The 57,671-nt window shown below is 34.9% G+C and carries 56 protein-coding genes, 3 tRNA genes and 1 CRISPR repeat array (1 of these 60 running past the window's edge); of the genes, 40 read left to right on the top strand and 19 right to left on the bottom strand.

What is annotated here, in order from left to right; genetic code table 11:
• Positions 1 to 416 carry the final stretch of a molybdopterin-dependent oxidoreductase gene (locus MV589_RS03165; protein WP_297431962.1) on the top strand. Its footprint begins 784 nt before the window's first position, so the window shows 416 of its 1,200 coding nt (coding positions 785–1,200); its start codon lies beyond the left edge, outside the window; the stop codon is at positions 414 to 416.
• Positions 417 to 424: 8 nt separating this feature from the next.
• Positions 425 to 736, top strand: coding sequence for a sulfite:cytochrome C oxidoreductase subunit B (locus MV589_RS03160; RefSeq protein WP_297431960.1), 312 nt, complete (start codon positions 425 to 427; stop codon positions 734 to 736).
• 16 nt (positions 737 to 752) lie between these two features.
• On the opposite strand, the gene MV589_RS03155 is transcribed toward MV589_RS03160, so the two are convergent.
• The 3 genes from MV589_RS03155 to MV589_RS03145 are packed head-to-tail and all read right to left on the bottom strand — an operon-like array spanning position 753 to position 5,603.
• Positions 753 to 2,393, bottom strand: a complete 1,641-nt coding sequence (locus MV589_RS03155) for a bifunctional protein-serine/threonine kinase/phosphatase (RefSeq protein WP_297431958.1) — start codon at positions 2,391 to 2,393, stop codon at positions 753 to 755.
• A gap of 12 nt (positions 2,394 to 2,405) precedes the next feature.
• Complete coding sequence (locus MV589_RS03150; protein ID WP_297431956.1) at positions 2,406 to 4,307, bottom strand: ferredoxin-like domain-containing protein; 1,902 nt, start codon at positions 4,305 to 4,307, stop codon at positions 2,406 to 2,408.
• 15 nt (positions 4,308 to 4,322) lie between these two features.
• Positions 4,323 to 5,603 (bottom strand): MFS transporter, encoded by a 1,281-nt coding sequence (locus MV589_RS03145; protein ID WP_297431954.1) that lies wholly within the window; start codon positions 5,601 to 5,603, stop codon positions 4,323 to 4,325.
• A 214-nt stretch (positions 5,604 to 5,817) separates the two neighbouring features.
• Here MV589_RS03145 and MV589_RS03140 point away from each other — a divergent pair, with 214 nt between their 5' ends.
• The 4 genes from MV589_RS03140 to MV589_RS03125 are packed head-to-tail and all read left to right on the top strand — an operon-like array spanning position 5,818 to position 9,255.
• Positions 5,818 to 6,432, top strand: coding sequence for a cupredoxin domain-containing protein (locus MV589_RS03140; RefSeq protein WP_297431952.1), 615 nt, complete (start codon positions 5,818 to 5,820; stop codon positions 6,430 to 6,432).
• Positions 6,429 to 8,117 carry a cbb3-type cytochrome c oxidase subunit I gene (locus MV589_RS03135; RefSeq protein WP_297431951.1) on the top strand — a complete coding sequence of 563 codons (1,689 nt, stop codon included), beginning with the start codon at positions 6,429 to 6,431 and terminating at the stop codon, positions 8,115 to 8,117. Before MV589_RS03140 ends, MV589_RS03135 begins: the two co-directional genes overlap by 4 nt.
• Before the next feature lie 51 nt (positions 8,118 to 8,168).
• The gene (locus tag MV589_RS03130) at positions 8,169 to 8,774 is read left to right on the top strand and encodes a hypothetical protein (protein WP_297431949.1); all 606 of its coding nucleotides are present in this window, start codon (positions 8,169 to 8,171) and stop codon (positions 8,772 to 8,774) included.
• Positions 8,767 to 9,255 (top strand): hypothetical protein, encoded by a 489-nt coding sequence (locus tag MV589_RS03125; RefSeq protein ID WP_297431947.1) that lies wholly within the window; start codon positions 8,767 to 8,769, stop codon positions 9,253 to 9,255. Before MV589_RS03130 ends, MV589_RS03125 begins: the two co-directional genes overlap by 8 nt.
• 102 nt (positions 9,256 to 9,357) lie before the next feature.
• On the opposite strand, the gene MV589_RS03120 is transcribed toward MV589_RS03125, so the two are convergent.
• Positions 9,358 to 10,752 (bottom strand): DUF3482 domain-containing protein, encoded by a 1,395-nt coding sequence (locus MV589_RS03120; RefSeq protein ID WP_297431945.1) that lies wholly within the window; start codon positions 10,750 to 10,752, stop codon positions 9,358 to 9,360.
• Entirely contained in the window at positions 10,742 to 11,998 is a 1,257-nt protein-coding gene (locus MV589_RS03115) for a hypothetical protein (RefSeq protein WP_297431943.1), read from the bottom strand. The genes MV589_RS03120 and MV589_RS03115 overlap by 11 nt, the downstream gene beginning before the upstream one ends.
• Positions 11,999 to 12,104: 106 nt before the next feature.
• On the opposite strand from MV589_RS03115, the gene MV589_RS03110 reads away from it, so the two are divergent.
• The 7 genes from MV589_RS03110 to MV589_RS03080 all read left to right on the top strand — a co-directional run bounded on the left by MV589_RS03110 (position 12,105) and on the right by MV589_RS03080 (position 19,533).
• Entirely contained in the window at positions 12,105 to 13,670 is a 1,566-nt protein-coding gene (locus MV589_RS03110; RefSeq protein ID WP_297431942.1) for a DmsC/YnfH family molybdoenzyme membrane anchor subunit, read from the top strand.
• Between the two features lie 143 nt (positions 13,671 to 13,813).
• Positions 13,814 to 16,756, top strand: coding sequence for a type II CRISPR RNA-guided endonuclease Cas9 (cas9, locus tag MV589_RS03105; protein ID WP_297431940.1), 2,943 nt, complete (start codon positions 13,814 to 13,816; stop codon positions 16,754 to 16,756).
• Positions 16,757 to 16,770: 14 nt separating this feature from the next.
• The gene (cas1, locus tag MV589_RS03100) at positions 16,771 to 17,649 is read left to right on the top strand and encodes a type II CRISPR-associated endonuclease Cas1 (RefSeq protein WP_297431938.1); all 879 of its coding nucleotides are present in this window, start codon (positions 16,771 to 16,773) and stop codon (positions 17,647 to 17,649) included.
• Between the two features lies 1 nt (position 17,650).
• Positions 17,651 to 17,968, top strand: a complete 318-nt coding sequence (gene cas2 / locus MV589_RS03095; protein ID WP_297431935.1) for a CRISPR-associated endonuclease Cas2 — start codon at positions 17,651 to 17,653, stop codon at positions 17,966 to 17,968.
• Between the two features lie 175 nt (positions 17,969 to 18,143).
• A CRISPR array of direct repeats spans positions 18,144 to 18,575; the repeat unit is 36 nt; unit sequence AGTATAGCATATCCGAGTGAGAAAGGGGGCTATAAC.
• 61 nt (positions 18,576 to 18,636) lie between these two features.
• The gene (locus MV589_RS03090) at positions 18,637 to 18,942 is read left to right on the top strand and encodes a BrnT family toxin (RefSeq protein ID WP_297431933.1); all 306 of its coding nucleotides are present in this window, start codon (positions 18,637 to 18,639) and stop codon (positions 18,940 to 18,942) included.
• Complete coding sequence (gene brnA / locus MV589_RS03085) at positions 18,929 to 19,192, top strand: type II toxin-antitoxin system BrnA family antitoxin (RefSeq protein WP_297431931.1); 264 nt, start codon at positions 18,929 to 18,931, stop codon at positions 19,190 to 19,192. The genes MV589_RS03090 and brnA overlap by 14 nt, the downstream gene beginning before the upstream one ends.
• Positions 19,193 to 19,206: 14 nt before the next feature.
• Entirely contained in the window at positions 19,207 to 19,533 is a 327-nt protein-coding gene (locus MV589_RS03080; RefSeq protein WP_297431929.1) for a thioredoxin domain-containing protein, read from the top strand.
• Here MV589_RS03080 and MV589_RS03075 read toward each other — a convergent pair whose 3' ends face one another.
• Positions 19,534 to 20,670, bottom strand: coding sequence for a transglutaminase-like domain-containing protein (locus MV589_RS03075; RefSeq protein ID WP_297431927.1), 1,137 nt, complete (start codon positions 20,668 to 20,670; stop codon positions 19,534 to 19,536).
• A gap of 136 nt (positions 20,671 to 20,806) precedes the next feature.
• Here MV589_RS03075 and MV589_RS03070 point away from each other — a divergent pair, with 136 nt between their 5' ends.
• Complete coding sequence (locus MV589_RS03070) at positions 20,807 to 21,121, top strand: antibiotic biosynthesis monooxygenase family protein (RefSeq protein WP_297431925.1); 315 nt, start codon at positions 20,807 to 20,809, stop codon at positions 21,119 to 21,121.
• Between the two features lie 40 nt (positions 21,122 to 21,161).
• Complete coding sequence (locus MV589_RS03065; RefSeq protein WP_297431923.1) at positions 21,162 to 21,422, top strand: hypothetical protein; 261 nt, start codon at positions 21,162 to 21,164, stop codon at positions 21,420 to 21,422.
• Here MV589_RS03065 and MV589_RS03060 read toward each other — a convergent pair.
• The 3 genes from MV589_RS03060 to MV589_RS03050 all read right to left on the bottom strand — a co-directional run bounded on the left by MV589_RS03060 (position 21,419) and on the right by MV589_RS03050 (position 23,637).
• The gene (locus MV589_RS03060) at positions 21,419 to 21,826 is read right to left on the bottom strand and encodes a hypothetical protein (RefSeq protein ID WP_297431921.1); all 408 of its coding nucleotides are present in this window, start codon (positions 21,824 to 21,826) and stop codon (positions 21,419 to 21,421) included. The two genes, MV589_RS03065 and MV589_RS03060, sit on opposite strands and share 4 nt — an antisense overlap.
• A 3-nt stretch (positions 21,827 to 21,829) precedes the next feature.
• On the bottom strand, positions 21,830 to 23,125 hold the full coding sequence (locus MV589_RS03055) for an ABC1 kinase family protein (protein ID WP_521966163.1): 1,296 nt from the start codon (positions 23,123 to 23,125) through the stop codon (positions 21,830 to 21,832).
• 242 nt (positions 23,126 to 23,367) lie between these two features.
• On the bottom strand, positions 23,368 to 23,637 hold the full coding sequence (locus MV589_RS03050) for a hypothetical protein (protein WP_297431919.1): 270 nt from the start codon (positions 23,635 to 23,637) through the stop codon (positions 23,368 to 23,370).
• Between the two features lie 139 nt (positions 23,638 to 23,776).
• On the opposite strand from MV589_RS03050, the gene MV589_RS03045 reads away from it, so the two are divergent.
• Positions 23,777 to 26,074, top strand: coding sequence for a molybdopterin oxidoreductase family protein (locus MV589_RS03045; RefSeq protein WP_297431917.1), 2,298 nt, complete (start codon positions 23,777 to 23,779; stop codon positions 26,072 to 26,074).
• A gap of 71 nt (positions 26,075 to 26,145) precedes the next feature.
• On the opposite strand, the gene MV589_RS03040 is transcribed toward MV589_RS03045, so the two are convergent.
• From MV589_RS03040 to MV589_RS03020, 5 genes are all read right to left on the bottom strand, one after another.
• Entirely contained in the window at positions 26,146 to 26,427 is a 282-nt protein-coding gene (locus MV589_RS03040; protein ID WP_297431915.1) for a type II toxin-antitoxin system RelE/ParE family toxin, read from the bottom strand.
• Positions 26,427 to 26,681 carry a hypothetical protein gene (locus tag MV589_RS03035; protein ID WP_297431913.1) on the bottom strand — a complete coding sequence of 85 codons (255 nt, stop codon included), beginning with the start codon at positions 26,679 to 26,681 and terminating at the stop codon, positions 26,427 to 26,429. Before MV589_RS03035 ends, MV589_RS03040 begins: the two co-directional genes overlap by 1 nt.
• A 60-nt stretch (positions 26,682 to 26,741) precedes the next feature.
• Positions 26,742 to 26,816: transfer RNA gene (locus tag MV589_RS03030), tRNA-Gln, on the bottom strand.
• 38 nt (positions 26,817 to 26,854) lie between these two features.
• Positions 26,855 to 26,929 (bottom strand) — tRNA-Gln (locus MV589_RS03025).
• Between the two features lie 20 nt (positions 26,930 to 26,949).
• Positions 26,950 to 27,026: transfer RNA gene (locus tag MV589_RS03020), tRNA-Met, on the bottom strand.
• A gap of 167 nt (positions 27,027 to 27,193) precedes the next feature.
• Between MV589_RS03020 and MV589_RS03015 the strand changes: the two genes are divergently transcribed.
• Genes MV589_RS03015 through MV589_RS02960 form a run of 12 tightly spaced genes read left to right on the top strand, consistent with a single transcriptional unit; the run spans position 27,194 to position 38,757 of the window.
• Positions 27,194 to 28,222, top strand: a complete 1,029-nt coding sequence (locus MV589_RS03015) for a bifunctional 3,4-dihydroxy-2-butanone 4-phosphate synthase/GTP cyclohydrolase II (RefSeq protein ID WP_297431911.1) — start codon at positions 27,194 to 27,196, stop codon at positions 28,220 to 28,222.
• A 12-nt stretch (positions 28,223 to 28,234) separates the two neighbouring features.
• Positions 28,235 to 28,963, top strand: coding sequence for a DUF695 domain-containing protein (locus tag MV589_RS03010; protein ID WP_297431910.1), 729 nt, complete (start codon positions 28,235 to 28,237; stop codon positions 28,961 to 28,963).
• Entirely contained in the window at positions 28,950 to 30,812 is a 1,863-nt protein-coding gene (locus MV589_RS03005) for an MFS transporter (RefSeq protein ID WP_297431908.1), read from the top strand. The genes MV589_RS03010 and MV589_RS03005 overlap by 14 nt, the downstream gene beginning before the upstream one ends.
• The gene (locus MV589_RS03000) at positions 30,799 to 31,170 is read left to right on the top strand and encodes a diacylglycerol kinase (RefSeq protein ID WP_297431906.1); all 372 of its coding nucleotides are present in this window, start codon (positions 30,799 to 30,801) and stop codon (positions 31,168 to 31,170) included. Before MV589_RS03005 ends, MV589_RS03000 begins: the two co-directional genes overlap by 14 nt.
• Positions 31,171 to 31,184: 14 nt before the next feature.
• Positions 31,185 to 33,377 carry a patatin-like phospholipase family protein gene (locus MV589_RS02995; RefSeq protein ID WP_297431904.1) on the top strand — a complete coding sequence of 731 codons (2,193 nt, stop codon included), beginning with the start codon at positions 31,185 to 31,187 and terminating at the stop codon, positions 33,375 to 33,377.
• Complete coding sequence (locus MV589_RS02990) at positions 33,374 to 34,555, top strand: saccharopine dehydrogenase family protein (RefSeq protein WP_297431902.1); 1,182 nt, start codon at positions 33,374 to 33,376, stop codon at positions 34,553 to 34,555. Before MV589_RS02995 ends, MV589_RS02990 begins: the two co-directional genes overlap by 4 nt.
• Positions 34,556 to 34,564: 9 nt before the next feature.
• Positions 34,565 to 35,410 carry an HDOD domain-containing protein gene (locus tag MV589_RS02985; RefSeq protein ID WP_297431900.1) on the top strand — a complete coding sequence of 282 codons (846 nt, stop codon included), beginning with the start codon at positions 34,565 to 34,567 and terminating at the stop codon, positions 35,408 to 35,410.
• Positions 35,394 to 36,545, top strand: a complete 1,152-nt coding sequence (gene nspC / locus MV589_RS02980) for a carboxynorspermidine decarboxylase (protein WP_297431898.1) — start codon at positions 35,394 to 35,396, stop codon at positions 36,543 to 36,545. Before MV589_RS02985 ends, nspC begins: the two co-directional genes overlap by 17 nt.
• A 54-nt stretch (positions 36,546 to 36,599) precedes the next feature.
• Entirely contained in the window at positions 36,600 to 36,821 is a 222-nt protein-coding gene (locus tag MV589_RS02975; RefSeq protein WP_297431896.1) for a hypothetical protein, read from the top strand.
• The gene (locus tag MV589_RS02970) at positions 36,818 to 37,531 is read left to right on the top strand and encodes an ATPase (RefSeq protein ID WP_297431894.1); all 714 of its coding nucleotides are present in this window, start codon (positions 36,818 to 36,820) and stop codon (positions 37,529 to 37,531) included. The genes MV589_RS02975 and MV589_RS02970 overlap by 4 nt, the downstream gene beginning before the upstream one ends.
• 58 nt (positions 37,532 to 37,589) lie before the next feature.
• On the top strand, positions 37,590 to 38,147 hold the full coding sequence (locus MV589_RS02965) for a class I SAM-dependent methyltransferase (RefSeq protein WP_297431892.1): 558 nt from the start codon (positions 37,590 to 37,592) through the stop codon (positions 38,145 to 38,147).
• A gap of 1 nt (position 38,148) precedes the next feature.
• Positions 38,149 to 38,757, top strand: a complete 609-nt coding sequence (locus MV589_RS02960) for a 3-methyladenine DNA glycosylase (protein ID WP_297431890.1) — start codon at positions 38,149 to 38,151, stop codon at positions 38,755 to 38,757.
• Here MV589_RS02960 and recO read toward each other — a convergent pair.
• A complete protein-coding gene (recO, locus tag MV589_RS02955) occupies positions 38,752 to 39,369 on the bottom strand; it encodes a recombination protein RecO (RefSeq protein WP_297431889.1) in 618 nt (205 codons plus the stop codon). The two genes, MV589_RS02960 and recO, sit on opposite strands and share 6 nt — an antisense overlap.
• Before the next feature lie 180 nt (positions 39,370 to 39,549).
• Here recO and gltB point away from each other — a divergent pair, with 180 nt between their 5' ends.
• From gltB to MV589_RS02910, 9 genes are all read left to right on the top strand, one after another.
• Complete coding sequence (gltB, locus tag MV589_RS02950; RefSeq protein WP_297431888.1) at positions 39,550 to 43,989, top strand: glutamate synthase large subunit; 4,440 nt, start codon at positions 39,550 to 39,552, stop codon at positions 43,987 to 43,989.
• Between the two features lie 2 nt (positions 43,990 to 43,991).
• Positions 43,992 to 45,377: a glutamate synthase subunit beta gene (locus MV589_RS02945; RefSeq protein ID WP_297431886.1), complete on the top strand. Its 1,386-nt coding sequence runs from the start codon at positions 43,992 to 43,994 to the stop codon at positions 45,375 to 45,377.
• A 126-nt stretch (positions 45,378 to 45,503) separates the two neighbouring features.
• Positions 45,504 to 46,349, top strand: coding sequence for an acetyl-CoA carboxylase, carboxyltransferase subunit beta (gene accD, locus MV589_RS02940; RefSeq protein ID WP_297431884.1), 846 nt, complete (start codon positions 45,504 to 45,506; stop codon positions 46,347 to 46,349).
• A 3-nt stretch (positions 46,350 to 46,352) separates the two neighbouring features.
• Positions 46,353 to 46,916, top strand: coding sequence for a thiamine phosphate synthase (locus MV589_RS02935; protein ID WP_297431882.1), 564 nt, complete (start codon positions 46,353 to 46,355; stop codon positions 46,914 to 46,916).
• Positions 46,913 to 47,371: a 23S rRNA (pseudouridine(1915)-N(3))-methyltransferase RlmH gene (locus tag MV589_RS02930; RefSeq protein ID WP_297431881.1), complete on the top strand. Its 459-nt coding sequence runs from the start codon at positions 46,913 to 46,915 to the stop codon at positions 47,369 to 47,371. The genes MV589_RS02935 and MV589_RS02930 overlap by 4 nt, the downstream gene beginning before the upstream one ends.
• A gap of 12 nt (positions 47,372 to 47,383) precedes the next feature.
• Positions 47,384 to 47,734, top strand: coding sequence for an RNA polymerase-binding protein DksA (dksA, locus tag MV589_RS02925; RefSeq protein ID WP_297431878.1), 351 nt, complete (start codon positions 47,384 to 47,386; stop codon positions 47,732 to 47,734).
• A 12-nt stretch (positions 47,735 to 47,746) separates the two neighbouring features.
• The gene (locus MV589_RS02920) at positions 47,747 to 48,766 is read left to right on the top strand and encodes a hypothetical protein (RefSeq protein WP_297431876.1); all 1,020 of its coding nucleotides are present in this window, start codon (positions 47,747 to 47,749) and stop codon (positions 48,764 to 48,766) included.
• 9 nt (positions 48,767 to 48,775) lie between these two features.
• Positions 48,776 to 49,729, top strand: a complete 954-nt coding sequence (gene dusB / locus MV589_RS02915; RefSeq protein ID WP_297431875.1) for a tRNA dihydrouridine synthase DusB — start codon at positions 48,776 to 48,778, stop codon at positions 49,727 to 49,729.
• A complete protein-coding gene (locus MV589_RS02910) occupies positions 49,729 to 50,871 on the top strand; it encodes a hypothetical protein (RefSeq protein ID WP_297431873.1) in 1,143 nt (380 codons plus the stop codon). The genes dusB and MV589_RS02910 overlap by 1 nt, the downstream gene beginning before the upstream one ends.
• A gap of 8 nt (positions 50,872 to 50,879) precedes the next feature.
• On the opposite strand, the gene MV589_RS02905 is transcribed toward MV589_RS02910, so the two are convergent.
• From MV589_RS02905 to MV589_RS02895, 3 genes are read right to left on the bottom strand one after another with little or no spacing between them, the layout of a single operon-like run.
• The gene (locus MV589_RS02905) at positions 50,880 to 51,809 is read right to left on the bottom strand and encodes a hypothetical protein (protein WP_297431871.1); all 930 of its coding nucleotides are present in this window, start codon (positions 51,807 to 51,809) and stop codon (positions 50,880 to 50,882) included.
• Positions 51,806 to 52,120 carry a flagellar motor switch protein FliN gene (gene fliN / locus MV589_RS02900; RefSeq protein ID WP_297431869.1) on the bottom strand — a complete coding sequence of 105 codons (315 nt, stop codon included), beginning with the start codon at positions 52,118 to 52,120 and terminating at the stop codon, positions 51,806 to 51,808. The genes MV589_RS02905 and fliN overlap by 4 nt, the downstream gene beginning before the upstream one ends.
• Positions 52,113 to 52,565, bottom strand: coding sequence for a chemotaxis protein CheX (locus MV589_RS02895; RefSeq protein WP_297431867.1), 453 nt, complete (start codon positions 52,563 to 52,565; stop codon positions 52,113 to 52,115). Before MV589_RS02895 ends, fliN begins: the two co-directional genes overlap by 8 nt.
• 96 nt (positions 52,566 to 52,661) lie before the next feature.
• Here MV589_RS02895 and MV589_RS02890 point away from each other — a divergent pair, with 96 nt between their 5' ends.
• From MV589_RS02890 to MV589_RS02880, 3 genes are read left to right on the top strand one after another with little or no spacing between them, the layout of a single operon-like run.
• Positions 52,662 to 53,396: a sulfite exporter TauE/SafE family protein gene (locus tag MV589_RS02890; RefSeq protein ID WP_297431866.1), complete on the top strand. Its 735-nt coding sequence runs from the start codon at positions 52,662 to 52,664 to the stop codon at positions 53,394 to 53,396.
• Entirely contained in the window at positions 53,397 to 56,222 is a 2,826-nt protein-coding gene (gene uvrA / locus MV589_RS02885) for an excinuclease ABC subunit UvrA (RefSeq protein WP_297431864.1), read from the top strand.
• 48 nt (positions 56,223 to 56,270) lie between these two features.
• A complete protein-coding gene (locus MV589_RS02880) occupies positions 56,271 to 57,191 on the top strand; it encodes a manganese-dependent inorganic pyrophosphatase (protein WP_297431862.1) in 921 nt (306 codons plus the stop codon).
• A gap of 1 nt (position 57,192) precedes the next feature.
• On the opposite strand, the gene MV589_RS02875 is transcribed toward MV589_RS02880, so the two are convergent.
• A complete protein-coding gene (locus MV589_RS02875; protein WP_297431860.1) occupies positions 57,193 to 57,537 on the bottom strand; it encodes a TraR/DksA family transcriptional regulator in 345 nt (114 codons plus the stop codon).
• Positions 57,538 to 57,671: the final 134 nt, after the last annotated feature.

Raw genomic sequence — 57,671 nt, 5'->3', positions numbered from 1 at the left:
ATAACGAATGTGAATGTGAAACACCTGAAAATAAAGCGAAAAAGACAAAACCTATTACTATAATGAATGTGAAATCAGTTATTGGTTATCCTGAAAACGGTGCAAAAATTTACCATAATTCACAAGTAGTTGTTCGTGGTGTTGCATGGGATGGTGGTTATGGCATCCATAAAGTTCTCATCTCTATTGATGATGGAAAAACATGGGAAGAAGCGACTCTTAAAGAAGATATGGGCAGATATGCCTATAGAGCATTCCTTTTTGGATTCAAACCGAAAAAATATGGAAAACTTAATATTATGGCAAAAGCGGTGAACTCTCTTGGTGAAGAACAACCTCTCTCTAAAGATATTGGCTGGAACCGTGGTGGTTACAAATACAATGGTATTCAAGTAGTTAATGTAGAAGTAGTATAAGGATTTAAATGATGAAAAAAATAATATTATTAACAGCGTTATCTATAAGTGCACTTTTTGCACAGGTAAAAAGTAGTGTAGAAGTTCCGTATATACCATTTGAAATTAAGATGGGTAAAGGTTTTAGTACGGTTCAGGCAGATTGTTTGATGTGTCACTCTTTTGGATATATTATAAATCAAGGACCACAGTCAAGAAAATTTTGGCGTGGAAAAGTTAATAAAATGATTGAAGAGTTTAAAGCTCCTATTGATAAAAAAGATGCAAAAATTATTGAAAATTATCTTTTTGAAAACTACGGTAACGGAAAAGAGCAATAGCTCAATTATTTTATACTTATCGCAGTAAAAGTGCGATAAGTATAAGATTGAGTAGTGTCATAGCTGTAAAACCAACTCTGTAAAACAGAACAGGATCGCGCTCTATTATGGAACTATTTTCATTAAAGTAGGGTTTTACATTTTGAGGACGCTCTAACTCATACAACATCTCTGAGTAGTGTTCATACCTTTTATGTTCATCTCGTGATATAGCTCTTAAGATGATACTCTCAAACCATTTAGGAATATTAGCATTATATTTGCTTGGTCTTTGCGCCTCTTTAAAAGAGGGATTTGTAAATGGTTCTATCTCCCCATAAGGGTATTTTTTAGTAAGTGCCAAATAGAGAGTTACCCCAATAGAAAAAATCTCACTCGTCTCACTAATGGCTTCGCCTTGAAACCTTTGAGGTGAGAGAAAACTTGGCGTTCCTGCTTTTGAACTTGTAGAAAAAACTTCTGTAATATTACCAAAGTCTATGATTTTAAACACGAGATTTTCATCTTCATCTTTTACAACCATAATATTGTCTGGTTTTATATCGCCATGAACTAAATCTCGTTTAATGAGGTATTGCGCCATTTGCAGAAGTGTTTTAGTAAGTTTAATGGCATCATCCACACTTAAGTGATGTTTTTTGAGATACGCTTCTAAGCTCTCTCCCTGTATATATTGTAAAACATAGTAACGCATTGTTCTGTTTTTAGGAATAACAGCTTTTGGAAAACAGTCTGCTTTGAGGCGTTTTGCATTCCATGCTTCTTTGACAAAAAGGTCTATGAGTGTAGCATCGTCTATTGCTTCAATTGGAGGAAATTTTAAGATGTAGCGTTTTGTTTTTTTCTTACACAACCATGTTCTTTGGTTTTGGATAAGTGATTTTTCTAGCACATATCCGTCAATAACTTCGCCCTCTTTAAGTGTTTGAAGAATAAGCAGCTCTTGCTTACGAAGTATCTCTTTTTCATCAACTTTTAAAATTTCTAATACAGCTGCCGTCGTATCATCAGGCAGATTGTCCTCTTTGATTGTACTTGCTTTTTTTACAAGGCTTGTAGCAGAACCCACAGAGAGTTGTTTTTCTATCTGCTCTTTATCTAAAACATTATATAGCCCATCGCTACAAAGAAGAATTTTATCTCTCTCTTTAATGGTGTTTTCAAAGTAGTAAATCTCTACCTCTTTATCTATACCTATGGCTTGGGTTAGAACATTTTCATATCCCTCTTCATCCATTGCATGGTCGTAAGAGATTTGATTGAGTTTTTCATCCCTGTAGATATAAACTCGGCTATCTCCGACATTTGCACCATAGAGACGACTTCCAGCTATGACGACAATGGTGAGAGTGGTAACAAGCTCACTGCGTTCATAATTTACCTGTGATTCTTGATAAAGAATAGAGTTGATAGATTTTATAAAAGTTGTGATTGATTTTTCAATACTCCAACTTTTTGGGCGTATCTTAAAATTATTAAGTAGGTACTCTGTTGTTCTTTGTGCTGCTTCGGCGCCATGATCGGCACTACCGACACCATCACAAACGATGCCCACAGTAATGTTTCCCATGGTTTTGACAGCATAAAAGTCATCACCTGTAAGTTCTTTGCCCTTTGCAAGCGAAAAGCCAGAAGTTTTTATGTTTGATGATGGCACCGTTTTATCCTTTTAGAGTGCTATAAACTCTGTAAGTTCAGAGAAAACAACTGCTCGTTTCTCTTCAGACTCTAACATTTTAAAGAGCATATTTGCAATATTTTCATCAATATCAGGATTGATTTTACGAACATCTATAAGTTTTTCTCTTTTATTCTCATTTGTAAATCGAACATAAGCTGTATATGGTTCTTGTTTTGTAAATTGGTAGTAGAGTTTACGACCAAGTTCAAAAAGTTCAAACTCCTCATTTTTACCAGTTTTTTGTATTGCATTGATATTGAGTTCTATGTTTATATCTTTTGAGCGTAGATATGCTTGTAATTTCATATAAAAACCAATATATGCTGAAGAGTAGGATAGTAAAACTCTTTCATTAAATTGTTCAAATGACTCTTGTGGATTTCTAAGCTTTTTATACTCTAAAACAATGCTCTCAACATAATAACGGGCAAATTGAAGAGGAGCTGATTTTATGACTGTATAGCCATTTTGCCCTTCACTTACAATCTTTCCACCAAGAGTAATATGGACACCATCTTCTGTTTTTCCATTTACTTTTGCTTTACATCCTTCAAAACCAATGTCGGCTATTTCATGTGTACCACACCCTTTGACACATGCAGACCAATAAAGACGCACTCTACCGCTCTCAAGCGGCACTGCGTTTGTAAGATACTCAGACATTGAAATAGCATCGCGTTTATTTTCAATAACACCAAAACTACAATGCTCAGTCCCTGCACAGGCAATAAGATTGTTAAAATATGGAGAATTTACATTTTTATACTCTTGAAAAAAGTCATTTTCAAGAAGCGTTTGTGTCTCTTTTACTCCAAGAATATAGAGGTTTTGCTCAACACTAAAACGCAGCTCACCATTTCCAAATGCTTCACTAAGTTCAGCTACGCGAAGTAGGGCAGTTCCACTAAATATTCCTGATGGAACAACAACCTGAATGGCAAAAGTACCATCTTTGAGTTGGACTTTACCATGCTGCGTGTCATGTGCATTTGTTGTTGTAAGTGTATCTCCAGCGGATGCAAAATCAACTCCTGCATTTTCACGAATGGCAGCAGTAATTGTCTGCATTCCCACCGCGTCTATAAGAAAATGGAGTCTATTTTTATTACGATTATCTCTAAAACCATATTTTTTAAATATTTCAATAAGTGCATCGTACGCAAGCAGAACTTCACTCTCACTAGCTAAGAACATATCTGCATTTTTTGCTATCATTCCTACGCGACCACCAAGATATAAATTGTACCCATAATAGCCATCTTTTTGTGCAAGAACAAAACAACAATCATGTCCAAAAACATTACATCTGTTTGCCATTGAACCTGTAACGGCAGTGTTAAATTTTCTAGGTAGTGTTGAAATCCATTCAGGATTAAAAAGGAATTTTTCTTGAATTTTTTGGAGTAGTGCAAATGATGGTAAAATATTGTCAAAGCCAAATTTATCAAGTGGGTCTGTAACAATATTTCTAAAGTTGTCTACGCCAGTTTGGTAAGCATTGAGACCTGCATCTTTAAGTTCTTGTAAGATAGCAGGCATATCTTCTATGTTTAGGTAGCGAAACTCAACCTGCGCACGGGTTGTGATGTCGATGTAGTCTTGCCCATAATTTTTAGCGATATTTCCAAGAGTTTTTGCTTGTGCTGCGTTTAGATGTCCACCAGAAATTCTGACACGCATCATAAACTGTTTTGGAGTAAGCCCATCTTTGTCATAAATACCAAAACATTTTAAAAAGTACTTTTTATCTTCATCCGGAATTGAGTCATATCCCTCTTTTGCGTACTTTTCTATTGCATTAAAGGCCTCGGTAGGATTTTTTAAATCTTTTACCTTTTCAACTTTATTTACTTTTTTACTTCTTGCGAGTTTTGCTTCTTCTAAAGTCATTACCATTCTTTCCTTTTATATTCTTCCACCAGCAGCAACACCCCAAGTGGTTCTCCATCTTGTTTTTACAAAACTAAGACCTGCGATAGCTACAAGCACAACAGCTGCAAAAATTAAAAATCCTTCTGTATATCCGTTAAATGCACCCTTAGACCATCCAAGAGTTTTAATAAGTGCAGTACCGCCAAGACCGCCAGCACAGCCAACTAGTCCCGTCATTATACCAATATCTTTACCAAATCTTTGAGGTACAAGTTGGAAAACTGCGCCATTTGCCATACCAAGGTTTGCCATAATTAAAAAGAGTACTAAAATAGAGAGATAAAAAGGTAATGGAACCAATGCCGTAAGAGCAACAAGCCCTGCAACCGCACCATAGAAAAAGTAGAGTGCTTTTACTCCACCAATTTTATCTGCAATGTTTCCACCAACAGGGCGAAGAACAGCACCTGCAAAAATAGTAATAGCACCAAAATAACCAGCAATAACTTTTACATTTGGTTCGTTAAGATAGTCTATACCAAACGCAGACATATCTGCTTGATAAGTGTTCATCAAGTAAACTTTCATATATCCAGCAAAACCAACGAAACCACCAAAGCTTACTGCATAGAAGAGGTTAAACCACCAAGTATCTTTATCGCCTAAAAGTTTGAGATAATCTTTGACCTTTTTAGGACGTGGTGTATAAATCTCTTTTGGCGCATCTTTTGCTAAGAAAAGATATGCAACAAATACAATGATAGCCATAGCAGCACCTACACCAAATACAGAGTACCAACCCCAGTACTGAGCAATCTTTGGAGCGAATATAAAGTCAAGAACAACACCGATGTTACCAGCACCTGCAATACCTAAAACCACACCTTGTAGTTTTGGCGGATACCATTGACCAGCTTGTGGGAGTGCAACTGCGAAAGATGCTCCTGCAAACCCGAGTCCTAGTGCAACTATAAGTAAAATGTTATATGTAATTTTGTCACCCATAAAAAAAGCTGTTAAAAGAGAAGCAATCACGATAGCTTGAGAGATAAGTGCAGTCTTCTTTGCACCAATTTTATCCACACTAAATCCAAGAACAATTCTTAAAATAGCACCTGAGAGAATAGGAAGTGAAAGTAGGGTTGCTTTTTGCCCTGCCGTCATTATAAAGCCTGTTTTAGCCAGTGCTTCAGCTATCTCTGTTGAAAGTGGCCCGAGCATTGTCCAGACCATAAAACTCATATCGAAATATAAGAAGGCCATAAAGAGTGTCGGGAAGTGTCCTTCTCCTTTTAGTGCTTTAAAGTTTGCCATATGTGTGTTTCTCCTAGTAAATATATGGTGCAATTATAATAGATAAAATAAGCCGATGGAATAGTTTATTGATTAAAAAATAATCATACTTAAAAAATCGTATGATTAAAAAATATACAACTAGCAGTATCATAAGTGATTTTTCTTGATATATATCAATTTTTTTCACTATGTGATTTCATATAATTTCACAAATTTATAGAAGGATAGCGAAATGACGTTTACAAACTCTGCTGAGTTATTGTCTTTTCACTGGGTTGCTTACTCCATATATTCTGCAATGATTATTTCCGTTGTTGCATGGTTTGGATATAACCTTACGAGAAAAGATGCTAAATCAGTCTTTAGAATACCATTTTATTGGTATATGGCCTTTTTAGTTGCAGGTGGTGTGGGGCACCATATTTTTACATATAATACTATTCCGTGGGTATCGCAGGATATTGACAGACATAACATTAAACCAGATGCAAAATATGAATTTGAAATTCAAAATCATAAATGGATAGGACTTCCTAAACAGATAGTCATTCAATGTGGTCAAACGGTTGAGTTTGATGTACATAGTAGAGACTTAGTATATGGTTTTGGACTTTTTCGTCAAGATGGTTCTCTAGTAATGCAGATGCAGGTAAATCCGGGAACAGATGTGAATGGCATTCTTGATTCAAATGATATTCTTTGGACATTTAACCACAATGGTGTTTTCGATTTGACATCGACAGAATACTCTGGACCAAAACAGTATAGTGAAGATGGGAAAGATTTGATGATGGTAAAAGACTTGGTAAAAGTTGTAGGGTGTAAAGATAATGGAGGTATCCAATGAGTTATATGAATAAATTGATAAATGGTACAAATTTTGACCATAAAGGTTTAAACGCTCTGCAAAAGGTTACACTTCGTGCTGTAGTTATGGCATTTTTGTTCTATGGTTTGGTTGCTATCGAGGGAATGATAATGAGAATGGTAGAAGTTGGACATGTACCACTTAACCCTATTCCAGCGCAATTTTTTCATCCTGAGCACTTTTTCTCTATTATGACTGTGCATCCTATTGTAGGTATTTTTGGTTCTACATACCAACTTGTTTTTGGTGCTTTTACATTTTTGGTACCATATCTTACAAAGAAACCTCTTTACAGTATTAAACTAGCCAATATTACTTGGATGCTTATTACTGGGGGAACAGCATTAGCTTGGATAGCTGCATTTGTTTGGTCTTATGCACCACTATATACGCTTTACTGGCCACTTCCTGCTGATACTCATCAGTTTAAAGTTATTGGTGGTTTAGTATTTATTGTTGGTATTGCACTTATTATGCTTGGTACTTTGACATTTATATACAATATTTATGCAACAATTTTTGCTCGTGTAGGTATTCATAAAAATAAAACAACAAAAGAGTTGCTTATTTCTGGTTTTGGTATTGATGGTTTTTTAAATCTTATCAATAAACTTCAGGGAAAACAGCCCTACACAAAAGAGCCTGCTTTAGCACTTCCTGTTGTTGCAATTTTTCGTGGTACTGTTGATACATTTTTAGATGCACTTGTTATTTTAGGTGCTGGTGTTTTAGTGCTTATTTATCTAATTTTTGATGCATCGGGGCATCCTTTGGATGTAACTGCCATTGATGCACTTTTGTACAAGAACTTCTTTTGGTGGGGGCTTGACCTTGTTGCTGATGGACTTGTGCTTATTTATGTTGCAGGTTCATGGTATTTACTTGCAACGCTCATTACAGGGCAAAAACTTTTCATGGAAAATGTGGCTCGTGCTGCCTTGATGCTTGAGTTGCTTGTTTCTTGGATGGTTTGGTCACATCATCTTCTTGGTGATCAAGGACAGCCTGAGATGATGAAACTTATCTCTGGTGAGATGGTTACTGCGTTTGAGTTACTGACTCAAGGACTTGCGCTGTTTATTACACTTGTAACACTTTGGAAAGCGCGTCCACTTAAAATGACAATGGAGTTAAAATATCTTCTAGGTGGTCTAGTAGGCTTTGGTTTGGCTGTTCCGGCTGCGATTATTCAAGCAGATATGGGTATGAACCGTGTTTTACACAATACACAGTGGATTATCGGTGCGCATGTGCATATTGCTTTAATTGTTGGGCTTTATATGACACTTTATAGTGCAGTATATGTTATGTGGCCACTTGTAACAAACAACACGAAAGTTTACTCACATAAACTCTCAAATGCACACTTTTGGCTGCATCTTATAGGTGGTATTGGTATGGGTGCCTTTATGGGTATGGCAGGACTTGACGGTATGCTTCGTCGCCACCTTTATGTTGATGGACAGTTTAATCCTGATATGGTTTTTGCTGCTATGTTTGGTACAATGCTACTTGCTGCTTGGGCGATATTTTTATACAACATTATTATGAGTGTTGGTATAAAAGGACTTATAGGTATCTTTTTACCTGCAAAAGATCAAACTGCATCTTATGGTCTTGAAGAAGAGATAGAACCTGCAGACGATCCTGCGTTTGCAAATTAAAAAAGTAGGGGCATTTGTCCCTACAATTTCCCAAAAATAAGGACAAAATCTTTGATAAACTTAGACAGAGTTGCTCGAGAAATAAAAACTGTTGGACTGTATGATATTGTTTTGCAAGATGTACAAAGAGTTGCTGGTAAAAATAGAGTAAATGAAGCAGAAATAATTCAAATACTTGATAAAAATCCGCAGTTACTTGAAGATTATATGCAGACAAATGTAGAGTATAACCTCTCAAATATACATTTAAAAGATATAAAATTAGATGATTTAAAAGATGATTGCAAGTCAAAAGCGCAGCTAGTTAATGTAAATTTGGCAAGACTTAAAGAGCTTGAAAAATATACGCTTGACTTTGAGCAGAGTGCTACCCTTGTCATCATCTTTTCAATCGAATTTTTTGTTCTCTTTTCTGTGCAATACTTCATCGTATTACTTAACCTTAAAGAGTGGCAAGGGTGGATATATTCGCTTTTTGCTTCAACGGTAGCGCTCGCATACTGGTATGGAAAAAAGCAGAGCCGTTTGTATGCAAAAAATAAAAAGATATATGATGCACTCTATATACAAACATTAGGGCTTATAGAAGAACTTGAAGACGCAGGGTGTATCAAAAAGAGTGAACTGATGATAGAGGAGTGCGAAGAGCATGTCTAAACCAATAGAAGTGAATTTTGAGTGGAGTAAAGAACTTGCGCTAAAAACAAGCAAACTCTACTACGATTACGATATGCGTCACTCCAACAAAAGATATATGGGATGGTTCTTTGTGGGACTTGTACAGTTTGGCATTGTTGGCGCACTTAAACACAATAGTTATGGACTGCTTTATCTTTCTACTTTTTTAGTAGGTTATTGGTACTATGGTAGATGGTTTTTAAGAAAAAGAATGCTTTCTCGCTTTTATGATAAGAATGTTCCTAAAAATATGGATGTACATTTTACTCTTGATGAAAATGGACTGCATGGAAATAATGAAGTAGTTGCGTGGGATGATATTATAAAAGTCATTCAACTTGATGAAGGTGTCATGGTACAAAGCCAACAAAATGCACTCTTCTTTGCAAACACTGCGTTTAAAAAAGAGGGTGATAAAACACGATTTTTGAAAATGGCAAAAGAGAAAGGAAAAATATAATGCACTACTTTTTTATAGGTATGGTTACACTTTTTGTTATAGCCTTGTTGGTTGTGGGTTTTGTGATGGATAAAGAGGATTTGGAGTAATTCTAAATTACATTTAGCTAATTTCTCGCTCAATCACCTTCTCTATAAGTTCACATAACTCTTCTTCAACTTGCTTGGTATTTTCATCTTTGACTATACTGTTATGAAACGCAGCTATTTTTTTCTCTTCATCTCTTTGAAAACTCCACTCTGCAGGAAAATGCCAAGAATCTGGATTTTTTGGTATTACTATGGCTTCTCTGTTTGCATGACCGTGTTTGATAAGACGGTAGAGATGTTCAAGAGAACGCTTGAGTAAAATAAATGTAGCATTGTAGTTTTTTGCATCCATTTTATGGATGATTTTATGATTTGAAATAATATACGAACCAAATTTCTCGCCTATCGCATAGGCTGCTTTTGCCCCTATCAATCCCCCAACAGTTGCAGCAACAGCAGTAGAAATACCACCATCAAGAAGAGCTATGGGCGCGACTGCCGCGCCACTTCCTATGGCTCCTACACTAGCGCCAATGAGAGCTAAACGGTTTTTTGTAAGTCCTAAGTTCACGCTCTGTTTTGCATCTATTTCGGCACGCTCATCTAGCACTTTTATTTGGTAATAACCCCATATTTGCTCTATTTTTGTTTTATTATTTTTCTCTATTGCGTAAATGCCATTTTGGTATTTTTTCAGTGCTCCCTCTTTAAGAGTCTCATCTGCATCTTTTTCTTTGAACTTTACAACAGATTCAAACTGTAAAATCTCTACTATCATCCCTGCAATCTCTTTGGCACTCAGACTCTTTTTCTCTTGGTAATGTACTTTATGCAGGTGTAAAAGTTGGTCTAAAAACTGTTTTTGCTGGAGTGTTGCATCAACGGTATAGAGATTTTTGTATATTGTATCTATGTTCTCATAACTACTGTTAAGTGGATTTATAGGGTGAGTATTTGTCAGTTTATACCTAGAGAGTGCCTCTTTCCACTCTTGTGTGTAGTCCTGCTCTTGAATTTTGTTTAGCAGTATTAAGACTGGTTTTTTCAAAAAGTGAAGTATCTCAAACTCATAGCCTATGACATTTTGATTGTAGTGTTGTGAAACATCTATGACAAATACTATGAAATCATTCGCAAGCACGGCACGGATAATTTCAATATCTTTTTGCATTCTTGCATCTTCGCTGTATTGTGACACAAAGGCATCGAGCACCCCATGTCCAAAGTATTCACTCTCATGCTCTTTTATAAAAGAGACAATCTTTTTTGCCTGTTCAAACCCTGGTGTATCAAAAAAGTTACACACCACTTTTTGTTTATAATAGTAGCTATACTGTAGTGCTTTTGTTGTAGTTCCGACACTTTTAGAGACTTCAATGCGATCATCAAAAGTCAGAGCCGATATCATGCTGCTTTTGCCGTTATTTGGTTTGCCTATAAAAGCAAAAGTAGGCGCGTTACTTTTCATTGTACAACCTTATCCTATAGTCGCCTATAGTCTCATTTATCTGTTTTTGCCACTCTTCATAGAGGTAATCTCCCTTATATGCTTTTTGGACAATGCCATCTTTTTCTACTAAAGGTATTATCCATATTTGCCGTACTCTATCTGTTTCTAGTATTGTAAGCATATCACCTTTAAAACTGTTGTCTGGAAGTGTTTGTGCAGAAGCTACAACAATGACAAGATTTTGTAACTCTTTAAGTGTTTTACTGTCTTCTTGTTCTCCTCCATACAGAGCAAAACTATAATACGCTGCGTTTAGGTTAGCTACGTCACTATCATTTTGCAACTCTAAAATATCTACAACTTTTTCATCTAGCTCAAACTGATAAAAAAGCAGGTCATATTGTGAGCGGTCTATATTTTGCGATCTGTTTTTTCGTATCTCAAAATTTTCTGTAGTTTTCTTTTCATTATTTGAAATCTCTATTGCAACGCTTTGAGAAAACTTTTGTAAAAGAGGTTGTGCTTTTTGTAGTAGTGCTTGTTTCATGGCTTTTTGAAGATTTCTTTTTGCGAGAAACCATATAAAACTTTTTAATAGTAAAAGAATAATTATACTTACAGTAATTGCAATGGCAAAAAAATGTTGCGGTAAAACTGCATGTCCAGCACTATCTGCAGTGCCAAACCACATCTTAATAGGGTCTAAAAAAGCATAGCTACTCTCACTGTAAAATTCTATGGAGTATGCCCAAAAAATGAAAATAGTGCTTAAGAGGATGCTAAAAGTATAAACAATACCCATTTCAACGAGTAAAAGTGTAGTGAATGTTTTTAAGACATGGGTGTCTCGTTTGTCATATTCAGGGTACTTCTTTGCAAAAAAAGCCACTAAAGAACTCTCCTCTTTGTTTGGAAATTTGTAAAAGAGTGTCTGCCATGCAACATAAAGCAGATAGATAAAAGGAACGACAAGACCAAAAATAAGATAGATTTTAATGTTTATACTTTTTTGTATGCTTACAAAAGAGAAACTCATAACAGCAATAAAAATAAGCCAAAGTATAATAGTTCTGGTATGTCTGAAAAACTCATAAAGTGTAGAGTCTCTATCTTCGTCCTCTGCATATTTTTTATAAAGTTCAGATATATTTTTTAAAGGGTCATTGTAGGGTAGTTTTACATTTAATATGTTAATGTCTCGCTGCTCAAAGCGTGCAAGAAATTTTGAAATGCAAAAGTAGTCTTTAAAATTTAATCTATACATATTTTAATTATACAATAATTTTTTGCTTAAAAAATAAACATAATTTTCTTACAATCCCCATAAAAGAAGAGTATAATTTCATCACTAATATATGGAGATGAATTATATGCAAACACCTTTAGAGAGTTTTATAGACCACAAAGCTGAGACAAATATGCAGTGTGGCTCTTACTCTATCGACATTCCGCCACTTAAAGAGGGTGAGCAATACCGTTTTCACTTTGATGCCGTTGCCTGTGTGGGGTGTCGTTGTTGTGAAGTGGCATGTAATGAGCAAAACAATAACCCAGCCGATATAAAATGGCGTCGTGTAGGTGAGATGGAAGGTGGAGAATTTCCTGCGTTTACTCAGATGCTTAACTCTATGAGCTGTAACCATTGTATAGACCCTGAGTGTCTTCGTGGTTGTCCTACTGAGTCTTACATTAAAATCGCTGAAACGGGCATCGTTGTGCATGATGATGACACTTGTATAGGGTGTCAGTACTGTACTTGGAACTGTCCTTATGGTGTGCCTGTATTTCATGAAGAGCGTAAAATTGTCACAAAATGTCATATGTGTCACGAAAGACTTGACGAAGGTCAGTCTCCTGCATGTGTGCAAGCTTGTCCTGCTGGAGCTATTGAAATAGAAGTCGTAAATGTAGAAGAGTGGCTTAACCGTGACATAGATGAGCAGGCAAATATGCCGTTTTTACCAGATGCACGCATTACAAACTCTACAACGCGTTATACACTGCCAGACAATCTACCTGAAAATATGAAAGAGATGGATGAACACATCTTAAAACCTGCACATAAAGAGATACCACTTGTTTTTATGACGGTACTTACTCAAATTTCACTAGGTGGTTTTATGGCGCTCTTTTTGGGTGACTTTATGAGTCTCTTTGGTTTTGAGAGTACGAACTGGATTATGGCGCTGCTTGTAATGCTTCCTGCTGCTCTTGGCTTACCACTTTCAGCCTTGCATCTTGGTCGTCCATTCTTGGCAATGACCGCGATGAAAAACATAAAAACTTCGTGGCTCTCTCGTGAGGCTTTGGCGCTTGGAGTGTTTACAGGATTAATGTCCCTTGTTGTTGCAATGTACTTTTTTAATTTTCCACATATACTACGTTTACTTGTTGAGGTTATAACACTTGGAATCGGTATTTACGGAATTTATGCACAGAGTATGATTTACCGTATCAAAGCGAGACCATCTTGGAATAGAATTACGACAAACTTTAAGTTTTTTGGTGTTGCTTACATAGGTTTCTTTTTAGTTGCGTTTATAAGTAGTATATCAAGCATCCATGAGGCTATTATTCCCCTTACGACAATGGGAATGCTTGGTGGTGTAGCACAGCTTTTCTTTTCCTATGAAGACATTAGAACACTTGAAAATAAAGAGAATGAGTACCAACTTCAACGCACAAAAAGACTGCTCAATGAAAACTTTGCAAATATTAAGAAAATTCGTTTTATAACTCTGCTTATAGCGGGAATTGTTCTCCCTCTTTTAGCGCTTGTATTTGTAAGTGCATCACTAAACGCAGCGGCATCATTTATGCTCTTTTTGGCTCTTATCACTGCGTTTGTAAGTGAAATAAGTGACAGATTTTTGTTTTATACGACTGTTGTTCCTCTTGGAATGGCAGGTGGATTTTTTGTTGGGAAGCAGAGATAGAGTAAGAGAGTTTTTTTAAGGATGATTAGTAATAATCAGAGCCTTGCAGAGGAACTCTAACCTCTTTATTATAGCCCATTCGTTTCTCACTCGGATAAACTAATGTAGTTATGTTATAATTATTTCCATTAAAAGGAAATTAAATGAGTAAACTAGTTTTAGGATTGGATTTAGGAATAACTTCTATAGGCTGGGCTTTAGTAAATGTTGATAGTAAGATAGAAAACAATAAAATTATTGATAGTGGTGTAAGAATATTTACTATTGCTGAACACCCTAAAGATGGGAAGTCTTTGGCTCTTCCTCGTCGTGAAGCACGAAGTGCTAGACGAACTACTAAACGCAAGGCTCAAAAACTACGAGTAATAAAACGACTGCTTCTTTCAAATAAAATTCTTACTCAAAATGAACTAGATACTCTTTTTATTGGCAATAAAGGGCAAAAAGATGTTTGGGATTTAAGAAGAGAGGCTCTTTATAGAGAATTAAATAACAAAGAACTCTCTCGAATTATGATTCATCTTGCTAAACATAGGGGTTACAAGTCCAATAGAAAAAGTGATGAAGTAACAGATAGTGAAGGCAAGGCAGTTCTCTCTGGAATTGGGCATAATAAAACTGTTTTAGAGAGTTCAGAATTCCTAACAGTTGGTGAGTATATCTCTACAAAAGAGAAAAAACGCAATGGAAAAGATAGTGAGGGAAAACTAAACTATGAGAATTCTGTTGCAAGAAGTATGCTTGAGCAAGAGATAGAGATAATTTTCACAAAACAAAAAGAGTTTGGAAATAAATTTGTCAATGATACGTTATTGAAAACTTATAAAGAGATAGCATTTGAGCAAAGACCTTTAAAATCAGTATTTGATATGGTTGCAAATTGTCCATTTGAAGTTAATGAAAAAAGAGCTTCAAAAAGTTCTTATAGTTTTGAATATTTTAGAGCCTTACAAAAACTTAAAAATCTGCGTTTGATTATAGAGAGTAAAGAAGAGTTACTTTTATTTCAAGAGATACAACAAATTATATTTAAAGCAAAAACTATTCAAAGAGCAATTAAATATTCAGATTTGAGAAAACTACTTGATTTAGATGAAAATGTGCAGTTTAAAGGCTTAGTCTATCATGATTATAAAACAGGAGAAATTAAAAAACCTGAATCTGAAAAACTTATAGAATTTCCTGCTTATCATAAAATAAAAAGGTCAATTCAAAATGCAGATAATCTTTTTTGGGATACTATAGAAAATGATTATGAGGTTTTAGATGCCATTGCAAATATTTTAACAACTGAAAAAGATGATAAAGAGAGTTTAAAACAACTTTTTGAGATTGTAGAGAATAAACAGGTGTGTGAAGCATTATTAAGCCTTTCATTTTCTGGTTTTGGGCATTTAAGTACCAAAGCGCTTAGAAACATCGTCCCGTACCTTGAAGAGGGAGAGGATTATGATAAGGCTTGTAATAGAGCAGGTTATGATTTTAAGGCTATCTTTGAAGGTGAAAAAACTCTACTCTTGCCAGCATTAAGCAAGCAAGAAAATATTGAGATGACAAATCCAGTCGTTAAAAGAGCAGTAGCACAGATGCGACTTGTTTATAATGCCATTGCTAGAAAATATGGGGCGATAGATACTGTTCATATAGAATTAACAAGAGATATTAAAAAATCTCATAAAGATAGAAATGAGATTAAAAAAGCTCAAGGGGATTTTAGAGACAAAAAAGAGGAAGCAAGAGTTCATGCAACTGAAATTTTAGGGCATGAACCAAGTGCTAAAGAACTTCTGAAATTTAGACTTTGGAAAGAGCAAAATGGTGAGTGTATATACAGTGGTAAAGAGATTAAACCTGATTTGTTAAATGACCCTTATGCAACAGAAGTAGACCATATACTGCCATATAGTCGCTCACTTGATGACTCTCTAAATAATAAAGTTTTATGTTTTACAAAAGAGAACCAAGATAAAGGCTCACAAACACCTTATGAGTATATGAGCCAAGAGAAGTTTGATGTATTTGAGCAGAGAGTTAAGGGTTACAAAAATATAAAACAAGCAAAAAAAGGAAGACTGCTAAAAACTAATTTTGATGAAAATAGTGAAATAGCTTTTAAAGAGAGAAACAAAACTGATACCTCATACATATCTAAGTTTATAAAAAACTATATGGAAGCACATATAGCATTTAGAGACTCAAAAGATAAACGACATATATATACTATGAATGGAATGCTTACTTCGCAACTGCGTTATAAGTGGGGAGTAGGTGACAAAAACAGAGACAATCATCTTCATCATGCAGAAGACGCGATAATTTTAGCATTTGCAACGCAGTCTATGGTTAAAAGACTTTCTGATGTTTCAACTAAACGCGAGGGATACATCTATAAAAGTAAAGAGGAGAAGTCTAAGGCTTTGCGATTTGTAACGCCACTAGAAGATTTTGGAGTTAGAGTGAGAGAGAGTGTGAGTGAGATCTTTGTTTCGCATATGCCACGAAGAAAGATAGGTGGGGCTGCTCATAAAGAGACCATATATAGCAATAAAACATTAAGTACGAAAAAAGAGAATGGTAAGGTTGAGGTACTTAAGGGTGGTAGTGTAACAAATAATGTAAAACTTAAACATGGAATAGCCTTAAATGATACTATGCCAAGAGTGGATTTATTTCAAAATAAAAAGACAGGTAAATACTATTTAGTACCTATATATGTGAGTGATTTTGTGAAAGAGAAGTTGCCAAATAAGGCGATTGTCGCTGGAAACAAACCATGGATAGAGATGGATGATGAGTATGAGTTTAAGTTCTCATTTTATAAGCGGGATTTGATAGAAGTTAAGACGAAGAAGACTGCTAAGAAAGAATCTGTTCAAATTTTGGGCTATTATGATAGCACTCATAGTGGGACAGCACAAATTTTTATTAAATCACATGATGGAAATAGAGAAGATATTTTAGGTTCTCAAAATTTAGTATTTATAAAAAAATATCAAGTAGACCCTTTAGGAGGCTATGTTGAGGTAAAGAGTGAAAAACGGCAAGGTAGTATAAAAGAGGGAAGACAAAGAAAAAATAGGAGCTAAAAAAGGAGAAGATTGTGAGTGCATGGAGAACGATACTAGTAAGTAAACCTTGTAAGCTTAGTATGAAAAATCGACAGTTTGTTTATGAACCAAAGGATGAACCAATCATTCAAGTGCCGCTTGAAGATATAACGGTCATAGTTTTAGAGACAAATCAGGCTATTGTAACGACTGCACTTTTAAGTAATATAGCTCTTTTTAGCTGTGATAACTACCATATGCCAAATGGTCTCTTCACTCCATTTCATCAGCACTCAAGGCTCTCTCAAATCGCTCATATTCAAGTAGATATGAAAGCTCCTTTAAAAAAACAGATATGGCAAAAAATCATCATTCAAAAAATCTCAAACCAAGCAAGGCTTTTAAGGTACTTTAACAAAGATGATTTTCAAGTCTCTGTTTTAGAAAACAAAGTAAAATCAGGCGATAGTGAAAATTTAGAAGCACTAGCAGCAAGAAGATATTGGAGTCTGCTTTTTGATGACTTTACAAGAGATCAAAAAGCTTTTGATCCTAGAAATATAGCACTCAACTATGGGTATGCCATACTTAGAGGTGCTGTTGCTCGTTCTTTAGTCTCGCACGGTTTACTTCCAACTTTTGGAGTTTTTCATCGTTCTGAACTCAATGCTTATAATCTCGCTGATGATATGATAGAACCACTTCGCCCAATGGTAGATATGGTAGTGAAAAAACTAGAGATAGAAGATGCTCTTGATGTTCACCTAGGAATAGAGGTAAAGTCAGCACTTTTAAATGTTCTAGTAATGGAGATGAAACTAAATGATGAAAATGTACTTATGCTTAATATTTGTGACACGATGGCAGAGGGCTTTGTAAGGGCTATGAAGTTAAATGACAGCAACCAACTCATTTTACCATTGGTAGAGTAAAGTGGCTAAATTTATGTGGATATTTGTACTTTTTGACCTACCAACTAAGACAAAAAAAGAGAAAAGAAGTTATATAGAGTTTAGACGCTTTCTTCTTAAAGATGGGTTTATTATGATGCAGTTCTCTGTATATAGTCGAATTTGTAAGGGTGATGATAGTGTAGATACTCACAAAAAAAGAGTAAAAGCACATCTGCCAAGTAAGGGACATGTGCGGATGCTTTCAATAACTGATTTGCAATACTCTAAAATGGAAACTTTAGTTGGTATAAAAAAAGAGGAAGAGAAGTTAGAAAAAAAACAACTTTTACTATTTTAGAGAAAGTGGGTAAAAATGAAACAAATATTCTTTAAAATCAAGAAGAATATTTTAATTAGAAGCAGTTAAAAATTTGAAAAAACCTAAATTTTGAGAAAAATTTACAATTTTTAGAGATTTTTTTTGAGAAATAAATGTCTGCCAATACACCTATAAAAGGGGTGTAGAAGCACGTAGTATAGCATATCCGAGTGAGAAAGGGGGCTATAACTTGACAGAATAATAAAAGCAACGCTGATGTAGTATAGCATATCCGAGTGAGAAAGGGGGCTATAACGCTCCAAAAGTAGGAAACATTTCATCAAGAAGTATAGCATATCCGAGTGAGAAAGGGGGCTATAACAAGGCATGGAGAGAAGCAATTAACTATTTTAGTATAGCATATCCGAGTGAGAAAGGGGGCTATAACCTCTTGCGATGGCATACCTTTAATGTTACCAGTATAGCATATCCGAGTGAGAAAGGGGGCTATAACTACGGAGACACAGAAGTCCATGTAACACTTAGTATAGCATATCCGAGTGAGAAAGGGGGCTATAACGCTGCGAATGCTGCTGTTACTATGCCTACTAGTATAGCATATCCGAGTGAGAAATGGGGCTATAACATGGAATGATTATTGACAAAAGAATAACTATTGTATATAATAGCAATATACAAGGAAGAAAGTGGAATTTGATTGTTTAGATATTGAAGCTATTGTTGGATTTGATTGGGATGAAGGGAATATTCATAAAAATGAAAATAAACATGGCTTAAAATGGACAGCGATTGAAGAGGCTTTTTTTAATGAACCTTTGCTAATTGTCGAAGATTTTAGACACTCTTTGGATGAGTGTAGATGTGTGGCTCTTGGTAAAAATGATTTTGATGATTTAGTGACTGTTGTTTTTACCATTAGAAAAAATCACATCAGAGTTATATCTGCAAGAGCAATGAGTAAAAAAGAGAGGATGATTTATGCAAGAGCTTAAAAAATTACCAATATTTAAAGATGAAGCAGAAGAATCTGCTTTTTGGGATGAAAATGATGTGTCAGACTACTTTGATATGTCCAAGGCAAAACCTGTTAGATTTTCAAATCTTAAAAAAACTACAAAGAGTATATCTCTGCGTTTACCTGCTGATATGATAGAAGAGTTAAAGGTTAAAGCTAATGCAATGGATGTACCTTATCAGTCATTGATTAAGATGTTTTTAACTAATGCACTTAGAAGCGCATAAATAGGGATAATATAATGGCAATAATAGAATTAAACGAAGCGAATTTTAACGAGACAATAGAAGCTGCATTTGAAAAACATCAGACTGTGATACTGAAGTTTGGCTCAGAATTATGTGATGCTTGTATGGTACAAGGATTTGAACTAGAAGAGTTAGATGAACTTCTAAAAGAGTTGGTAATACTTGAGATAGATTTAAGTGAGTCAGAGGCACTTTCGTATGAATTTGATATTACGGAAGTGCCTACAACAATTATATTTAAAAATAGAGATACAATACTACTGCGTGAAAAAGGTATTATACTCGCAGCCGATATGCAAAAGATAATTAAAGAAGCATAATTACAAAATCTCTTGTGAAGTTATTTTGTACTCAAAAGTTTTTGGATCGTAATAGTTTAAAACATTATCTTCAACTTCTGCATAAGGATAACCAAACATATTTAGAGGGTACTCTTTAGGTTGAGGGAAAAGTTTAAAATCTCTAGCATGATTAAAACCAACCCAGTTCATCTCCCAAGAGTGCATATATTTTTCTAATAATTTTTGTACCTTAGAATCATTAAATTTCAATCCCTCTACAAGCTCTAGTTTTGTAATGTCAGCTGGATCTGTTGGTATCCATCCAGCACCTTCAATGTAGTACTCTGCGCGACAGTGTTGCCAAGTAGAAATCGTTGCAAAACCTTTAGCATCGCTTTTTCCTAGTGCTTTACTAAAGTTACTTTTTCCAAGACGAATACCAAAAACTTCGCGTGTAGGAATACCTGCAGCTCTAGCAATTGCAGTAAAGAGTGAGCTTAAATCGGTACATTTACCACCAAAGTAACCATTTTTATAAATATCTTCTACCTCTGTTTGTGTAATCATCTTACCAACATCACCCTTGCCACAACCAATGACTTTTTTATCTCTAAATGTATGACTAGCACACCAAAGATAAACTTTTTTAATCTTTTCAAAACTATCTGTACTATCGCCTGTAATTCTATCAGCAAGTTGTTTTATAATGCCAGCTATTGGAATATGTGCAGTTGGTTCTAAATATTGTTGAACATCTTTAGAGAGTGGTAAATTTGCTTTACTTGCTCTTTTAATTTTATATATTGGCACTGTTCTATATATTGTCTCGATCTCTAATTGTAAATTAAGAATTTTTTTCTTATCAGAGCGTTTCCATTCTGCAAATAGAGTGTTTGCATCATAATCATTTTTACTATTTATATTGTAATTGTCATAATTACCATCAAAGTGTATTAGTTTCACTTTTTGGTACGATGCGTTAAATGGAAGTGGATTCCATAGTTTAGCAGGGAAATTTTTGTCATTATATTCTACTTCAAAATTATAATTTACAATAAATTTTCTACTCTTAACACCTTTAATATTTTCAATTTTACTAGCAAATGTTACAACAGGAGTTGTCGCTAAAGCACCTAAAGTTATACTACTTTTTTTTATAAAATCTCTTCTTTTCATCTATTTTTTGTCCTTGAAAATTAACTTTTTTAATTTTTTTAGTATATCAAAATTGTCTTTTTTTTTCTATTGTTATCCATACTTTTAAAAACAAGTGTTACAATTCCTGCAAATAAAATATTAAAGGATTAGAAAAATGGTAACAGTTTTTACAAAATTTCCAGTAAAGCCAGAGTTTAAAGAAGAGTACACTGCACACTTAAAAGAGGCAGTAAAAAAACACAATATTGAAGATCAAGCGGGTTGTAGTGCTATGAACCTATTAGCACCACAATCAAACCCAATGACAGGTGAGAACAATACTTTCATCATTGAAACTGTATGGGAAGATATGAAAAGTTTTATGGCATATACACAAAGTGATGCGTTTAAAAAATCTCATGAAAATATGCCTCCTATGGATTGGTTTGCAGGCAGACCTTCTGTTGAAGTTTACGAAAGTATAGACTAAACAACACTTAGGGGTGCATCTTCGCACCCTTGAAATCTAAATGATACATAAATTCAAAAAATTCAGTAAAAAAATTGGTCGTGGACTTAAGCAAGAGTACAAAGAGACCAAAGAGATCCCCAAACATATTAAAAACAAAGAGTACAAAAAAGCAGGTGAGCAGATAGGTGACATTGGAAAGATGACTTTTCTCTCAGCACTTTGGATTTTACCTGGTGGAGGCATTGTTAGTACCACACTTGTAAAATTTTTTAAAAAACTCCGTCCAAGCTCTTTTGTGGAAGAAAAAGAGGAAGATTAATTCATACTCTCTTTTAAACTCTCAAACGCCTCTTTAACATCCTCTTTCGTAGTTTTATGTGTCAAATCCCTGTAGTAGCTGTAGATATTTTTATACCCTTTATATAAATCGAGTCGAATAAACCCCGATGGAAAATTTGAGAGTGTTTTCCTCGCTGCATTTTGATTGGAGTTACAGACAATGCCGCTTTTTTGAGAGACTTGAAGTCTATAACTACAGTTTTCATCAAAATTGTAGAGCTTATTCATTGTCGTTTCTAAAAATTTGTTTGGTGGAAAAATGACAAGACGCATACATTTTACATTATGCAAATCTTTTTCTGATTTTGTGATGGTTGCATTGTTGTCACTGCAGCCACTAAACGCAGCGAGTAGCAAAAGAGTAAGTACAAATATTTTTTTCATCTATCACCTTTTAAAAAAGATTCTTAAAACTCCAACTACAAACAAGATGAGCGCAAAGGTTTTAAGTTCATTGTCATAGAGCAGGGTAAAAAAGGAGGCAATTATAAGTACAAAACCGCCAAGAAGTGGCTTGATGTAGTTTTTTATCTCCTTTGCTACCCAATGAAGCTGGTCATCGGAGAGTTTTACCTCTACATCATCCTCGGCAATTTTTTGCACAGATGTTTGAATGTTCTGCAGTACAAAAGGGGCATCTTTAACGCTTTGAACAATGAGTTCACGAAAGCCATCTTTAGCTCCAAGTGCTTTTGGAATGTTCTCTTGCAGCGTCGGGAGAATGTCTTTGATTCCATTAAAATTTTCTATGTAAGTTGTACCAAGCCCCTCGATGATAGCACTTACACGAAGAATGTAGATGGCATCAGATGGAAGTTTAAAGGGAAAATCTTTTGTCGTAGCAAGGACATCAAAAGCAAGTTGTTGCATCGATTCACTCGTAAGATTTTCATTTGAAAAGATGGCAAACATTTTGGCGCTAAACTCTGCAAGCTCGGCAGTTGGCGCTTCGTAAGCTATGGTTCCAAGGCGCTTATTTGCACTAATGTAGAGTTCATAATTCTCCTCATTTGCCGCTTTTATAAGCTCAATGATAGCAACTCTTGTTTTGTTTGGTACGCGTTTGACCATACCAAAGTCAAGTAATATTAGTTCGCCTTCACTAGAGACAAGAAGATTACCAGGATGTGGATCTGCATGAAAGTAGCCCTGCAGGAGCATCTGGTCTGTGTAAAAATTGACAAGTTTTTTTATGAGTGGATGAAAATCTATGTCGTGTTTTGAAAGGTTCTCTTTGTCATCAAATCGAAAACCCTCTTCAAAACTCATTACAATAGCTGAGTCACAGCAATACATTTCATATGGTTTTGGAAACCTGATGCCGCTCTCTTTGTAAACTTCTGAGAAACTTTTGAGATTGTGCAGTTCATTTTGAAAGGAGACCTCTTGGAGTATCATCTTTGAAAATTCACTAATGACAGCATCTATGGAGTTTTTTGTGTAGGTGCTAAAGAGTGGTTTGAAAAGATTGTTAAAAAAGTTGAGTATGTTTATATCTGCACTTACTTGCTCTTTGATGTTGTAACGGCGAAGTTTGACTGCTACTTTTGTGCCGTCTTGCAAGTGCGCGATGTGAACCTGTCCAATGGATGCAGAGGCAATAGGCACTTCTTCAAAACTCTTAAAACAGCTGCGTTTAGCAAAGGCATTTTCATAAATTTTTGTAAATTCACTTTTGCTCATTGCTGGGAGCTGGTCATGCAACTCTTTGAGCTCACACAGATACTCTTGGCTAAAAAAATCACTTCTAGTTGCCAAGACTTGAGCTAATTTAATAAAACTTGCACCAAGAAGAATAATAGTTGCGTTTAGCCTCTTTGGTTGGAGAGGTTTTAGTCCTAAAAAGCTCTCTTTTTTCTTTATCAGTAGGTAAAGAGTGAGAAGAAATAGAAAAACAGCCCAAACTCTCTTTGGATTGTAGTAGCTTATTTTTTGGATAACTCATCCTTTAGATTTGCGATGTCCTCTTTTGTAGCAAGTCCAAGCTCATCTATGACCTCTTTAATGCTTTTTTTAAATATCTCTTTTATGCGTTTTTCTTCATCTTGACCCTTTGTAGAGAGGGAATCTAGCAGTGAAGTTGCATCATCTTTTTTGAGTTTACCTTCATCTTCAAGTTTTTGAATCTCATTTTCTACTTTCTCTTTAAGTATAACACCCATTCCTAGACCAGTATATAACATATCTTTTAACATCATAAATCCTTCAAATATTTTTCATATTATATTCTAATAATAGTAAATTGTTTATTGATTAATATATGAGCAAAATTATGGCAATTTGGATGTAGTTTTATGCTATTATTTAATCAATATAATAATTAGTGAGTTTACAATGATAGGTAAGATAAAAGATTTTTTAGGTTTTGATATAAAAGAAGAGAAGTACAAACTCTCTCATGATGATACTTTTGGAATGATAGCAGATGAGAAGAAGCCAGATAAATGGGTCTTTTCTACTTGTGGTTACTGTGGTGTAGGGTGTGGTCTTTACATCGGTGTAAAAGATGGTAAAGCAGTTTACACAAAAGGAAATCCTAAGCACTTTGTAAATAAAGGAACGCTTTGTCCAAAAGGGCTTTCAGAACATCAGATGATAAACTCTCCACATAGGATTCAAACGCCGCTCATTCGTAAAGATGGTGAACTGCAACAAGCTACTTGGGATGAGGCTTTTACAAAAGTAAGCTCAGAGTTTAAACGCATTCAAAGGGAGCATGGAAACAGTGCTGTCTCGGTCATAGGGACAGGGCAGTTCTTGACAGAAGAGTTTTACACGCTTGGAAAATTTGTGCAGTTAGGACTGCAAACAAATAACTATGATGGAAATACAACACTCTGCATGGCTTCAGCAGTTATGGGTTACAAACAATCTTTAGGAAGTGATGGTGCGACAAGCTCTTATGAAGATTTTGAAAAAGCAGATACCATCTTTTTGGTAGGTGCAAATATTGCGGACAATCATCCAATTTTAACACTTCATATCAATAAAAACCCAAAGAAAAAGGTTATAGTCATTGACCCGCGTGCAAGTAAAACTTCACAGATGGCAGATGTTTATGTACCTATTAAGCCGCGAACTGACTTAGCACTCTATAACGGTCTAGCTTACATCATTTTAGAGCAGGGCTGGGAGAATGAGGGTTACATTAAAGCCAATACTAACGGTATAAAAGAGCTAAAAAAACATCTTCAGGATTATCCGCCACAAGAGGTGGCAAACATTACTGGAATTGATGTAAAAACACTTTATGAACTCGCTCGTGAATTTGTCTCAAATGAGAAGGTCATCACTGGCTGGACGATGGGAATTAATCAGTCATTTATGGGAACAGATACCGTAAGTTCTATTATTAACCTTCATCTTTTAACAGGACATATTGGTCGAGAGGGAACAGGTCCTTTTTCCATTACGGGTCAGTGTAATGCTATGGGAACGCGTGAGACAGGGTTTACTTCAAGTCTTCCAGGGTATAGAAACTATGGGGATGAGGCAGCACTTAAAGAGTATGCAAAAATTGTCAATGTGCCAGAGGAGATTATTCCTCGTGAACGTGGGTATAAATATGCCGAAATTATTGAAGCTATAGACAGAGGTGAGATAAAAGCACTCTGGATAACAGCAACAAACCCGCTTGTAAGCTTTGTAAATCAAGAGAAACTGCGTAAAACTTTGGCAAAACTTGATTTGCTTGTGGTGCAAGATGCCTTTTTAGGAGATACTGCACAAATTGCTGATGTAATTTTTGCCGCAGGTACTTGGGGTGAAAAAGAGGGAACTTACACCAACTCTGAACGCCGTTGTAACAAAGCAAATAAGGCAGTAGAACCAATAGGTGATGCCAAAGGTGATTTTGACATCATTTTAGAATTTTCAAAATATTTTGAGGGTGTTAATGAGATGCTTTTTCCTAACTGGAGTGAGCCTCGTGATGCGTTTGAAGAGTGGCGTAAGGTCTCTAAGGGACAGTTGTGTGACTATAGTGGGATGACTTATGAGCTTATAGAAGAGCATGGCGGTATTCAGTGGCCTTGTAATGAGCAGTTTCCACTTGGTAGTAAACGTCTTTATACTGAAGATATTCCATTTAGAACGGCAGATAAAAAGGCAAAACTTCTTTGTTTGGAGTGGCACCCTATGTCAGAGCCTATAAGTCCTGAATTTCCTGTTATTTTAAATACAGGGCGTACAGTTGAGCAGTGGCATACGCGTACAAAAACAAGAGACATCGCAATACTTGACAATTTAGCACCAGAAGCGTGGGTGGATATTAGCCCTGATGATGCAAAAAAACTCAAAGTCAAATCTGGTGATAGAATGAGCCTCTCATCTCCTCGCGGTCGTGTAGATGATGTTGTGGTAAGAGTAACTGGAAGTGTAAGACCAGGGACGGTATTTGTACCATTTCATTTTAACGAACAGCTTGTAAACACTCTTACACAAGAGAGCTTCTGTCCAAAATCAGGTGAACCAAACTTCAAACAGACTGCTATTCAGTTACATTCTGAAGAAGTTCCAGAAGGACTGCGTTTAGAAGAGCAAGAGGTAAGTGGTGCCATTGCCCATCATAAAGTTGTTTTTGAGGGTGTGAGTGTAAAAAGTACTGAGAGAGAATTGAGTGGTGTAAACTAGATGTGGATGGGGTAGGGAGGATTAAAATTTGTATATATTAAATAAAAAAATTCCTTAAAAATTAAAGTAACCTATAATTCTGCTTTATATTTTTTAATACCTAAAATAGTTATTTGTTCTTTGGCTTCATCCACCTTATAAACTATTGTATAACCTTTAAAAATCAAATCTCTGATGGTTTCATTATTAAAATAGATAGATTTTCTATATTTGTAAGGCATATCTTGAATGTTTGAAATTTGTTTATCTAATTGATTTCTAAAAGTTAAGGCTCTTTTCTTACTATCAGTAGAAATGAATTGCATGATTTCTTGAAGTGAGTTTAAATATTTTTTACTTCTTACAATTTGCATTATAAAGATTGCTCAAAAGCTTCCATCTCTTTCTCATATTGTTCTTGGCTAAGTGCTCTAGCTTTACCACTTTCAATATCTTCTAAAGCCTCGTGAAAATAAGCCTTATCTTCTTGAAATTGATTAGAGTTTATATAGTCATCTTTTTTATCTACAAGGTTTACAAGGTATTCGTTGATTTTTGATTGCATGTCTACACCTGCGTTTACAAGTTGTTTGTAAACATCATCTTGAATATTTAAGGATATTTGCATAAGTAACCTCACTTTTTAATATAAGTAAGTATAGCATAGTTTCATAGAGACTTGAATTAGTGGATGGGGTAGAGGGATTCGAACCCACGCATAGTGGCACCAGAAACCACGGCCTTACCGCTTGGCGATACCCCAGTTTGAATTTGTTATATTTTTTTATTGAAAAGTTAATGTGGATGGGGTAGAGGGATTCGAACCCCCGAATGTCAGCACCAAAAGCTGATGCCTTACCGCTTGGCGATACCCCATCATTTTGAAAGTAATAAATTGGTTGCGGAAGCAAGATTTGAACTTGCGACCTTCGGGTTATGAGCCCGACGAGCTACCGAACTGCTCTATTCCGCGGTGTTTAAACACATTCACTCTGTGTTTGTGAGCGAAATTATAGACAAAAACTTTTTTAATGTCAAGGCTTTTGCAAAGAAAATTGAAAATTTCTTTTTTGACCTCTTTTTAATGAATATTTTTATATAATGAAATCATTAAAAATATAAATATATAAAGAGAATGAAATGAAACCAATAGATAGAGTTTTACAGGCAATAGAAGATGTGAAGAAGGGAAAAATGGTCATCATGGTTGATGATGAAGATAGAGAGAATGAGGGTGACTTAGTCTATGCTGCTGCATTCTCAACACCAGCACATGTAAATTTTATGGCTACAAATGCCAGAGGACTTATTTGTGTTGCACTCTCCAAACCTATTGCAAACAGACTTGCATTAAATCCTATGGTGAGTTCAAATACATCATCGTATGAGACTGCGTTTACAGTTTCAGTTGATGCAAAAGATGCACTTACTGGTATCTCTGCAAAAGAGAGAGACGATACCATCAAAATACTTGCAAACCCTATCTCAAACGCAGATGAGCTTGTAAAACCTGGGCATATCTTCCCTTTAATAGCAAAAGATGGTGGTACACTTGTTCGTACTGGACATACTGAAGGTTCTGTTGACCTTTGCCGTTTAGCAGGTTTGAGTGAAGCAGGTGTTATTTGTGAAATCATTAAAGATGATGGAACAATGGCGCGTAGAGACGACTTAGATATATTTGCACAAAAACATAAGTTAAACACTGTGTTTATCTCTGATATTGTGGAGTATAGACTTGCAAATGAGAGACTTGTAAAAGAGATTAGCGTAGAAGAGATAGAATTTTTTGGTGTAAAAGTAAGTCGTCACACTTTTGAAGATCATGATGGCGTGGAACATACTGCGATTTTATTTTATAATGCTGGTGAAGTGGCAAATGTAAGAGTGCATAATGTTATTACAGATTGTGAGTTACTTTTAAATCAAGAAAAATATAACAATCTTATTAACTCCATAGAGTATCTCAAGCAAAACAGTGGTCTTTTACTCTTTATAAACAAAACAAATCATCAGGACAACGCAGCCATGAAAGAGTTTGGTATTGGTGCGCAGATTATCAAATCTTTTGGTGTTTCAAAAATGAACCTCATTACTGCTATGCAAAAGACGGATTTTATTGGCTTAAGTGGGTTTGGTTTAGAAGTTAATGACATTGTAAATGTATAAAAGAGAGAGAATATGAGAGATTTTTTTAAAAGAGTTGAAGAAGATGGAAGTGAAATTTATATAGAGAGCGATATGAGTGCTTATGGTTATAGTGAGCGATACAGTTGGCTTTTTAGTGTTTTTATAAAATTCGATGCTTCTAAAAATTCACAAGAGAGTTTTGAAGAGTTTTTAGAAACCAAAGAGGCACTTATTATCGCCGTAGAGCATGATGGTGGTGCAAAGTATGTTGGTAGTCGCGTTGTAGATGGTTGGAATGAACTTTACTTCTATGCAGAAAATGCAAAATCTCTAAACGCAGTCGTCTCTAAAATGTTAAGTAATAGTGGATATGTTTATGAAAGTAGTGTTGTCAAAGATACAAAATGGAATTTTCACTATAAAAATCTTATACCATCAGCTTTGGAATCAGCACATATTCAAAGTGAAAAAATCATTTTTATGTTGCAAGAGGAAGAGGATGATTTAGAAGTTCCTCGTCTTGTTGAACATTATGTTTCATTTACTACGCCTACGCAAAAAGAGAAATTTTTAGAGTTACTTCCGTTTGAAGATTTTAGTTTTAAAGATGAAATAAGTGGTGAAGATTTTGAAAATGGTCTTGCTTTGGTAAAAGAACACGCGGTAACAGAAGAAGAAGTACGCAAAAATGTAGAACAACTTTTTGAAGCTTTAAAAACAGAGCAGGGCTTTTATGAGGGTTGGAGTACAACGCTTGTAGATGGAGATGAAAGCGAATAATATGCAGAGCAAAGAGAAAATATTTGCCATTACTGGTGTTATAAATTATATTTTTGTTGTCTTTTTGAATGCTTTTACCGATTTAGGGCATAAGATAATTATACAAAATACAATTTTTAAGGTTTACGATGGCAGTACACAAATAGTTTTAACGGCTATTGTAAATGCTTTGGTACTTTTGCCTTTTATTTTGGTATTTTCTCCCTCTGGATTTTTAGCAGATAGATTTCCTAAAAATAAAATTATGGAGTACTCTGCAATCTTTGCTATTGTGATTACTCTTGGTATTACTTACGCTTATTATCATGGATATTTTATTTTTGCATTTGTAATGACTTTTTTGCTCTCTATGCAGAGTGCTATTTATGGACCTGCAAAATATGGCTACATTAAAGAGCTTTTCGGTGAGAAATTTTTAACAGGTGGCAACAGTATAGTGCAGGCTACGACGACAGTAGCCATATTGGGTGGAATTATTTTTTATACTGTATTGTTTGAAAATATGTATGACACTTCACTTGTTACAAAGTCTGAAATACTGGAGCGAATTGCCCCTCTTGGCTGGCTTTTGGTTATTAGTTCGGTTATTGAGTGGTATGGTGCTTCTACGCTACCAAACAAGATACTTGTTGCTAGTAAAAGAACTTTTAATCTAAAAAAATATTTTAGAGGGGAGTATCTTTTTCGCAATCTGAAAACAGCAACACGAAAGAGAGAAATTTTCCACGCTATTTTAGCATTGAGTCTATTTTGGTCAATCTCTCAAGTTGTTTTGGCGATTTTTGGTGAATACGCAAAAGATCAACTAGGAGTGTTAAATACTATATATGTTCAAGGTGTTATGGCGTTGGCAGGAGTAGGAATTGTATTTGGCTCCATAATGGTTGCAAAACTTTCAAAAGAGTATATTAATCTCGGTCTTGCAGGCATTGGTGCTGTTATGGTTACTATTTTAGTCTTTTGTATTCCATTTGTTCACTCTATGGTACTTATGTCTGTAATGTTTTCTTTTTTTGGAATTTTTGCCTCTTTTATTTTAGTGCCTTTAAGTGCGCGCATACAGTTTTTAAGTGCAAATGCACATTTAGGGACAATTTTAGCTGCAAATAATTTTATTCAAAATATCTTTATGTTCTCATTCTTAGTTTTAACTACGCTGTTTGCTTATTTTGGAATGAATGCAATCATCCTCTTTTATTGTATGGGGTTTGTCGGTATTTATCTTATTTATCTTCTTTTTCATAATTATATGACAGAAACATTTTTCACTACAATGAAGCTCTTTTCACTTGCTAGACACAGATATGAATACTTTGGAGTGCAAAATATTCCAGATGAAAAAGCTGTACTACTTTTGGGAAATCATGTAAGTTGGATTGACTGGATAATTTTGCAGTTGGCGCTAAAGAGACGCATTAACTTTATGATGGACAAAGAGATTTACCAGTGGAAATTTTTTCACGCTATTTTTAAAAAAGGAGAGGTTATTCCTCTCTCTCCTAGAGCCTTTAAAGATGCAATGCATGAAGCATATAAACGCCTGCAAAACAGAAGTATTGTAGCAATATTTCCAGAGGGTGCAATAAGCGTAGATGGTGCTATAAAGCCATTTCATCGTGGTTATGAACTTATTTGTAGCGATTATGATGGCGTGATTATTCCCTTTTATATTGACAGTGGAATTTTTGGTAGTAAATTTGCAAAGTATAAACCAGCAGATGCCAAACGCAGCCTTTTTAAACGTAGAGAGGTAAAAGTCTATTTTGGTGAGCCTATTTCTAAAGAGACCAAATCTGAAGAGTTAGAAAAAATTATTAAAAAGATGAGAGAAAAATATGAAACTAAATAAACCAAAACACAATCTTTACAGAAACACAATCTATGCACTTGAAGGGCTTGTGGATATTGTGAAAAATGAGACCTCTTTTAAGTGGCAGCTTCTGATGCTTTTTGGATTTGGCACACTCGCTTGGATCTTGCCGCTGCATTTTGGCTACAGCAGCATTCTGTTTTTATCACTCTTTTTGCCTATTTTGGCAGAAATAGTAAATAGTGCCATAGAGCGAACAGTAGATTTAGTTACGCAGGATTATCACATACTTGCAAAACAGGCAAAAGATGTTGGTGCAACACTTGTTTTAGTAAGTTTTTTAGTGACTGTCCTTATTTGGATAGCCACACTGTTGGTTGCGTTTAAGCTTGTTTAAAAAGGGATTTTATTTTGAAATTTTTGGTTTTGCTTTTTATAGTAACAGTGGTACTCTTTGGAGAGACTAGACCAAAAATAGCTTTGGTTTTAAGTGGTGGTGGTGCGCGTGGTGGTGCGCATGTTGGTGTGTTAAAGGTTTTGGAACAAAACCGCATTCCAATAGATATGATTATTGGTACAAGTATGGGCTCCTTTATGGGAGGACTTTATGCTGCAGGAAACACACCTCAAGAGATACAAAAGATGCTGGTCTCAACAAACTGGCATGAGTACATTCGAGCAGATATGGATCGTAAAAAGATTCCAATGCAGCGTAAATTAACTGAATATACTTACCAAGGCAAACTTGGATTTGGCATTAATGCAGACAATGAACTTGTTCTGCCAACTGGTGTACTCAAAAGAGAGCCTCTTTTGCTGAAATTTAGTGAATTGACTGCAAATGTGGCAGATGTAAAAGATTTTGACAAATTAAGTATTCCTTTTAGGGCAGTTGCGACGGACATTAAAAATGGTAATGAAGTGGTACTAAAGTCTGGTTCACTTGCTGAGGCTATTTACGCTTCGAGTGCAATTCCTGGAGGTTTGCAACCTATAGACATTAATGGCATTGACCTAGTAGATGGTGGTGTTAGTGATAATATTCCCATTGATGTAGCGCGTAAAATGGGTGCAGATATTATTATTGCTGTGGATGTAAGTGAAAATTTTTCAAGCACTTTAGATGTAAATTCCTACCTTGTAGTTGTTGGACAACTTGTAGATATAATGATGCGTAAAAATGCAAATGAATCCATAAAACATCTCACTTCAAAAGATATTTTAATCACACCAAAACTTGATGGTTACTCAGGACTTGATGCGGACAAATATGCAGCTATAATTGAGCGAGGGTATGTAACTGCACTCAAAAGTGTAAAACAGTTACAGAGATTGTCCCTTTCTAAACAAGAGTATGCAAAATATAGAAAAAAATACAGAAAAAAACACCATGCCAAAAAGTTTATCATTGATGCTATCAAAATTAAAAATGAGACGTATATTTCAAATGAAGTTATTAAAAAAATGATACGACAAAAAACTGGTACTACATTTAATGATAAAGCTTTGCGTGAAGATATGCTAAAGCTTTATCATCTTACTACATTTGACAGCATAACTTATAAAATTGTAAAATCCAAGGGTAAAAATATTTTGCTTATTACAACAGAGCCAAGTTGGAATAGTAATGGAGATGTTCTTTTTTCTCTCTCTTTAGATGATGATTTTAACGGGCACTCTGCATATAGTCTTAAAGTCGGTTATTTGATGTACGGCATCAATTCTTTGGGCGCTGAGTGGCGAACAGATGCAGAAATAGGAAAAAAACAGCGTTTTGCTACAGAGTTCTATCAACCACTTGACTACAGACAAAAGTGCTATGCGAGACCTTTTGTCTCTTATGAAAAAATGACCTATATTGTTCCGACAAAAACTGTGGGAAATCAAGAACTTGAGAGTAGGGGATATGGTGGTGGTTTAGCCTTTGGTATAAATCTATCACGAAGCCTGCGCGCAGAGCTAAACGCAGCGGCATACAGAGATAAGTCGGACGTTGGTTTGATTCAATATTCAGAAGAGTTTAATGCGCGGCAAGTAAACGCAAAAGTGCTTTTTGACTCACTAGATAACTATAACTTTCCAAATAGTGGTTTTTTAGGCAAAATAAACATAAAAAAAGATGCTAAAATTTGGGGAAGTGATTATGACTATGAACAGTTTTATAGCGAAGTGCAAAAACCTTTAACTTTTAGAGATAATACGCTTATAATAAATGCAAAACTTGGTTTTACAGATGTCAAAAGTAAGCAAGAAGGAGCGGTAACGGTTTACGATAAGTTTTTACTTGGAGGAATGTTTAATCTCTCAGGATACCCAGCAAACTCATTTGCTGGAAATAACATTGCGTTTACAAGTATGATGTACCGTTACAGAATAAAAAATGGCGGTTTTTTCGGCTCACTTGGTGTTCCTCTTTATGGTGGTTTTACACTAGAGGGTGCTTCTGTTTGGGGAGATGGCAAAAATTTGCATATAGATGAAATAAAATCTTCCGCCTCTTTGTTTGTTTCAGCAGATACACCGCTTGGTGCATTTTACTTTACTTATGGGTATGCGGATGAAAAACATAATAATTTATATCTTTACTTAGGAGAAAAATTTTGAAAAAAACAACTTTAATTATTGGTGCAGGTGGCGTTGGACGCGTGGTTGTCCATAAATGTGCGATGAATGTGGATGTCTTTGGAAATATTGTACTGGCAAGTAGAACAAAATCTAAATGTGACATAATAGCCGCTGAAATAAAAAATGTAACAATTCAGACTGAGTGTGTTGATGCGGATATTACTGAAGATATTATCTCTTTAATTAAGAAAGTAAACGCAGCGATTGTTATAAATGTGGCACTTCCATATCAGGATTTAACTATTATGGATGCTTGTATTGCATGTGGTGTTGATTATCTCGATACTGCGAACTATGAACATCCTGATGAAGCAAAATTTGAGTATAAATTACAGTGGGAAAGAGATGCTGCGTTTAGAAAAGCTGGCATCATGGGGTTGCTTGGAAGTGGATTTGATCCGGGTGTGACAAATGTTTTTTGTGCTTATGCACAGAAGCATTATTTCGATGAAATAGAGACCATAGACATTTTAGACTGTAACGCTGGTGATCACGGCTATGCTTTTGCAACAAATTTTAACCCTGAGATAAATCTTCGAGAAGTAAGTGCAAATGGGCGCTATTGGGAGAATGGCAAGTGGATAGAGACAGAGCCTATGGAGATAAAAATGGTTTGGGACTATCCTGAAGTGGGTGAAAAAGATAGCTATCTGCTCTATCATGAAGAGATGGAATCCCTTGTCAAACACATTAAAGGGCTTAAACGCATTCGATTTTTTATGACTTTTGGTGAGAGTTATTTGACTCATATGAAATGTTTACAAAATGTCGGAATGCTTGGCATTGAGCCAGTTGAGCATCAAGGACAAAAAATAGTTCCTATGGAGTTTTTAAAAACACTCCTGCCTGATCCTGCTTCACTCGGACCTCGTACCAAAGGAAAAACAAACATCGGAATTGTTGCTGAAGGTGTAAAAGATGGTAAAAAGAGAAAAATATACATTTATCAGGTAAGTGACCATGAGAAGTGTTATGCCGAGGTAAACTCTCAAGCAGTTTCGTACACAACGGGTGTACCGGCAATGATAGGTGCAAAACTGATGCTGGAGAAAAAATGGTATGAAGAGGGTGTGCATAATATGGAAGAGTTCGACCCTGATCCATTTATGCAAGAGCTTAACAAGCAAGGACTTCCTTGGAAAATTAAAGAGCTTTAAGGCAAAAATATGACATATGAAGATTTGGTAAAAAATATTGATGAGATGCCTCCTTTATCTAAAATTGCAAGTGTAATAGAAGGGCTTTATGCGCATGGTGCATATCATGTTGATATAAAGAAATTAGTGAGAATGATAGAAGCCGATGTTATGCTTACTGCAAATATTTTAAAAACTATAAATTCACCATATTATAATTTTAGAAATCAGATAATATCTATATCTCAAGCTGTAACACTATTGGGTACGCAGCAAATTTACGGTCTAGTGATTGAATATGCAATTTCAAAGCATTTAAAAGCAGATACTACAATTTATGGGTTTAATAATGCACAGTTTAACGAAATGTGTATTTTAGAAAGTTCTTTAATGATGCAGTGGTATTCTAGAATTGATTTACGAGATACGCATCTTTTAACCTCTTTGAGTCTTATTATGGAGTCGGGAAAAATTATTATTTCTAAAGAATTAATGGAAAGCTCTTATAGAGAAATGTATAGAGAAGGTTTTTTAGCTTGTGAAAACATTCCAGAGTTTGAGCAGGAGTTTTTAGGAACGACATCTTACTATTTGAGTGGTGTTTTATTTGAACATTGGAATCTAAATTCTCTCTATGTACTAATTCTTAAAAACCTTGACAAAGATGAAGACAAAATGGATGATGAAGTAGATGATATTATTAAACAGTACATTAAAGCCATAGATATTGTAAGAACTGCCATTAATCTAAAGGAAGTTTTAACAGATCAGTCTATAAAAAAAGCTTCTCAAAAAGTCAGAGAACTTGGTCTGGATGTAGAACACTTTGAAACAGTTGCAAAGAGAATACGAAAAAAATATGAAAATGCAGCATAAAAAGCTTCAAACACCATACTACCTCTGTGAAGAGGAACTTTTAGAGAGAAATCTCAAGATTTTGGATGATGTGCAGCAAAGGAGCGGGGCAAAGATTATTTTAGCACTTAAAGGCTTTGCGATGTGGAGCACTTTTGATCTGGTCTCACGCTACCTAAAAGGCTGTACGGCAAGTGGGCTTTATGAAGCGCGTTTGGCTCGCGAAGAGTTTTGTAAGTTCAATCCAAACGCAGAGGTGCATACTTATTCGCCTGCGTTTAAAGAGGATGAAATAGAGCAAATAGCACGTATAAGCGATCACATAGTTTTTAACTCTCCCTCGCAGATACACAGATACGCTAAAAGAGTAAAAGAGATAAACCCAAACATTGAAATATCACTGCGTTTAAACCCTGAAGTCTCCGCCTCTCCTGTAGATATTTACAACCCTTGCGGACTCTACTCGCGTTTGGGAACAACACTCAAAAATTTTGATGAGTCAGTTTTAGAACATCTTGACGGACTCAACTTTCATGCACTTTGTGAGCAGGGAGCAGACGAACTTGAAGAGGTACTCACTGCGTTTGAGAAGAACTTCTCACAATACTTTAAAAATCTCAAATATATCAACTTTGGAGGAGGGCATCACATCACGAAAAAGGGGTATGATGTCGAAAAGCTCATAAGGCTCATTACTGCGTTTAGACAGATGTACGGGGTAGAAGTTTATTTAGAACCGGGCGAAGCAGTCGGCTGGGAGACAGGCTCTCTTGTTTCAACGGTGCTTGATGTCTTTGAAAACGGAATGAACGTAGCCATACTAGACACCTCCGCAGAAGCTCATATGCCAGATACTTTGGCAATGCCTTATCGTGCTGAGGTAAGAGGAGCAGGCAAAGCAGGAGAGAAAAAGTACACCTACCGACTAGGCGGCAACACCTGTCTTGCAGGGGACATCATGGGAGACTACTCCTTTGATGAGCCTTTAAAAGTAGGTGATAGAGTAATATTTGAAGACCAAATTCACTACACATTTGTAAAAAATACCACCTTTAACGGTATAAAACTTCCATCTTTAGCTATTAAACACAGTGATGGAAGTGTGGAGCTTGTCAGAGAGTTTGGGTATGAAGATTATAGGGATCGGTTATCTTGATGAATTTTGCTATAATGAAACAAATAAAATGATAAGTGTAAAAGGAGTCAATTTATGAAAGATGCAGAACTTGATAATTTAGAAGCGTTTATACCATTACTAGCTAAAGGTGCCATGCAAAAAGCGTATCTTGACACTTTAGCATCTGGGGATAGTGTTTTAGAAGTTATTAATGACACTATTTATGAAATATTTGCTGATGGAACAAAACGAAAGATTAAAGATGTTGCGCCATCTTTACATGTGGAGATAAATTCAAAGGTTTTATTAAAGTGAATACTCCAAGATTGAGGATGTTCGCTGGTCCAAATGGAAGTGGTAAAAGTACACTTAATACTATTATAAGTAAAGAATTACTTGGTGTGTATATCAACCCTGATGAGATAGAAAAAGAGATAAAAAAGTTTGATTTTTTGGATTTATCCAAGTATGAGATTGTAGGCAAAGAGAGTGAAGTTTTATCGTTTTTTAATGCCCATCCACTTTTAGAACTAGATGATGTTTCTCTTTTAAAATTTTCAGATAACAAAATAGACTTTTTTAATATAGTAGTAAACTCTTACTATGCCTCAGTATGTGCTGACTTTATCCGTCATCAACTTCTAAATGTAAAAATATCTTTTACATTTGAAACGGTTATGTCATCAAGAGATAAAGTGGAATTTTTAAAAAAGGCTCAAGAAGCAGGATATAGAACTTATCTCTATTTTATAGCTACTAAAGATCCTATTATAAATATATCTCGTGTTCAAAACAGAGTAAAGAAAGGTGGACATCCAGTACCTAAAGAAAAAATAGTTAGTCGTTACTACCGCTCACTAGAACTACTTAGTGAAGCTTTGAAATATTCCAACAGAGCTTACATTTTTGATAACTCATCACAAGAAAGATTGTGGATAGCACAAGTAGATAATGCAAACGAGTTTGTATTTAAGAGTGAAATTGTGCCTGTGTGGGTTGAAGAGTATTTGTTAAATGTGAAATAATAATTTTTTGAGTTGGGGTTGATGGTAGAAAAATTACACATACTTTTAGGAGAGAAAAATGATAGAAGATAAAGAGCGTTGGAATGTGCGTCATGTTGAAAAGCCTATGCGTAAGAATGTTGAACCTTTGGTTGAAAAGTACATTGATTTAGCAACTGTTGGAAATGCTTTAGATATTGCATGTGGAACAGGGCGAAATACACACTTTTTAGCTAAAAAAGGTTTTATGGTTGATGCGGTTGATTTGAGTGATTATGCACTTTCATGTATTGATGAAGATAAGAAAATAAATAAGATTGAAGTAGATTTAGATGAGTATACATTAACATCTAAAAAGTATGATTTGATTATAAATATTAATTATTTACAGCGTCGTTTTTTTCCTCAAATCAAAGAGGCACTCAAAGAGGGTGGGGTTGTGATATTTGAGACTTTTATAGTGGCTCATGGAGATTTTAATAATCCTGCAAACCCTGAGTACCTTTTAAGAAAAAATGAACTCTTACATGCTTTTATTGGGCTTGATATTGTTTACTATGAAGAAAAAGATGAAGTAAACTTACGAGGTGAGAAGATACGTGTAGCATCTTTGGTGGCACAAAAACCTATTTGCTAAAATGATTAGTTCAAAAGAGTTATATGCGTTTTTAAAATCTAAAAAGTTACTTGAAAACTCCTCTAAATGGTGGTGGCCAAACGCAGGCAGTTTTGAAGTGGTTGTTGGTGCTATCTTGACACAAAACACTACTTGGAAAAATGTAGAAAAGTCACTTGAAAATTTAGAAGGTTTTTTAGAACTCACTGCGTTTAGCAACTTAGATGAAGCCACTTTAAAAGAGATGATAAAGCCGAGTGGATTTTACAATCAAAAAGCACCGAGACTTTTAATGCTTAGTACAAATATTTTAAATGAATTTGGCACTTTTGAAGCATTTCAAAAGATGGTTTCTCGTGATTGGCTCTTGGCACAAAAAGGAGTAGCTGAGGAGAGTGCTGATGCCATACTCTGCTATGCCTGTTTGCGTGATGAGATGGTGGTAGATAGTTACACAAAAAGATTACTTAAAAAGTTTGATGTTTCATTTAAAAAATATGAAGAGTATAAAGAGTTTTTAGAGTCTGATTTTCGTAAAGAGTTTAATAAAGCAGAACTATTTGAGATATTTGCTGCGTTTCATGGAATGATAGTGGAGTACAATAAGCACTATAAAAATGAACTGCTATAAACCTTCCATCATGATATTCCAGAGTCTATCTACCTCTTTATCATTTAAAAAGAGAGATGATTTATTTGTGTAGAGTTCATTGAGTGCATTTTTGCTGATGGCTAAGGTGTGGGTACATGTTATGTGCGTAGGTAAAAAAGCACGGATGAGGGAAACATCCTCTTTTATAGCTTGCGAGCATAAAAAGCAGTAAAATTCAGTGTGGAGTCTCCCTTCATTTTCAAGAAGTTTCACATAAGCTTCAATTGCCACTCTTTTTGGATTCTGTTTATCCCAATTTTGCTCCGCTGCGTTTAAAAGATCAAAATAAAATGTTCCAATATCTTCACTGTCTTTGAGGTGTTTATAAAAAAGTAGAGTGAAATCTTGCCATAAACGCAGTAGTTTATAATCATTTATCCATTTGTAACCGATGTGAATTACATCTTTAAGTCGTGCAATAGTTCCTTTGGCAGACTCTTCTAGTTCAAAGTCGATTTTAAAGCCTAAATTTATTACACTATGGCGTGCACCATAAAATCTATAAAGCGTGTATAAGTTATTTTTTGATAGTATTGTAACTATTAAATCTTCCTCTTTTACACGGTTGAGATTTATGACATATCCTTGCACTAATTGCTTCCTATATACACACTTGGCTTATTTTTCATAAGAAATTCTACTATTATTATCCTTATTTAAAGTAAAAAAATATATAATATACGTGCTTTATCTCTAAATAGACTAAGTTTCTTTAAAAAGAGATTAAATTTATATAGTTCTTATATAAAATTTAAAAATTTGGGAGTTATAATGGTTGAACATCATGATTTGTTAAGATCCTTCAAGGATAACTGTGGTTTTGGTCTTGTTGCTAATATTAAAAACAGACCTTCACACAAGGTTTTAAATGATGCAGTTACTGCACTAGAGCGTATGATGCATCGTGGAGCTGTCGCAGCTGATGGAAAGACAGGTGATGGAAGTGGGCTTTTGCTCTCAATGCCTACAGAGTTTATGATAGAAGAGGCTGCAAAAGAGGGCGTTGAACTCCCTGCACAGTTTGCAGTTGCTTCTATATTTACAAAAGATTTAGAGCATTTAGATACGCTTGAAAAAATTTGTTGTAACAATGACCTCAAAGTTATTTTAAAACGTGAAGTGCCAGTAGATAAAAATGCTTTGGGTGACCAAGCTATAGCTTCTCTTCCACATATTGTTCAAGTTTTTATTATTGCAAACTCCATTATGGCAACAAATAGATTTGATGCTTTACTCTATCTTTCTCGTAAAGAAACAGAGCATAAATTAGTAGATGATAGAGCTTTTTATATTGCTTCTATGAGTTCTAAAGTCCTCTCTTATAAAGGGCTTGTAATGCCTACTCATATTAAAGAGTTTTACAAAGACTTACAAGATGAAAAGTTTAAAATCTCTTTTTCACTTTTTCACCAAAGATTTTCAACAAATACACTCCCTGAATGGCGTTTGGCACAACCGTTTCGTGCAGTTGCTCACAACGGTGAAATCAACTCTGTTGAAGCGAACCGTATTAATGTATCTATAAAATCAGAGTCTGTTAAAAGTGATGTTTTCAGCGATGAAGAGATAAAAAGATTACTTCCAATTTTACAACCAGGTTCATCAGATTCAGCTTCGGCAGATAATTTCTTTGAATTTCTTATTGTAAATGGTATGGACTTTTTTAAAGCTGTTCGCGCAGTTATTCCTCCAGCATGGCAAAATGCTCCACATATGGATCCTGAACTTCGTGCATTTTATGAGTATCACTCTACTGTGTTTGAAGCATGGGATGGACCTGCTGCATTCTCTGTAACAGATGGTCGCTATATTGGCTGTGTTCTCGACAGAAACGGTCTGCGTCCTTCAAAATATATTGTCACAAAAGATGATAACCTGCTTATTGCCAGTGAATATGGTGTGGTTGATATTGCAGAAGAAGACATCAAAGAGAGAGGTCGCCTACAATCAGGCGAAATGCTTGGACTTGACCTTAAATTTGGAAAGCTTCTTAAAACAAATGAGATTGATGATTATCTAAAAAGTTCTAATCCATATATGAAATGGTTAAATGAGCATATGATTTACTTGCAAGAGCATGTTGAAAATCAATATGTAAGTTGTGTAGAAATTGACACTGATGCAATGGTACATAAACAAAGATATTTTAACATAACTCAAGAGATAGTTGAACAGGTGATTGAACCAATGATAAAAGAGTCTAAAGAGGCTGTTGGTTCTATGGGTGATGATACACCACTTGCAGCATTCTCTCAAAAACAGAGAAATTTTACAGACTTTTTTAAACAAAAATTTGCTCAAGTTACAAATCCGCCGATTGACTCTATTCGTGAAAAAGTAGTTATGAGTTTAAATACAGGTTTTGGTGAAGTACACAACATTCTTAATGAAGTGCCAATGCATGCACAAAGATTAAAATCTATCTCTCCTATTATTACTAGAGAAAAATTAGTAGTATTAAAATCTTTTGGTGATGTAAAATCTCCAAGATACCAAGATTTTTATAAAAACTCTACATTTTCTACGGCATATAAATCAGATTTAAAAGCTTCACTTGATGCTTTAGTTGAAAAGGTGATTGACTCTGTTAAAAATGATGGAAGTCGTATTATTATTTTAGATGACAGCGCTTTAGATAAAGAGCATAAAGTTATTCCAATGGCATTAGCAGTTGGGCGCTTAAATACAGCTCTTTTGGAAGAAAATATTCGTCATTTAATCTCTATGATTGCTGTAACTGGTGAAGTTGTAGATTCTCATAGTGCAGCAGTTCTTATAGGGTATGGCGCAAGTGCTATCTATCCATATTTACTTTTTGCAACAGTTTCGACGCAGTTAGAAAGATCTAAAACTATAAACTTAGATTGTGCAGACGCATATAAATCAGTACATACTGCATTAAACAGTGGACTTTTGAAAATTATGTCAAAAATGGGTATTTCTACTATTGCTTCATATAGAAACTCTGCACTTTTTGATGTTCTTGGCTTACATAAAGATGTTGTACAAGAGTGTTTTGAAGCATCAAACGCAACACTTAGTGGTTTAACTTATGAAGATTTAGATGAAAGATTAGATAAAACACATAAAGATGCATTTGATACAAGTGGTTTTAACAAAATCTTTCCATTAAACATTGGTGGTTACTATAAATTTTATACAGGACAAGAGCATCACGATTTTGGTCCTGCTGTTATACATGCTATTCATGCTGTAAGTAAAAAACCTACACAAGAGAATTTTGATAGACTTAAAAATACGGTTAACAGTCGTGGATTGAAATTTATTCGTGATTTCTTTGAATTTGATTCAGGTAAAAAATCTATTGACATTTCAGAAGTAGAGCCAAAAGAAGAGATATTTAAACGCTTTGCGTCAGCTGCGATGAGTCTTGGTTCTATCTCTCCTGAAGCACATGAAACTATTGCTACTGCGATGAATAGAATTGGAGCACAATCAAACTCAGGAGAAGGTGGGGAAGATAAAGCCCGTTTTGGAACTGAGAGAGTTTCAAAAATTAAACAGGTCGCATCTGGTCGTTTTGGAGTTACTCCTGCATACCTTCGTTCTGCTGAAGAGATTCAGATTAAAGTTGCTCAGGGTGCAAAACCGGGTGAGGGTGGACAACTTCCTGGACATAAAGTTACGCCGCTTATTGGTAAGCTTCGTCATACTGTTCCTGGTGTTACGCTTATTTCACCACCACCACATCATGATATTTACTCTATTGAAGATTTGGCACAACTCATCTTTGATATGAAGCAGATTAATCCTAAAGCAAGAGTTGCTGTAAAACTTGTTTCTACTATGGGTGTTGGAACAATTGCAGCAGGTGTTGCAAAAGCGTATGCTGACAAAATTATTATTTCAGGTGGTGATGGTGGTACAGGTGCTGCTCCACTTACTTCTATAAAATTTGCAGGAAATCCATGGGAAATTGGCTTGAGTGAGGCACACAATGCACTTAAAGCAAATAACTTAAGAGGACTTGTTGAGCTTCAAACTGATGGTGGATTGAAGACTGGACTAGATATTGTAAAAGCGGCACTTCTTGGTGCTGAGAGTTACGCTTTTGGTACAGGTGTTCTTACGATTGTTGGTTGTAAAATGCTTCGTATTTGCCATGTAAACAAATGTACAGTGGGAATTGCAACACAAAATGAGAAACTTCGTAGTGAATTTTTTAAAGGTCAAGTTGAGCAGGTAATTAATTTCTTTACATATCTTGCAGAAGATGTAAGAGCAATTATGGCCGAACTTGGATTTAGAACAATGCAAGAGATGATAGGTCATGTAGATGTTTTAAAAGTAAAAGATGATGCATTTGCGAAAAAATTTGACTTCTCTTCTATTTTACATAAAGAAGAGGGTGTAAATACGCATCAACAACAATTTAATCCTCCTTTTGATGACAATGCATTTGAAAAAGATGTACTCAAAGAGGCAATGACAGCTATTAAAAGCCCAGATCAGCCTATTAGAATTAAGAGAGAAATTAAAAATATTCATAGAAGTTTTGGTACTTTGGTAAGTGGTGAAATAGCTGAATATTATGGAGATGCAGGACTTAAACCAGATACAATAAAAATTAATTTATCAGGTATTGCAGGGCAGGCACTTGGTGCATTTTTGATTAATGGTATCTCTATCTATCTTGAAGGTGTAGCAAATGACTACATAGGAAAAGGTATGCATGGTGGTAAAATCATCATTACATCACAAAATGAGGGTGAAGAGTTCTCTGCTGGTGGTAATACTTGTCTTTATGGTGCAACAGGTGGTAAGCTTTATATTTCTGGAAGTGTTGGTGAGCGTTTTGCTGTTCGTAACTCTGGAGCATTTGCTATCGTTGAGGGAACAGGAGACAATGCTTGTGAATATATGACTGGCGGTGTTGTTGTTATTCTTGGTAAAACAGGTATTAACTTCGGTGCTGGTATGACTGGTGGTGTTAGTTTTGTTTACGATAAAGAGCATGAATTTGTTGAAAATGTAAATCATGAACTTGTCGAAGCTGTAAGAATTGACACAGATGAAGGTGATGAAGCGAGACACTATCTCAAACGCCTACTGAAAGATTATGTAGTAGAAACACAAAGTAAAAAAGCGCAAGAACTGCTTGAAAACTTTAGAGTAGAAGTGAGAAACTTCTGGCTTGTTAAACCAAAAAATTTAACAAAACTACCTCTTAACCTAGAGAATGGAGACTAATAATGAGAGAATATTTAAATACTGAAAGAATAGAGCCTTCGAAAAGATTGGTAGTAGAGAGAGTAAAAGATTTTGGTGAGATTTATGAGGTGTTCGATGGTGGTGATGCTGCAACGCAGAGTGATAGATGTATCCAATGTGGTGATCCATTTTGTCTCAATAAATGTCCTTTGCATAACTATATTCCTCAATGGTTAAAATCTATTTCAGAGAAAGATTTGGAGTTTGCTTTTAAACTCTCAAATGAACCTTCACCTTTTCCTGAAGTTATGGGAAGAGTTTGCCCACACGATAGACTTTGTGAGGGTGATTGTACACTCAATGATGGTCATGGTGCTATTACTATTGGTTCTGTTGAAACACATATTACAGAAGCTGGTTTTAAAGCTGGGCTTACACCAGATTTTCCAGGGATTACAACAGATAAAAAAGTAGCTATCATTGGAAGTGGTCCTGCGGGATTATCAGCTGCAACATATCTTTTGCGTTCAGGAATAGCGGTAACTATGTATGAAAGAAGTGACCGTGCCGGTGGACTTTTAACATATGGTATTCCAAACTTTAAGCTTGACAAAAAAGTGGTTGATAGACGTGTAAAATTACTTGAAGAAGCAGGTATGAAACTTGTACTCAATTGTGAAGTTGGAAATGATGTTGATTTTGCAACTATTGCAGATGAGCATGATGCTATTTTTATTGGTGTTGGTGCGACAAAAGCAAAGAGTGCTAGAATTGCAGGGGAAAATAGTTCAAATGTATATAAAGCGATGGACTATTTAACAAATATTCAAAGAAAAAACTTTAAGCTCTCTTATGAAAAGAAATTTGATTTCAAAGACTTAAATGTAGTTGTAGTGGGTGGTGGTGATACTGCTATGGACTGTTTAAGAACTGCAAAGCGTGAGGGCGCGAAATCTGTCACTTGTTTATATCGTCGTGATGAGTATAATATGCCAGGAAGTAAGAAAGAGTACAAAAATGCAATGGAAGAGGGTGTTGACTTTACATTTTTGGTCTCTCCAAAAGAGATTGTGTTAAATGATGATGGAAAAGCTATTGCAGTTGAAGTTGTAAAAACAACGCTTGGTGCAAAAGATGAGTCAGGTCGTCAACGTATGGAAGAGGTGAAAAATTCAGAGTATAGAGTTAATGCTGATGTTGTTATAATGTCACTTGGATTTGATCCTGTTATTCCATCTTTCTTAGCAGAAAATGGAATTGAGACAAATTCATGGGGTGGGATTGTTGTTAATGAAGAGACACATGAAACATCTACTTCTGGTATTTATGCCGGTGGAGATTGTTACCGTGGTGCTGATTTAGTTGTTACTGCTGCGTTTGATGGTCGTGAGGCTGCAAGAAGCATTATTACTTCATTATTAAAATAAATTTCTGCTAGATTTGTCTGTTTTTTACAGATGAATCTAGTTTTTTTCTTCTACGTGCAAAAAAATCATTAAAATTAATATTAATTTGATATAATATAGCAGATATATATTATTGAAGGATTTTTTTTGAATTTATTAAATATTTTTACAAAAACATTTGAAACAAAACAACCTGAAAAAGCAGAAGCTGGTTCACATTGGATTAAGTGTAAATCATGCCACTCTTTGATGTACTATAAAGAGGTAGAACATCAGAATTATGTTTGTCCAAAATGTGGTTTTCATATTCGTATTGGTGTTGACAAAAGACTGAAATTATTGGCAGATGAGGGAACTTTTGTTGAGTATGATGCAACTTTAGAACCAGTTGATCCAATTAAGTTTGTAGATAAAAAACCTTATAAAAAAAGAATTGAAGAGGCATACGCCAAAACAGGAAGAAAATCTTCTGTTGTGAGTGGTGAATGTAAAATGAACGGCGTAGATGTACAACTTGTGATTTTTGACTTTGCTTTTATGGGTGGAAGCCTTGGTTCTGTCGAAGGTGAAAAAATTGTTCGTGCTGCTGAGCGTGCAATTGAGAAAAAACAAGGTCTTATTATTTTAAGTGCATCTGGCGGTGCTAGAATGCAAGAGTCAACTTTTTCACTGCTTCAAATGAGTAAAACTTCTGCAGCTCTTGCAAAACTTGCAAATCATAACTTACCATTTATTTCGGTACTTACTGACCCTACTATGGGTGGAGTTAGTGCCTCTTTTGCTAACCTTGGAGATATTATCATTGCTGAACCGGGTGCATTGGTTGGATTTGCTGGACAGCGTGTAATTGAGCAGACTATTGGTTCTGAACTTCCCGATGGTTTTCAAAGAGCTGAATTTTTATTAGAACATGGTTCTATAGATATGATAGTTAATAGAAATAACTTAAAACAGACGCTTTCAGATTTATTGGCATTTTTTAAAAAAGATTAATTGATGAAACTTTATGCGCTTTGTGATCAGGATATACTTGATAAAAATGGTATATCTATAGATGAATTTGTAGATATAGCAAAAACACAAAACGCAGAAATTATTCAGTATCGCAATAAAAATGGTGATATTGCATTTATGAAAGAGCAGTTAATCGCTATAAGAAAGCAGTTTGAGGGTTTTTTAATCATAAATGACGCTTATGAACTCGCCGAGTATTGTGATGGTGTTCATATGGGACAGGAAGATTTGCTAGAGATTGATTCTGATATTCATAAGGCAGTCGCTATTTTACGCTCTGTTATAAATGAAGATAAAATTCTTGGTATTTCCACTCATAATGAAGAAGAAGTACTCGAAGCAAATAAAATGGATTTAAACTACATTGGTCTTGGTGCATTTAGGAATACAGCAACAAAAACAGATATTACGTCTGTTTTAGGTAACCAATTAGATAAAATTGCTGCGCATTCAAAACATTTAGTTGCTGCAATTGGTGGCGTTAAATTAAATGATGACTTTGAAAATGTTACTTATAATGTGATTGGTAGTGGATTACTTTTATGAATATAGAAATTGTGTCAATTGCAAAAAAAGAAAAGACGATTTATGATCCTCTTTATAAAGATTTAACAAAGATGATTAGCCGTTTTGCTAATGTTACAGATAGAGAGATTTTTACAAAAGATGTAACAAAAGCACACACAATATCCCCAGAAGCTTCTCAAAAAGCATATACAAAGGCTTTAGAAGCTTATATTGGGAAAGATTTCTGTATAACTTTGCATCCAAATGGAAAACTTGTAGATAGTTTTGAATTTAGTAAGTTAATAAATGATAAAATGAATGTAAAGTTTTTTATTGGTGGTGCGTATGGCTTTGAAGATAAATTTTTACAAAAGAGTAATGCTGTTATAAGCCTAGGAAAAATAACAATGAGTCATAAAATTGCAAAAGCAGTTTTATTAGAACAAATATATAGGGCTTTTTCTATATTAAGTAACCATCCATATCATAAATAAAGGGAAGTGTACGTGCAAGCAAGTGAGTTAAATTATTTTAAAGAAATTTTAGAGAGTCGTAAAAAACAGATAGAGACTAATCTGAGTAGTGTAAATGTTGAGTTGAACGAGTTAAGTAACTTAGATTTAAAAGATGAGGGTGATCATGCATCTGTAAATAACAATTCAATGGTTGAAAGTGCTATTTATGAACAACAAACGCAAGAGTTAAAAGAGATTAAAAAAGCACTATTGAAAATTGTTAATGGTGGATATGGTGTTTGTGAAATGTGTGAAGATGATATAGGTTTTCAGAGATTAAAGGTAAAACCTCATGCAATTTACTGTATTGATTGTAGAGAAATTGTAGAAAAATCTAATTAAGAAGGACTTAAAATGTATTTAAAAAGATATACGATAGCTGCGTTTATATGGATAGCTTTAGTTGGTTGGTATGTATATGCGTATGTTACGCAGACGACTGTGAATATAGATTTCTTTGGTGTTCCTTTACCATCACTTTCGGTAGCGCTATGGGTTGTGTTACCTCTTGTTGTGCTATATCTAGCAAGTGTTGCACATATGGCAATTTATTCTATGTTAGGAAACTTTAGACTACGTAAATATGATAAAGATTATGAAAAAATCATTGATGAAATTGCGGATACATATCTTGGTAAACAGGAGAGACACTATACCTTTAAAACTGCAAGATACAAGTTATTAGGTACTCTTCTAGAAAATAGTATTATTTATCCTAAGGGTGATGTTAGAGGTAAAATTAAAAATGAAAAGATAGAAAAAGTTATAGATGCAATAGAAACTATTAAGAGTGGTGAAGTTGCAGATTTAAAACGTTTTAATCTTCGTAGTGATAATGAATTAGTTATTCAAAATACAAGAAATATGTTTAAAAAGGGTGACCTGAAAGCAGAAGATATTTTATCTAATGAAGAAAAATATAGTGAAGATTTACGTAAAGAAGTATATTTAGAATATATAAAAACAGCTCCTTTAGCAAATATTGAAAAATATAAAGTCTATCTTACAAAAGAGACTCTAAATACTATTCTTTCAAGAATTAATGCTGATGAAAATAGTTTACATATTCCTAATGAAGATTTAGTCTCTCTTGTTGAGAATGTGCAACTAGATAAAAAAGATTTTATTCAGCTTTCTATGCAACTTGCAAATGCACATATGATTCCAGAAGATAGAATTAAACTTTTTGAAGTACTTTCTGAGAAGAATGAAGATGCAATTGATGCTTATATTTTCACTCTTTATGATTTAGGTATGCATTCACCTGCAGATGCAATTTTAGATAATTCACAAAAAGATGAGTATCAAAACTTTAAAGCCTATCGTGCTCTAAAAGAGTGTGGTAAAAACTTTAATATTGATATTTTTGTATAGTTAATCTTGATGAATGATACAATCTGTTTTGATAAACCAGTATATGTCTTAGCACCATTAGCTGGTTTTACAGATCTTCCTTTTAGGAGTGTCGTAAAAAAATTTGGTGCTGATTTGACTGTGAGTGAAATGCTAAGTTCAAATGCTTTAGCTCATGGATCAGAAAAAACTCTTCATATGCTTCAAAAATCTCCTCTTGAAAATCCATATTCTGTCCAAATCGCTGGTGCTGATGTAGATATTGTTCGTAGAGCAGTTGAACTTTTAAATGAACAAGATGGTATAGATGTTATTGATTTGAATTGTGGATGTCCTGTTCCTAAAGTTGTTGGACATGGAAGTGGAAGTTCTCTCTTACTTGATTTACCTCTAATGGGTGCAATTATAAAAACTATAAAAGATACTTCAAATAAAAATCTTACAAGTGTAAAGATACGCTTGGGTTTTGAAGAAAAAAATCATATTGATATTGCAAAAATGGTTGAAGATAGTGGAGCTGATTTTTTAGCTGTTCATGGAAGAACCCGTGCTGGAAAATTTAAGGCTGCAGTTGATTATGATGCTATAAAAGAGATAAAAGAAGCAGTGAGTATTCCTGTTATTGCTAATGGTGATATAGATTCGTATGAAAAAGCAAAATGGGTACTTGAACATACTGGAGCAGATGGTGTGATGATAGGTCGTGGTGCTGTTGGTGCTCCATGGATATTTCATCAACTCCGTAGTGGTGAAGCGTATGTCGATCAAAAACTTAAGCATGAAATTATTATGGAACATTTTGATAAAATGATTGACTTTTATGGAACACATGGGGTGCCGATGTTTAGAAAACATACACATACTTATTCAAAAGGCTACAGAGGTGCATCTGCACTTAGAAATCAAGTAAATTCTATTGACAATATTGAGCAATATAGAGATGTTATTGATGAGTTTTTTAAAAATGGTGAGATGACACTGTAATGTTGGAAATAAGTAAATCAATTAAAAATCTTCAAACAGATGACATTTCAGATAATCTCTTACATTATGATTATAATACAAGGCATTTGCTTTCTCTTGTTGAAAAAGGAATAGAGCTAGATGATCCTGCATATTTAAGTTCTTATCGTTCATTTGAAGGTGAAGTGTATGAAAATTTTGTTTATGAAAAACTACTGCGTTATGCTGAGACTAATGAAGATATTGATAAATTCATACTTAAAGGTTTTCATCAAAACAGACATAAAGCTTATGCAAATACGCTCTCAATAAGTGAGAAAGAACAGATAGTTTATCGAACGAAAAGTAGAGAAATCAGTGAATTTGATGCTATGTTTATTACAAAAAACAATGAACTTTATTTTGTAGAGATGACACTTGTTAAATCAGTATTGAAACTACGTAGACGCTTGAGAAAAAAATATGCACTGCTTGAGACAATATTTCCAAACTATACCATTAAGGCGCTTATTATATTGAATGAGGGTGCTACTGGAGCAAAACAGTTTCCATCATATTGTAAAGTATGGTTTACAAAAGAGTTTTCTGCCTCTAAAGTTTTTGAGTATATTACAACTTTAAAGAAGCGAAAACTTTTGCCAAAAGAGAAAATAAAATCTAAAAAGATGATTGAAGCACATATGCTTAAATTACATCCTTTTAGGTATTATAACACAATGAGTTGGATCACAAAATCACTCAGAGGGCATAAAAACCATATTATAGATATGAAGTTTTTAATGAATGAAAATATTCAAAGGTATCATGATTTATACAATAAATTTTATGTTGGATTTATTGCCGTAAAATATGTGAAAAATATACTACAGATTCAAGATGATGAATATGATGAAAATCAGCGTGTAGTTATAGCTTTAGAAAAAAAACATTCTGATGAAATTGTAGTTACATACTACATTCAAACAAATAGAAAACGACTCTACCTCTATAGTTTTAATGATGCTGGTAAACTGCAAAAAGAGAAAAAAGATCCTTATGGTATTACTGTTACAGAGGTATTTCATATCAATAAATTGATGGATGAAAAATATGAGTTAAACGCAGCGAATATTAAAACTATAAAAAAACTGCTTAAAGAGAATTACCAACGTAGTAAGAAGTAACTTCTTATCTACTGGTTATCACTATAGAGTAGCGTTGCTGCTCTCTCTTTATATGCTTGGAGTGGCTCTTGATTTTTCTCTTTTAGATTGTTATTTGGTGTAGAGGGTGTAGTAGAGAGAAAAGACTCTAACTCTTCGTGCCGACTTTGAAGAATTGATTCAAAATCTTGTTGAGAAGATGGCTTTTCATCTGTAAACTTATCAAGTAAAATATTGCTTTTTCCCATTAAAACAAGATAACTTTGTGGACCAAAGTCTAGCATTACAACACTATTATCTCCATCAATAGCTTTTTGAAATCTTATAGTCACATTATTATTACTTTCATTTTCTTGTGTCTCTTGACTCTTTTTTGGAGCTTTATTTGTAGATTCAAACAGCCATGCTGCCTTTTTTACTTTTTTTGGAGTCACTTGTTTTGCTTGTACTTTTTTCTTGAGATAGAGTAAAATAAAGACACCTAGGAGCATAATGCTAATAACTATGTAGTAGCTATTTGAAATATCTGGACCTTTCTTCGTTGGTAGCATTGAAAGTGAATTTTGAGCTTCCTGTTCTGTTGTCTCTTTTGCAGTTGTCCCTTTTGATGAAAATCTAAGTCTTAAGCCATATCCATCTGTTGTCTTCGATGCTGAAAGATGTACTCCAGAATTTGTTATGCTTGCTACTATTTGTGTGGCATTATTGAGAGGTATGATTGAAAGTGTTCTAATGTATTTAGAAGAAACTTTTTTTAATTTCGGTGACTCAATGCTAACATCACTAAGTGTAAGAACTATTTTTGATGCTGTTGATTTTTCTTTTATGACCCCTTGAAAAGGAGTGTCAAAAGTAATCATAATATCAGTTCTGTCTGTTCTGTCATATACATTGTAACTTAAGATTTTTGAAGCAAAAAGAAACAGTGGTAACATCAGTAATAAAAATATTTTTATCATAATCTCTCTTTAGATAGGTAGTATAAAACAGCACTTGAATCTAGCACTTCGTTTATACGAATAGCAAGGTTTTTTTCATAAACCATAACTTCACCTTTTCCTAGTATTCTGCCATTTACATAAGATTCAACACTCTCACCAGCCGGTTTTTTCAAGTCGATTATGGAACTTTTTTCAAGTTTTAAAATCTCTTTTACAGTTAAATTTGTCTCACCCAAATCTGCTACAAACTCCACTTCCATATCTAAAATACCAGAATAATCCATCCATGACAACTCTTTTTCCATATCAAACTCTTTTTTCTCAGACATCTAATTCCTTAACGGCGATGATAAGCTCACTGGCTGCATTTGAGAGAATAACTATTTCATCATAATTTATGTTAAACGCAGCAATACCTTCAAAAGAGGGTGTTCCTATATCATACGGATTTTCTGATTCTTCTGCAAGTACCTTGGCACTCCCAATAATCAAATTTGCAGTTTCTAGCGTCATATCTTGCAGGGTCTCTTCATCACTTTTCTCTTCTTCTAAAAAAAGTGTAGCTACACTCTGCATAAAAGCTTCATTTGCAGCTATAAAGACTCTGTACTTGTCACTATTACTAACAACTATATCAATATAAGCAATAAATGTTCTCACCCCATCATATTTTTCTATATTGTGGCACTCCATACCCAACTGATGTGTACAAAAATTTTTTGCCGCAGCTTCAATACTGTTTATCATTACTATACCTACTTCTTTATGGTTCATAGATTATACTTGATAGATTATACTTGAAGCTAACACAAACTAAAATTAAACTCTTATGGATATTAGGGTACAATTTCAAAAAAATTTTGGATAACTATGTTTGAACTTATCTTTCTTGGTCTTGTAGTAGGTCTACTCTCTGGGCTTTTTGGCATTGGTGGTGGAACTATTTTAGTACCTCTACTGCTTATGTTTGGTTATGATACTAAAATTGCCATAGGTATCTCTGTTGTGCAGATGGTTTTTAGTTCAGTCTATGGTAGTTATCTTAATAATAAAAAAGGTACCTTAGATGTTATAATGGTACTCACTATTGGTGCTGGCGGCTTTAGTGGTGCTTTGCTTAGTGGAAGCATTACCTCATTCTTTAGTGATACAACTCTGCAGATTATATTTTTACTTTTTGCTATTTTTGCTTTGTTACGGCTTTTTATGACAACACATGTTTCGCAAGAGAGAAAAGAAGTGCATAAGATTCTTCTTTTTATTATAGGCTTTGTTATTGGTGCTATTAGTATGACCATCGGAGTAGGAGGTAGTCTTATTCTTGTGCCTATTTTAGTCGGGTTTTTACATGTTCCACTAAAAAATGCAACCTCTGCAGGTCTCTTTTTTGTTGTGTTTTCTTCTGTATCTGGTTTGATTTCACACTCTATGCATGGGCATGTAGATTATGAAAGTGGTGTTATTATTGGTTTAGCATCACTCTTTGGTGTCTATGCAGGTATACATCTAAAACATAGATTAGATGTAAAACTACAGAAAAAAATGTTAATGTTTTTTTATCTAATAATAGTAATATATCTAACATATAAAATTTTTGGGGTGTAAATGAAAAAGAAAGATGTTATAAAAATCACAGGTGCAAGAGAAAATAATCTAAAAAATATTAACCTAACTATTCCTAAAAATGAGCTTGTTGTTATGACAGGACTGAGTGGAAGTGGCAAATCTACTCTTGCGTTTGACACACTTTATGCAGAGGGACAGCGTCGTTATATGGAGTCTTTGTCCTCATATGCCAGACAATTTCTTGACCGTGTTGGTAAGCCTGATGTAGATAAAATAGAGGGGCTTACTCCTGCCATTGCCATTGATCAAAAAACAACTTCTAAAAATCCTCGCTCAACCGTTGGAACTATTACAGAAATTTACGACTATTTTAGACTTCTGTTTGCCCGTGTAGGCGTACAACATTGTCATAAGTGTGGCAAGGTTATTTCTCAAATGTCTGCTTCAGACATCATTAATGAAGTGGAAAAATTACCAGAGGGTGCAAAGCTTGTACTTTTAGCACCACTTGTTCGTGAAAATAAAGGTGCGTATGCTGATCTAATAGAATCTTTGGTACATAAAGGTTATGTTCGTGCGATGATAGATGGCGTGATGGTGCGTCTCGATGAAGAGATAGAACTATCTAAAACGAAAAAACATACCATCAAAGTAGTTGTGGACAGGGTGATTGTAAAGCCTGAAAATAAAGAGCGTATTGCTTCATCTGTTGAAAAAGCTCTTAAAGAGAGTTATGGTGAACTTGAAATAGATATTTTAAATCACGAAGAGTTGCAAACGCAGGAGCATATTCACTACTCTGAACACAATGCTTGCTTTGATTGTAAAATAAGTTTTGAGCCGTTAGAGCCTTTAAGTTTCTCTTTTAACTCTCCAAAAGGAGCGTGTCCAGAGTGTGATGGACTTGGTATTCGTTATGCACTTGATATTGATAAGATAATTGATAGTGATTTGAGTGTTGAAAAAGGTGCAGTAAAGATTGTTTATGGTTTTAACAAAGGGTATTATTTTACTTTTTTAAAAGGTTTTTGTGCACATAACGAGATAGATATGACCATACCATACTCAGAACTTCCTATATATCAGCAAAAAGCAATCTTGCATGGAAATATTGATGAAGTAGAATTTTTGTGGAAAAAACATCCCGTAAAAAGAATTTTTCCAGGGATTATTCGTATTGCCTATGACATGATAAAAGATGAAAAAGAGCTTGCTGATTATATGAGTGAAAAGGTGTGTGATGTTTGTGATGCACATCGTCTTAAGAGAGAATCTTTAGCTGTTAAAGTGGCAGGAAAGGGTATAGCAGAGTTACTTGATATGCCCATAGCAAAAACATACGATTTCTTTGCCAATGAAGAGAATTTTGAATATTTTGATGCACAATCCCAGCAGATTGCTGAACCAATACTCAATGAGATACGTGAACGTCTTTACTTTTTGTATGATGTAGGACTTGGCTACATTACACTTGGTCGTGATGCTCGTACCATTAGTGGTGGAGAGGCACAGCGTATTCGCATTGCTTCACAGATAGGTAGTGGTTTGACTGGTGTTTTATATGTGTTGGATGAGCCAAGTATTGGGCTTCATGAGAGAGATACATTAAAGCTTATTCGTACCCTTCGTTCTTTACAAGAAAAAGGCAACTCTGTAATAGTGGTTGAACATGATAAAGAGACTATAGAAAATGCAGACTTTATTGTAGATATAGGAAGTGGTGCAGGAAAATTTGGTGGTGAAGTAGTCTTTAGTGGAACGCTTGATAAACTTAAAAAGGCGAAAACACTTACCGCAGATTATCTTTATGGACGCAAAAAAATAGAGTATTTTTATAGACGCAAGCAGGAGAAGTGGATAGAGATTAAAAATGTTACATTAAATAATATTAACAATTTAAACGCAAAGATTCCACTTAATAATTTTGTCTGTATCACTGGTGTAAGTGGAAGCGGAAAAAGTTCACTTATGCTTCAAACACTCTTGCCAACTGCTAGAGAACTGCTCAATCATGCACGAAAAGTAAATAAAGTAGCCGGTGTAGAGATTAGTGGACTTGAGAATGTAGATAAAGTCATCTACCTCGATCAAAGTCCAATAGGGCGCACACCTCGCTCAAACCCAGCAACTTACACAGGTGTGATGGATGAAATACGTAATCTTTTTGCACAGACAAAAGAGAGCCAAATTCGTGGTTATACAGCTTCACGATTTAGTTTTAATGTTAAAGGTGGGCGTTGTGAGAAGTGTCAGGGAGAGGGTGAAAACAAAATAGAGATGCACTTCTTGCCTGATATTATGGTGAAGTGTGACTCTTGTGGCGGTAAGAGATATAATCAACAGACTTTGGAAGTTTTTTATAAAGGTAAAACAATTGCTGATGTACTTGCCATGAGTGTAGAAGAGGCATTTGAGTTTTTCAAACCGATTCCAAAAATTCATCAGATGATGAAAACACTTGTCGATGTCGGACTTGGTTACATTACACTCGGTCAAAACGCAGTAACACTCTCAGGAGGAGAAGCACAGCGTATAAAACTCTCAAAAGAACTCAGCCGAAAAGATACAGGAAAAACGCTTTACATTTTGGATGAGCCGACAACAGGCTTACATTTTGCAGATGTAGACAGACTTACAAATGTCCTGCATAAGTTTGTAGAGCTTGGAAACTCTGTGCTTATCATTGAGCATAATCTCGATATGATAAAAAATGCCGACTATGTCATCGACATGGGTCCAGAAGGCGGAAGCGGCGGTGGACTTATCATTGCAGAGGGTTCGCCTGAAGAGTTGGCGGCTTCGCATAAAAAGACGGGCTCTTATACAGGTGAGTATTTGGAAAAAGAGTTGGCTCTGCATAAGTAAACGCAGTAAAATATAGTATAATTTCAAAAAAAAATTTAAAGGCTTATAATGTCAGTATATGTTTTTGGACACAGAAATCCAGATAGTGACTCCATCGTTGGGGCTATTTCTATCTCTTATTTAAAAAATCAAGTAGAAAATGAAGAGTATATTCCTGCGCGTCAGGGTGACATCTCTGCTGAGACAGAGTTTATTTTAGATAAATTTGATGGAAAACTTCCAATGTTAAAAACTTCTGTAGCAGGTGAAAAGGTTTTTATCGTCGATTCAACCGATAAAATTCACTTTCAAGATGATATTGATGAAGCGACTATTTTAGGTATAGCAGATCATCACAAACTTGGAGATTTAACAACAGATACTCCACTTGAAGCGTGGATAAGACCTATTGGCTGCTCAAATACTGTTGTATATGAGATGTATAAATCTTACGGTGTAGAAATTCCTAAAAATATTGCCGGCATGATGATGATGGCGATTTTAAGTGATACTGTCATCTTTAAATCTCCTACGTGTACAAAAGTAGATACAAAAGCGGTAAAAGAGCTTGCAGAGATTGCAGGTGTAGAAGATTATAAAAAACTTGCTATGGAGATGTTTATTGTAAAATCTGCAGTAGATGGTGCGAGTGCAAGAGACCTTAACACAAGAGACTACAAAGAGTTCAATATGAACGGTACAAAAGTTGGAGTAGGTCAGCTTGAAATGGTGGACATAACAGTGCTTGAGCCTCGCGAAGAGGAACTTTTAGAAGATATGAGAAAGATGAAAGAAGAAAATGGCTTACATACTGTGCTCATACTCCTTACAGACATAATGAAAGAGGGTTCTAAACTTCTTGTCGTCTCAGATGATGAGAGTAAAATAGAAGCTGCGTTTAACACAAAACTTCAAGACCACAAAGTATGGTTAGATAAAGTGCTTAGTCGTAAAAAACAGGTTATTCCTTTCGTTCAACCTCAGTTTTAATCTATAAACCTAACTCATTCATACAAGATACACAGTATTGTGATTCTGGAATGAGTTTTAGGCGTTCTAGTGCTATATCTTCTTCACACTCTTTACAAACTCCGTACCCCTCTATATCAACTTTTAAAAAGGCATATTTGAGTCTATTTAAGCGTTTTTTTGCCTCTTCAAATCTTTGAATATTGACATTTTGATCCTGTTTGAGCATTTTGTGGTCTATGCTGTCTAAGGAGCAATCTTTTTTGATTGGCTTAAGTGATTTTTCGATGTTTTGTAACTCTAAGGTAAGAGCATCTATCTCTTGAATCATAATATTTTTAAGTATCTTTTTTTCTTGGGTTGTCATCTTTCTTTCCTACTCTTTATAGAGGTAACGCTTAATCTTTTTCGTTGGAGTTTTTACAAATGGTTCAATCTGTTCTATAAATTTTTGGATTTTTGCAAATGATGCCACTTGTCCATTTACCTCTATTCGCATCT

This window comes from Sulfurimonas sp., assembly GCF_026991475.1.
GTDB lineage: Bacteria > Campylobacterota > Campylobacteria > Campylobacterales > Sulfurimonadaceae > Sulfurimonas.
This window is presented reverse-complemented; position numbering and strand designations above follow the sequence as displayed.

Excerpts from the sequence above, each read along its gene's own strand:
- MV589_RS03160 (WP_297431960.1), top strand. The coding sequence starts at position 425 with ATGATGAAAAAAATAATATTATTAACAGCGTTATCTATAAGTGCACTT.
- MV589_RS03150 (WP_297431956.1), bottom strand. The coding sequence starts at position 4,307 with ATGACTTTAGAAGAAGCAAAACTCGCAAGAAGTAAAAAAGTAAATAAA.
- MV589_RS03145 (WP_297431954.1), bottom strand. The coding sequence starts at position 5,603 with ATGGCAAACTTTAAAGCACTAAAAGGAGAAGGACACTTCCCGACACTC.
- MV589_RS03140 (WP_297431952.1), top strand. The coding sequence starts at position 5,818 with ATGACGTTTACAAACTCTGCTGAGTTATTGTCTTTTCACTGGGTTGCT.
- MV589_RS03135 (WP_297431951.1), top strand. The coding sequence starts at position 6,429 with ATGAGTTATATGAATAAATTGATAAATGGTACAAATTTTGACCATAAA.
- MV589_RS03125 (WP_297431947.1), top strand. The coding sequence starts at position 8,767 with ATGTCTAAACCAATAGAAGTGAATTTTGAGTGGAGTAAAGAACTTGCG.
- MV589_RS03120 (WP_297431945.1), bottom strand. The coding sequence starts at position 10,752 with ATGAAAAGTAACGCGCCTACTTTTGCTTTTATAGGCAAACCAAATAAC.
- MV589_RS03115 (WP_297431943.1), bottom strand. The coding sequence starts at position 11,998 with ATGTATAGATTAAATTTTAAAGACTACTTTTGCATTTCAAAATTTCTT.
- MV589_RS03110 (WP_297431942.1), top strand. The coding sequence starts at position 12,105 with ATGCAAACACCTTTAGAGAGTTTTATAGACCACAAAGCTGAGACAAAT.
- cas9 (WP_297431940.1), top strand. The coding sequence starts at position 13,814 with ATGAGTAAACTAGTTTTAGGATTGGATTTAGGAATAACTTCTATAGGC.
- brnA (WP_297431931.1), top strand. The coding sequence starts at position 18,929 with ATGCAAGAGCTTAAAAAATTACCAATATTTAAAGATGAAGCAGAAGAA.
- MV589_RS03080 (WP_297431929.1), top strand. The coding sequence starts at position 19,207 with ATGGCAATAATAGAATTAAACGAAGCGAATTTTAACGAGACAATAGAA.
- MV589_RS03075 (WP_297431927.1), bottom strand. The coding sequence starts at position 20,670 with ATGAAAAGAAGAGATTTTATAAAAAAAAGTAGTATAACTTTAGGTGCT.
- MV589_RS03070 (WP_297431925.1), top strand. The coding sequence starts at position 20,807 with ATGGTAACAGTTTTTACAAAATTTCCAGTAAAGCCAGAGTTTAAAGAA.
- MV589_RS03065 (WP_297431923.1), top strand. The coding sequence starts at position 21,162 with ATGATACATAAATTCAAAAAATTCAGTAAAAAAATTGGTCGTGGACTT.
- MV589_RS03060 (WP_297431921.1), bottom strand. The coding sequence starts at position 21,826 with ATGAAAAAAATATTTGTACTTACTCTTTTGCTACTCGCTGCGTTTAGT.
- MV589_RS03055 (WP_521966163.1), bottom strand. The coding sequence starts at position 23,125 with ATGAGCAAAAGTGAATTTACAAAAATTTATGAAAATGCCTTTGCTAAA.
- MV589_RS03050 (WP_297431919.1), bottom strand. The coding sequence starts at position 23,637 with ATGTTAAAAGATATGTTATATACTGGTCTAGGAATGGGTGTTATACTT.
- MV589_RS03045 (WP_297431917.1), top strand. The coding sequence starts at position 23,777 with ATGATAGGTAAGATAAAAGATTTTTTAGGTTTTGATATAAAAGAAGAG.
- MV589_RS03040 (WP_297431915.1), bottom strand. The coding sequence starts at position 26,427 with ATGCAAATTGTAAGAAGTAAAAAATATTTAAACTCACTTCAAGAAATC.
- MV589_RS03035 (WP_297431913.1), bottom strand. The coding sequence starts at position 26,681 with ATGCAAATATCCTTAAATATTCAAGATGATGTTTACAAACAACTTGTA.
- MV589_RS03015 (WP_297431911.1), top strand. The coding sequence starts at position 27,194 with ATGAAACCAATAGATAGAGTTTTACAGGCAATAGAAGATGTGAAGAAG.
- MV589_RS03010 (WP_297431910.1), top strand. The coding sequence starts at position 28,235 with ATGAGAGATTTTTTTAAAAGAGTTGAAGAAGATGGAAGTGAAATTTAT.
- MV589_RS03005 (WP_297431908.1), top strand. The coding sequence starts at position 28,950 with ATGAAAGCGAATAATATGCAGAGCAAAGAGAAAATATTTGCCATTACT.
- MV589_RS03000 (WP_297431906.1), top strand. The coding sequence starts at position 30,799 with ATGAAACTAAATAAACCAAAACACAATCTTTACAGAAACACAATCTAT.
- MV589_RS02985 (WP_297431900.1), top strand. The coding sequence starts at position 34,565 with ATGACATATGAAGATTTGGTAAAAAATATTGATGAGATGCCTCCTTTA.
- nspC (WP_297431898.1), top strand. The coding sequence starts at position 35,394 with ATGAAAATGCAGCATAAAAAGCTTCAAACACCATACTACCTCTGTGAA.
- MV589_RS02975 (WP_297431896.1), top strand. The coding sequence starts at position 36,600 with ATGAAAGATGCAGAACTTGATAATTTAGAAGCGTTTATACCATTACTA.
- MV589_RS02965 (WP_297431892.1), top strand. The coding sequence starts at position 37,590 with ATGATAGAAGATAAAGAGCGTTGGAATGTGCGTCATGTTGAAAAGCCT.
- MV589_RS02960 (WP_297431890.1), top strand. The coding sequence starts at position 38,149 with ATGATTAGTTCAAAAGAGTTATATGCGTTTTTAAAATCTAAAAAGTTA.
- gltB (WP_297431888.1), top strand. The coding sequence starts at position 39,550 with ATGGTTGAACATCATGATTTGTTAAGATCCTTCAAGGATAACTGTGGT.
- MV589_RS02945 (WP_297431886.1), top strand. The coding sequence starts at position 43,992 with ATGAGAGAATATTTAAATACTGAAAGAATAGAGCCTTCGAAAAGATTG.
- MV589_RS02935 (WP_297431882.1), top strand. The coding sequence starts at position 46,353 with ATGAAACTTTATGCGCTTTGTGATCAGGATATACTTGATAAAAATGGT.
- MV589_RS02930 (WP_297431881.1), top strand. The coding sequence starts at position 46,913 with ATGAATATAGAAATTGTGTCAATTGCAAAAAAAGAAAAGACGATTTAT.
- MV589_RS02920 (WP_297431876.1), top strand. The coding sequence starts at position 47,747 with ATGTATTTAAAAAGATATACGATAGCTGCGTTTATATGGATAGCTTTA.
- dusB (WP_297431875.1), top strand. The coding sequence starts at position 48,776 with ATGAATGATACAATCTGTTTTGATAAACCAGTATATGTCTTAGCACCA.
- MV589_RS02910 (WP_297431873.1), top strand. The coding sequence starts at position 49,729 with ATGTTGGAAATAAGTAAATCAATTAAAAATCTTCAAACAGATGACATT.
- MV589_RS02905 (WP_297431871.1), bottom strand. The coding sequence starts at position 51,809 with ATGATAAAAATATTTTTATTACTGATGTTACCACTGTTTCTTTTTGCT.
- fliN (WP_297431869.1), bottom strand. The coding sequence starts at position 52,120 with ATGTCTGAGAAAAAAGAGTTTGATATGGAAAAAGAGTTGTCATGGATG.
- MV589_RS02895 (WP_297431867.1), bottom strand. The coding sequence starts at position 52,565 with ATGAACCATAAAGAAGTAGGTATAGTAATGATAAACAGTATTGAAGCT.
- MV589_RS02890 (WP_297431866.1), top strand. The coding sequence starts at position 52,662 with ATGTTTGAACTTATCTTTCTTGGTCTTGTAGTAGGTCTACTCTCTGGG.
- uvrA (WP_297431864.1), top strand. The coding sequence starts at position 53,397 with ATGAAAAAGAAAGATGTTATAAAAATCACAGGTGCAAGAGAAAATAAT.
- MV589_RS02880 (WP_297431862.1), top strand. The coding sequence starts at position 56,271 with ATGTCAGTATATGTTTTTGGACACAGAAATCCAGATAGTGACTCCATC.
- MV589_RS02875 (WP_297431860.1), bottom strand. The coding sequence starts at position 57,537 with ATGACAACCCAAGAAAAAAAGATACTTAAAAATATTATGATTCAAGAG.